Raw genomic sequence first — 57,671 nt, 5'->3', positions numbered from 1 at the left:
CTGATAAATCATCCGGTTTGCAAAATCTTACAACCCGATGCGCCTGCGCTGAAGACACAGTGCCAGCAAACAAACACACCATAAGCAAAGAGACAGATATCCGGGCTGATTTTGCCATGCGCCACAGTTTTCCTGCTTTTAAGGAAACCTTAAAAACTTAAGGCATGAAGCACTAAAAACCTGATACTTCATGCCTTGTATTTACAATTTTACAGAACGCGGCCCGCAATGGTTTTCAGCTTTGCCACCAGTTCTGGATCACGCACAGAAGGCGCTGTCATGATAGCGTGTTCCAATGCATGATCACAGCCTGCGCTACAGCTATGGCGCTTGCCACCCAAAGCAGGAATAACAGCTTTAATCAGCGCCTTGGCATTAGCCGAGTTCGCCTGCATGGTTTTTACAACGCTCTCTACGGTTACGTTGTCATGCTCCGTGTGCCAGCAGTCATAATCTGTCACCATAGCCACCGTGGCGTAACACATTTCGGCTTCACGCGCTAAGCTGGCTTCTGGCATGTTGGTCATGCCGATAACGGAGCAACCCCAGCTCCGGTATAGCTCGCTTTCTGCACGGGTTGAAAACTGCGGACCTTCCATAACCAGATAGGTGCCGCCACGCACTGCGGTAATGCCCAGCTTATCTGCCTGTGCCTTTAGCGCATCGCCCACACGGTTGCACAATGGGTCTGCCATGGAAATATGCGCGACACAGCCTGTATCAAAAAAGCTTTTGGTACGTGCAATAGTGCGATCAATAAATTGATCAATCACCACAAAATGCCCCGGCGGCAGTTCTTCTTTCAAAGACCCCACAGCGGAAAGTGAGACAATGTCTGTCACGCCAGAAATCTTCATGGCGGCAATATTGGCCCGATAATTCAGGCGTGAGGGTGGAATGGGGTGCCCGCGGCCATGACGCGGCAGAAACACGCAGCGCACACCATCCAGCCGCCCGAAAAGAAGCTGGTCAGAAGGCAGGCCCCAAGGCGTTTCTACCGTGCGCCATTCCTTTTCTTCCAACCCGTCAATATCATACAGGCCAGACCCGCCTATCAGGCCAATAACGGGTTCCACAGTTTCATTTTCTGACATGCGACCAGAGTCTCCGGTTTAAAATCACAAACAACACGGCAAGGAAGCACAGATACAAACCTGCACCTATGCCAACACGGCGGCGGGTATCCTGATGCGGTGCAGAAACCCACGCAAGAAAGGTGGTAACATCCCGCGCTTCCTGCGTAACGGTTGCGGGGGTGTTATCTGCATATTTTACCGCACCTTCACGCAAAGGCGGCGGCATGGCGGTGTAATGGCCAATAGCGAAGGAATTGGCAAACCCTTTGCCCGGCACACGCACCGCATTTGGCTTATAGCCCGTGAGCAGCGCAAAAAGCCTATCTGCCCCACCGGGGTAAACCTGCACAATGCGCGAAAGATCAGGCGGCACCACGCCCCCATTGGCCGCACGCGCAGCTTCCGGCCCGGAATAGGAGGATGAAAGCGCATTATCTGGCCGGGCATTACGGTGCTTAAGCCGCCCTTCGGCATCCAGCCCGTCTGCCACCTGCCATGTTGCGGCAACAGCCCCCACTTCTTCCAGTGTCAGCCCCATATCTGTGAGATCAGAAAAACGCACTTCAGACAAACTGTGGCACGAGGCACATACCCCGGCAAACACGGCATATCCTCGCTGCACAGATGGCAGATCAAAATGCCCCAGCGCCCCTTTAAAAGACCAATCCTGCACAGGCGCTTTAACAGGTTGCGCATGTGCAGACTGCGCAATGTCTGGCCCCAGCAGCAAAGCGCCTAAAAGCACCATCCCTCCGGCATGGAACCAGAATGTATGGCGTATTTTCTGCCCCATTATACTTCCCTCCCGGCAAAACGGGTGCGTAAGGGCAGAAAAACCAGAAAATACAAATAATAAACCAAACAGGCAGCCTGCCCCGCCAGAAGCCACCCACCTTGGGCATGATGCACGCCAGCCGCTGCGGCAGTAACTGCCGCCCCTACGCATGCCAGCAGTGCCCCGGCATCCGTTAACCGTGCCACGCCGCTGTTTGCTATGCGGCTTCCTTTATCCAACCACGGCACAGCAAACAGCACGGCCACCGCACCGCCAGAAACAAGCAGCCCCCAAAACTTGGAAGGCACAACCTGTAACATTCCGTAAAACGGCAGAAAATACCATTCGGGTTCAATATCGGCTGGAGTATGCAACGGGTTGGCTGGGCGATAATTGGCTGGCTCTGTTATCAGCCCCGGCCAAAAGCACATCACTGCTACAAAACCCAAGGCCATAACCAATATGGCCAGAATATCCCGCGTGGTAAAATACGGGTAAAATGGCAGATATTTCCGGCGTATTTCGGGTTGAACGGAAGGGCTGGAACTTCCCTTTGCATGCACAACAGCAACATGCACCAAAACCAACCCGATAATAACAAATGCCAACAAAAAGTGCAGGGTGAACATACGGTGCAATGTGGGTGTGCCCGGGCTTTCACCTCCCAGAAAAACCTGTTCCAGCCCCTGCCCTATAAATGGCACAGCCCCTACAGCCTTGGCGGCTACATCTGCGCCCCAGTAAGACATCTGGCCCCAAGGCAGCACATAGCCTGCAAATGCCGTTACCATTACCAAAACCAGCAAGCCACATCCGCTTAACCATATACTGCGCCGTGGGGGCAAATAGGTGCGGTAATATAGCCCACGCAACAAATGCGCATACAAGGCCGCCATAAAAACCGAGGCCCCTGTCATATGCATGGCGCGCAGCAACCAGCCAGAAGGCATTCGGCGTTCAATGGCCTCAACTGACCCAAAAGCAAGCGAGGCATCTGGCGTGTACGCCAGTGTAAGGGTTAGCCCCGTTAACAGCATAAGCACCAAAACAGCCACCAGCATGGCGCCAATGGTCCACCACCAGTTCAGATCTGCGGGCAAAGGCAGGCGTCCATAATGGCGTGCATAAGCACCCGCCTGCTGTAAAAAGGAACGCGCTTCCTTTTCTGCCTGCTCCGTATGGCGGGCTGGTGTTGCTGCCATCTTGCCCTTTTCTCCCCTTACGCCACTTATAGGGTACATGTTCCTGCCCCGTGCAGAGCTGCTGTTGGTTTAACGATGTTCGGGTTCATCTTGCAATGATGCGCCAGAAAGCGCACCCCTTGAAAGCCTGTAAGCAGATGGCAGCTTCAGGCAAGGACGATGAGGAAAAGACAGTTCATGACGCCCACCAACACCGCTGATGTTTCTGCCCACCAAGCCCTGAGGGAACCAGCCCGCCAATGGTTTGAAAGCCTGCGCGACAAAATTTGCGCGGCGTTTGAAGCCATTGAGCAAGACGCCGTAAAACAGAACAGCCCCGTTTTACCCGGCCATGAAGCCGCAGGCCGTTTTGAGCGCAAAAGCTGGAACCGCCAGAACGAAGATGGCAGTCCCGGCGGCGGCGGTGTGATGAGCGTAATGCATGGCCGTGTTTTTGAAAAAGTGGGCGTAAACGTTTCTACCGTGCAGGGCACCTTTACGCCGGAATTTGCTGCCACTATTCCCGGCGCAGCAGAAGATCCCACATTTTTTGCCACGGGTATCAGCCTGGTGGCACATATGTGCAGCCCACTTGTACCTGCCGCACATTTTAACACCCGCATGATTATCACCACCAAAGGCTGGTTTGGTGGCGGTGGGGATATTACCCCCATGTTTCCCGACAGCGCAGAAGCGCAGGATGACGCCGCACGCTTTCATGCCGCTTTTGCTCAGGCCTGCAACGCGCATGACCCAGAATATTATCCGCGCTTCAAGGCATGGTGTGACAAGTACTTCTTCCTACCCCATCGTAATGAACCCCGCGGTTTGGGCGGTATTTTTTATGATCGGCTGAACAGTGGTGATGTGCAGGAAGACTTTGCCTTTACAAAAGATGTAGGCTTGGCTTTTCTGAACGTGTTTCCCGAAATTATTCGCAGCCGCATGATGGAACCCTGGACACCAGAGCAGCGTGAGGCCCAGCTTATCCGCCGTGGCCGCTATGTGGAATTCAATCTGCTACATGACAGAGGCACGTTGTTCGGCCTGAAAACCGGCGGCCATACAGAAGCCATTCTGATGAGCATGCCGCCCGAAGTAAAATGGCCATAATAAAACACGCGTGATTCTTCCCTCATATGCGCTTAATATGATGGAGAAACAGGAAGAGGATCTCCCGCGCTTGCCCCACGCTGATCAGCCCCGACTTTTTGTGATGCCTGAACGGCAATTTTCGCGCCGCATGTTTCTAAGCACTCTGCTAGGCAGCGGTGCGGCCATTATGGCGGGCACGCACACAGCACATGCGGAGGATTCCCTTTCTACCAGTGCGGATAGCGGATCTGCGCTTATTATTGGTGGCGCCACTTCTTCAGAATGTGGGCGTTGGGCCAGTTTGCTGGCGCCTGCATTAGAAGAAGAACTACACCTTAGCCCGCCTTTACAGCTTACCCCTACAACCGGATGGGATGGCATAACCGGGGCTAATCTGTTTGATACACAGCAGCAAACAACCCCCGGCCCTGTTGGGCTTATGGTGCCTGGTACGGCTATACTTTCTGCCATGTTGGGTGGGCCGCGTATTCATTTTGATTATCGACGCTGGGCCCCGGTGTTTCTGGTGGCACAACCTAGCGTTGCCGTAGGGCGCGTAAGCCTGCATCAGTCTTTCCGTGCTCGTCTAACCGGACAGCTTACGCGTGTTGCTGTTTCCAAACTAACAGGGCCAGAGCTAACCACCGTTCTGGCGCTGGATATGTTGGGCTTGCGCCCCCAGCCTGTAGCCGGACATGCCACGCCAGAAGCCGCAATGGCCACGTTACAGGCAGGCCAGACAGACGTTATCCAATTGCCGCTGGATGCCAGCTATCCCAGCCGTATTGCCTCCTTACAGGCTGCGGGTTTTACGCCCCTGTTTATCAATAACGCCCGGCCCGATATGCAGATCCACCAGCCCAATCTGCCGCCGGATCTACTCACTGTGCTGCAACAGGAACACAAATATTCCCAACCTGCGTTTCTGCTACCTGCTTGGGGGGCCATTGCCGCAGCGTGCAGCTTGCGTGCTGGGCTTGTGCTGCCTGCCCTTACGCAACCAGACAGTATTGCCCAATGGCGCCATGCGGCTGAAATATGCGCAAACCACCCAGCCATTCAGCAAGCCGCATTGGCAGAAAACCAAACCATTCTGGCTGGCACGGCTGGTATCCCGTTTTATGAAACACTTATGCCCGAGCCACACGTGCTGATGGCGCTGCGCCGCTGGTTTGCCCAAAGCCTGCCCCGCTGGCGCGATGCCACGCCCCCGGCGCTACTTTCAACGCCGCCGACGCAGTAATACGCGAACAGACCCTCGGTTGCCTGCATGAGGATATGTAAGCCCCAGAATGCGGCGGCGGATTTCTGGCCTTTCCAGCCAATGCGGCAATTCGCGCCGTAAAATTCCGCCTTCCTGCCCTGTGCCCAAACCAGTAATAATTTCCACACAGCGCAAACCCCTATGGGTAGCCACGTCCATAAACTCCATCAGCCGATGGAAAGCTTCCTGCGCCACCATACCGTGCAGATCCAACCGACGCTCTACTTTGAAACTGCCTTGGGTAAAGCGCCGCCAACTGTAATCATCCACTCCGGGTTGGCGTTTGCCTATAGTTTCTGCCGGGCGCGGAGCCTGCTGCACACGTGGGCCCGCAGTTGAAGCACGCGGAGCCATAAAACCATAACCGGCTTCCGCCACACTGCTTCCACCACCAGATGAAGACGCCATAAGCCCACTGGCCTGAGACTTTTTGCCCACCTTAGCCTGCGCACGCGGAATAGCCTGTGGCTCTGGTTCGTTCTGTGCAGCGGGTGGCACAAGTTCGGCCACATGCAGGGGGGCCACATCCCGCACGACCAGCGCCCATAACGCCTTTTCCCCCTCTTGCAAGTGCCGCCGACGCCTGTTCACATCACCCTCTACGTTTCATGCCTTAAAACCAAAAATGGCCCGCCAGGCTTGGTTATCACCTGCCTGCGGGCCATCTTTCAAGAAAAGAAAAAAGCAGCCTCCATTTAGAAGGCTGCTTTTTTTACGCCAGATTTACTGTTTGGCGGCTGGATTGCTGTTGGTAAGCAGCTTGCCATCGTAACGCCCTGTCAGCGTTTTCAGAAAGGCCACAATGTCCGCTACATCCTGATCAGAGATGTTCTGATCCGGGGTTTGATAACGGGCCATTTTGCGCACGGCTTCATCCAAGGTTTTTACGCTACCATCATGGAAGTATGGGCCTGTCAGCTCAACATTCCGCAAATTGGGCACAACAAAACGGTTCATATCACCCGCTTCATGTGTCACCGCGTAACGGCCTTCATCAGCATCCGTTAGCTTGCCTCCACGGTCTTTGAAATAATCCCCTTCAAGACCCATGATTTCCATGCCGCGGCCACCTGCCCCAATGCCGGTATGGCAACCAGAGCAGCCAATGGCCTTAAAGCGTTCATAGCCACGTTTAGCTTGCTCGCTAATGGCGTCCGGTTTGCCTTTAAGGTATTCATCAAAGGCACCATTTGGCGTAACCAGCGTTTTTTCAAACTCGCCAATAGCCGTGGTGATGGTTTTTTCATCAACCTTGGCATCGGGGCCAAATGCTTCTTGGAACAGCGGTGCGTATTCCGGGTTGGCGTTCAGCTTGTTGGCCACTTCCTCCCAGTTATGGGAACCCATTTCCACCGGATTCATAACAGGGCCAGCGGCCTGATCTGCCAGCGTGGTGGCACGGGCGTTCCAGAACTGCGCCATTTTAAAGTAGGCATCATACACCGTAGGCGTGTTGATGGGGCCTTTCTGCCCACCAATGCCGGTGGCTGTAACCAGATTATCCACCCCGCCGGTATCCAGCCCGTGGCAGCTTGCACAGTTAAGCGTGTTATCGCCCGACAGGCTCTTATCAAAGAACAGCTTGCGCCCCAGCGTCCATTTTGCCGGATTGGCTTCCACGCTTTCTGGCACAGGGCGAATAGGCTCTGCTGCAAACTGCTCTGCCGCACCTGTGTTGTTGTAGTTTTTGCGGCGTGTATCCTGCACCCATTTCAGCACAGCTTCACGCTCTGCATTGGACAGGTGGGCGTGCCAGTGCATCATCAGATACAGGTTGGGTGGCATACGGTTTTGCGTAATCACTTCCTCAATGCGGGAAAGCTGCTCTTCCGTAGGCACAGTGCCCTGTTCAAACGCATCCAGCACTGGTTCTACACGGAAATGACGCAGCCCGTTGGCACGGTCTTTTTCCATAAGCGTTTTGGCAACCGGCACACGGAAGTAAAACGGCAGATCGCGCTGTTCGGCATGGCAGTAATCACACCGCGCCTCACGCAGGGCGTTAAATGCTGCCAGCGCCACGGGATCTTTCAGCGTGGGGGAAGATGCTGGTAATTCTGGTGCTGTAATGTGGTCAAAATGCTGCAGGTAAGCGACTGTTCCACCATAAGCCAGCAGAGCTACACCTACTGCTGACACGACTAATCGTTTCAAAACCCGGTCTCCTAATTTCTACGCCTTGATTGAATAGCTTTTATGCGCTGTTACCTGCATTGTGTTTGATACATATCAATATGTCCAAACGATTGTTTTTATTTTAATGATTAATCTTTTCGATGATGAGGCGTTCAGGACGCCAAATCATCCTTCAGCCGCGCACGGGCAATAGCCACGTATTCCGGGTCCAACTCCATCCCCAGCCCGTAACAGCCCAACCTTTGGGCAGCCAGCAGTGTGGTGCCCGTGCCCATAAATGGATCAAGCACGCGCGCACCTTCTCGCCCATGCAACAGAATACACTGTTCAGGCAACGCTACGGGGAAGGTGCCGGGGTGATCAAACTTTTCTGCCCGGCCCCGCACGGTTTCATACGGGATAAACCACGTATCACCCCGGCAGCGCCTATCCTGCCTGTGGCCACGGCGGGCAATGTTGGATTTATCCTTATACGGCACCCCGGCACGTAACCGATCAAGCCGCACATCTCCGTGCAGCGTGAAGTGGAAAACATGTTCATGCCCGCGGTGCAGAAACCGCTGGCTGTTCATGGGTTTGAAGTGCCCAAAGCTATCTTCCCCCACGGAAATGGATTTCACCCACGAGATATGGTTTTGCAACACAAACAGATCACGCAGCCGCACTGCCAGCTCAAACGGCAACCAAGGTTGTGCGGATGAGCCGGAAATATTCAGGAAGAATGACCCATCATCCTTAAGGATGCGCTGCAACTGCTGCGCAACCTCCAGCATCCAGTCCAGATAATCTTCTTCTTCCCGCCTGTCCGGATAACTGCGGTAGGACAGGCCGATATTATAAGGGGGAGACGTAACAACCACATCCACCGATTCCGCCGGCACGCGCTTGAGCGCACGCAGGCAATCACCCATTACTATTTCCTGCTGCCCAATTTTATAACGGCGGGCGCGTGGTGGTTTGGTGTGGGTGGTGTTGGCGCGGGATGCCCCGTTACCTTTGGCAGCTTTCACGCACTACGCGCCGCCGCAAGGCGCCATGTGCTGCCATTTACATCCAGCAAGCGCTCAAAAGTCCACAGATCGGAAAATTCGGTTACGGCATCCGTACCTGTTACCGGCTGCCCTTCCTTGTTCAGCACAAGGCTGATCTGGTCCGAAACAATGCGCACATCAATAGCGGCTGCCGTACCGACTTCCATGGGTGTTAGACGCACATCTTCAATTGCCAAAGACCGAATGGCTTTAACATCTGTCCGCTGCGTTTCTTCTGCATTGGTGCGGGCTGTAATGCCTGCCTCAAATGCAGAAAAAACGGCAGGTGTCAGGTACGTTTTCAGCACATTCAGGTTGCCTTGTGCATAGGCACCCACTACCTGCGCAAATGCAGTTTGCGCACCGTTGAGAAACTGCTGAGGTGTGAAAGAAGGATCTTTCTGCCGGATATCTGCCAGCAATGTGCCCACGCGCGTACCCGGGGCAGGAATATCAAATTCCGCCGCAGCTTCGGCCTGTTCTGGCTTGCCTTCCACCACTCTGGGCGCTGCATCCGGCCGAACCTGAAGCTGCACCTGTACCGGCTGAATACCCACGCGCTTGCCCAGCACGCTACGCAACCGCAGCACCAGAAATGCCGCAACCAGAGCCAGAAGCACCAGATCGACCGGGAAATGGCCGAGAGAAAAATCCATCTGTCTTACGTCCACCAAAAACCTTGCGCCTGTTCTGCCATAGTACATGAAACAGAACCGGAGAATCGCGTGTTACTTATCACATAGTCACGCGCATGGGGGGATACAATCACCTGCCCTCTTGCTAAAGGGGCATTATGCTTCCTACCTTGCGGGTATCATGATCATCCTGCGACACTGCGAAAGCGAATTCAACCGCCATTACAACCTTCATGGGGGAGATCCGGGGTTGGAAGACCCACATCTTTCTGCTGAGGGCAAGGCCCACGCGCAGGAACTGGGCCTGAAACTGGCGGATAGGGGAATCCGGCGCATACTGGTTTCCCCCTTCACACGTGCGCTGCAAACCGCCACGCCTTTGGCGCAGCGGTTGGGCATTACCCCACAAATTATGCCGCTTGTGCGCGAACGCGGCATGTATTCCTGCGATAAAGGTACACCCGCCTCCGTTTTAGCATCAGCATGGCCACATCTGGATTTTGCCCACATAGATGAACACTGGTGGTCTCCGCTGCCAGAAAGCAGCGCAAGCCTGGAAAACCGGGCGCAACAATTCCGCCAGATTATGGCGCAGGATGCCAGAGCATCCGAAACTCTTGTGGTCTCTCATTGGTGGTTTTTGCTGAGCCTGACAGGGGAGAGTTTTGAAAATGGAGACTGGCAACATTTTTCCCCCTAAGCGCGCATAAAACGCCCCGCACAGCCCAGATACCCTGCCAAACATGCCGCTTACAGTTGGCGGATGCCTGCGGGCATGCTACCGCGAAGGGTATCCAAAGTTGAAGCTGACGAAAGCAGAACCGATGTCTGAAACAGAACAGAGTGCCCCACCCGCACTGCCGCTTGCCGTTAATTTGCAGTACACCCGCGATCTGTCGTTTGAAGTGCCGGTTGGTGCAGAAATTTTTGCCACCCTGCGCAGCCAGCCCCAGATTGGCGTGAACATTGATGTGCAGGCCAACCGCCTGCAGGATGACCAGATGGTTTACGAGGTTGTTCTGTCCATTAAGGCAGAAGCCAAGGAAGCCCCGGAAAAGGAAGGTGGCCCCGCTGGCCGCACTGTGTTCCTGACCGAGCTGGTTTACGCCGCTGTCGTAACGCTTACCAACCCGCCGCAGGAACTGATCGAACCGATCCTACTGGTTGAAGTGCCGCGCCTGATCTTCCCCTACGCCCGTAACATCATCAGCGATGTAACGCGTGATGGCGGCTTCCCGCCCATCGTGCTGCAGCCGATCGACTTTGTGGCTCTGTGGCAGGCACGCCGCGCAGAATTCCCCGAAGCAGCAGGCCACGCATAATCGCGTTGCCTTTGCTTTAAGGGTTGCAAAAAGCCTTCGCACTTACGGGTGCGGAGGTTTTTTTATACGTGATATAGCCCCAGAGCTTCCATAATCGCTGCGGCAGAAACATGGGCCGCTATATGCACATCGTGCCAACCTGCGTTACGCAAAACATCTGCCACACGGCCAGATATCACCACCGCACGCGCCTGCGCTGTCAGCCGCTTTTGCTCGGCTTCTGGCAAAGCTGCCAACCAGCTTGCTGCACTTTCTGCTGAAAAAAACAGAACGACCGCTACCTTGGCAGCCTGAATGGCTGTACGCGTTTGTTCGGTTATTTTCTGGATCGGTTTGGCCGCATACACAACGCGGCGCGTAACCTTAAACCCTGCCTGCCTGCACCAAGCCGCAAGCTCTACGCCCTGCCTTGCCCCAGAGCAAAGCAGCAGGCTGCCTTGTTCTGGCTGTTGGTGGGTTTGTAAAAGCGAGACAAGCGCACGGGCATCACCATCTGCGCTTTTCACACATGTAAACCCGGCATCACGCGCGCGTTGGGCTGTGCGATCCCCTACTGCGTAAACCGGCATATCCAGCGCTTTGGCCTGCTGTGCGGCTACAACCACAGCAGAAACAGCCTGCCCACTGGTAAGCAATATGGCTGCGGGTAATTTTTGGGGCAGACGCAGCGTATGCCGCTGCACAACCAATGCAGGTGAGGCCAATGGCAGCCAGCCTGCATCCGCAACGGCTGCCATTGTTTCACTCAACCCCGGTTCCGGGCGTGTGACAATCACACCACGCGGACGCATGGCGTTACCTCAGTTTTCCTCAAAAATATCAGAAGGGCTATCTTTGCGCAGGCTTTCACCCAGCTCCTTACCCAGCCTTGCAGCATCTTCCGGCATGCCAGTAATGCTACGCTTTAACAGGAAAGACCCATCTTCACGCGCAACAAGGCCCGTAAGATGCAGCTTGGGGTCTTTGCCCTCCTCGGCGGGAAGAAGCTGTGCATAGCCACCGATAGGCGTACGGCAGGAACCATCCAGTTCCGCCAACAAAGAACGCTCTGCCGTGGCAACAGCGCGGGCCTCGTAATCTTCAATTGCAGATAACAGTTCGCGCAGTTCAACATCATCTTCGCGCACGGTTACGCCTACAATGCCCTGCCCTGCGGCTGGCACCATAACTGTGGGGTCCAGCACAATGCTGGCACGCTCTGCCATGCCAAGGCGCTTTAGCCCGGCCAGAGCCAGCAACGTAGCCTGACACTGATGGGCAGCGAGTTTATCGAGTCGGGTTTGCACGTTGCCACGCAGCAGGCCAAATTGCAGGTCTGGCCGCACATGCAGCATCTGTGCCTGCCTACGCACGGATGCGCAGCCTACAAGCGCACCTTCTGGCAGGGCGGAATACGGATCATCCGGGTCGGACTGCGCAAGGCCGGGGCTAAGGATAAGGGCATCACGCGCATCTTCCCGCTTAAGGGTGCAGGCCAGCACAAGGCCGGGGGGCAGCGTGGTTTCCAAGTCCTTAAGGCTGTGCACGGCAAAATCAATCCGCCCATCGGCTAGGGCTTCATGAATTTCCTTTGCAAACAGGCCTTTACCACCAATTTCGGCCAAACGCCGATTTTGCACCTGATCACCCGTGGTGTTAATCTGGTGTTCCTGAAACGCACCCATATCCCGCAAGACGGGGCAGAAACGTGTCAGTGTGGTAAGGAAGGCGCGCGTTTGCACCAGCGCAAGGGGCGAACCCCGCGTGCCAACACGCAAAGGCAGGGTGCGGCGCCCAGAATGGCCACTTGCCTTTTTCTGGCGGGCCGCCGCTTCCGCCGCAAGTTCCTGCAACGCAGGAGAAGGGGCGGATGAGGAAGGGTAGGCTGAATCCATAAGAGTGTCTATTACCGGGAGTAGAGAAAGGACAAGAAGTGATGATGCCCGGCTGGTCTGAAAAACTTGCGCGATCGAAAAAACATTCCGCCCCCGTCCACCTATTGCGTTACCGTAAGGATACGCCGTTTTGCATGATGCGTCCATGAACGAAACCGCACAAAACCGCAGGCCAGATGGCCCAATACTGGCCATTGAATCTTCTTGCGATGAAACCGCATGCGCCATTTTGGCCCCTGATGGCACCGTGCTGGCGCAGCGTGTTATTTCTCAGGATGGGCATGCAGATTTTGGTGGCGTGGTGCCAGAAATTGCGGCACGCGCTCATTTGGCCCTACTGCCGAATCTGGTTCGGGCCACTTTGCAGGATGCCAACATCCCCCCCGCGACTCTGTCTTTCATTGCCGCCAGCACCGGGCCGGGGCTTATTGGCGGGCTGATTGTGGGCAGCGGTTTTGCCAAGGGGCTGGCATTGGCGCTGGGTATTCCGTTTGTAGCAGTCAACCATGTGGAAGCCCATGCCCTTACGGCGCGGCTACCCGGTGTTGTGCCCGATGGCGCCCCCTTCCCTTACCTGCTGCTGCTGGTTTCTGGTGGTCATTGCCAATGCATTGCAGTGGAAGGCGTAGGCCATTACCGCAAACTAGGCGGCACGATTGATGATGCCGCCGGTGAAGCGTTTGATAAAGTTGCCAAAATGCTGGGTCTTGGCTGGCCCGGCGGCCCGGAACTGGAAAAACTGGCGCGGGAAGGCAACCCCAAAGCCGTCTCCCTACCCCGCCCCCTCTGGCGGCGTGAGGGCTGCGATTTTTCTTTCTCCGGCCTAAAAACCGCCATCTCCCAAAAGCTCGCACCTTTTGGCAAGGCGCCTTTGCCCCGCCAGTTTGCGGCAGATCTGGCGGCCTCCTTTCAGCAAGCCGTAGCCGATGTAGTGACCAACCGTATTGAGCACGCACTAGATATGATGCCCGAAGCCAAACTGTTGGTGGCTGCTGGTGGCGTGGCTGCCAATACAGTTTTGCGTGCGGCTTTAGAAAAAACATCCGCACAACGCGGCCTACGCTTTGCAGCTCCCCCTTTACGCTTGTGCACGGATAATGCCGTTATGGTGGGTTGGGCAGCCTTGGAAACGTGGCAGGAAGCCGCCACACGCCACCTACCCCCCATAAACGATAACGCCCTACGCCCCCGCCCGCGCTGGCCACTGGAAGACATGGCCAGCCGTTTTGAAGCAGAAACACCCACCACATGAACTACCGCCACGCCTACCACGCCGGTAACTTTGCCGACTGCATGAAGCACGCCTTGCTTGTCACCTTGCTGCAAAGCTTTTTACGCAAACCTGCGCCCTTTATGGTGTTGGATACACATGCCGGTATCGGGCGGTATGATCTGCACAGCCCCGAAGCTGAAAAAACGCAGGAATGGCAAGATGGCATAGGCAAACTGTGGCATGAAGATGCTGCCAGCCCACTGGCAGATTGGCTGGAACAGGTAAAACAAGCGGGCGGCCCAGAGTTTTATCCCGGTTCTCCGCTCATTATTGCGCAGATGCTGCGAACGCAGGATTCACTCATTTGTTGCGAAAAACACCCAGAAGATAAGCGCAGCCTCTACCGGCTATTTACCAACACCCCAAATGTAACGGTGCACGAGCGAGATGCCTATGAAGCCCTGCGCGCCCTGCTTCCGCCCAAAACCGCCAAGCGCGGGCTTATTCTGATTGATCCGCCATTTGAAGAACCGGGGGAATTCGACCGGCTTGCACAAGCCGTGCAGACCATTCAGGCCCGCTTTGCCAATGCCATTATTGCCATTTGGTATCCCATCAAGCACCGCACGCCCGTTCGTATTTTTCATGAAACGTTAATGGCCACCGGTATCCGCAATATCTGCGTGGCGGAGTTACTTATGCAGCCGCCACACAACCCGGATCAGCTTAACGGCGCAGGCTTACTTGTTATACGCCCGCCTTTTGGCTTTGCAGAAAAAGCAAGTGCACAGCTTGAACAACTGCAACACGTGCTGGGCGCGCATGAAAGCTGCGTAACCCAGCTTGTGGCAGAATAACGCCTTTAATGGCGTTACGCGTGTAATTTTATGGCCAGCAGGTGCCGCCACATATCTATGGCAAAGCCCTGCACACCTGCGGCCAGAATCTGCACGCCAATACACAGCAGCACCAGCGCAGCCATACGGCTAACAATACGCGTGCCGGTAACACCCAGCATGGATACCAGCTTATCCGCACCAGAATAGGCGGCCCACACAATAGCCACCACGCATACACCAGCCAACGTGGTGCCAATGGTGTATGCCCAAAAAGGCTCATCCGATGGGCAGCCAGAACCAAGGGCAATAGCCACAGCAATTGTGCCTGGCCCAACCGTAAATGGCATGGCAAGCGGGAAAAACGCAGCATCGGCCCAATTGGGGGCCATCACCGTACGGCCACCTTGTAAGGCCTGCTTTTCCTTTTGCGCTTCAACCGTTTCCGGGCTTTGCAGCAGATCCCACGCACGCACAGCCACAACCAGCCCACCCGCAACCCGCAGCGCGTTTACGGTAATACCGAAAAACGCCAGCACCATACTGCCCAGCCAAAGCGAAGCCATAATGAGGCAGAGGGAATAAAAAGACACCAGCCGCGCCAGTGCCATAATTTCAGTTTGCGAGCGGCCTGCCGTTGCCTGCGCAAAAATAAGCGCAGCCCCAAACGGGTTGACGATGGAAAACAACGCAGGAAACGCCAGCAGAAACGAGGAAATAGAGGATGTAAATGCTGTTGCCGTTAACAGCATTGCGGGAAAATGAGCTGACATAACCCCTCACCGTTCTGTCCGAGGCATCCGCCCTCTACCCGAGGAAACACCATTTAATCACGAAAAATCTGATGGCACCAAATTGCCCGCACCACCCTTGTACGTTCTAACAAAGCGTGATGCCTGCGCAATATCGTTCGCTGGATAGCAGAAATTAAATTTGCTGCCATCATTAAGTGTCCATACACTCTGCCCGATATCATCGTAAATGCGCAGGAAGTCATCCCCCACCTGCCAGAACACGGGTTTAAGGCCTTCCTGCAAGGCTAGATCCCGAAATTTCCAGATAGCAGAAATGCTGTCTGCTTCTTCCCCTGCCGGATCACCCAATGCCACCAGATAGCTATCTCTCCGGTAAAGCGGCAGAATGGCCTCTCCCGCTTCCCCCGTAACATACCCTTGCGGCCGGAAGGCCTGAATATCTGGCAGAGCATGATCCAGATTTTTATAGTGTGTGTAGGCGTCTTCATCCCACTCACGCACGATAATACGCCCCGGCCACATCAACCGCGCTACAACAAACAGTGCTAGCCCTACGGAAAGCGCAATGGTCCATCTGACCGAGCCACGGGCCTGCGTAGCCAACATCATCTGCCACCAACTGCCAGATGTATCATGCCGCGTTGCCAACGCGATGACGCACCCAAATAACAGCAGCAAAGATAGCAGAGTGCCGGTGGAAAGAGGTTCGCTCAAAAGCCGCGCGTGCCGGTAATAGCAGGAGCGGAACGGCGCAATAAACAGCGCGGAAAGCCCCAGCATAACCGGCACAAAAAATGTATTGCCCCGTAAAAATGTCAGCACAGTTGCGGTAAGCAGCAGATAAAGCGCTCCACGCCATGCCAGCGTAACCCGCTGGGAAAGCCCGATAGCCAAGCTGATAAGCACCACCCCCATAAGGGAAAGCACATAGTTGCCGCCCACACGGGCCATTGTCAGCAGGCTTTCTGGCACCATGGCAAATTTGGGCACGGGGTCCAGCATCACCAGACAGATCAGCATCACCCCGCAAAGTGAAACCGTGCCCGTTGCCACAGCCACAGAAAAAGCGGCTTCACTTTCTCGCACCACTTGGCTGGGCCTGCGCTGCATGGGCATAGGGGCCGTGGCGGCATCTGGGTTATTTTGTATCTTGCGGTTTTTCTTTTCTGCCAGAGCAGCATCGCCACGCAAAAACAGCTCATGCCCGGCAAACATGATACCCGCCAGAAACAACGGAATAATGTAATAGAAAAGCCGGAAAATCAGCACCATGCCCAAAATTTGTGGCGCAGGCATATAAGGGCCTAAAGCCAGTAGCATGGCCCCATCAAACACGCCCAAACCACCCGGCACACTGGCCACCAGCCCGGCTGTATAAGATGCAATGTAAATGGCCAGAAACGAGCCAAAATCTACCCCAGCACTGGGGGGAAGCAGCACAAAAGCAATGCTGGCCGTAGCCGCAACCTCTGCCGTAGCCACCAGTGTTTGCATAATGGCCATACGGGGGGATGGCAATTCCACCACCCATTTACGGAAGCGGAATTCCCGCACCTTAAACGCCAGCCCGATGTAAGCCGCCACACCGCACCACATCAGCGCGCCAATAACCGCCAGCACAGATGCGGGCACGCGGTGGCCAATGCCTGGCAACACTGTGGGTTCCCAGATCAGCACGGCACCTATCAGCACCGCAGCACCCAACAGGTAAGTGGCGGAGCAGAAGGCAATAATCTGGGCTATGGCAAAGGAATTAAGGCCCCAGTTGCGGTAAAGCCGATACCGCACGGCAGCGCCAGATACAGCGGAAAAGCCCAGATTGTGTGAAAGCACATAGGAACAGAACGCCGCAAAAGCTGCCCGCCGGAAAGGCAGCTTACGATACCCTACCTGAATGACAGCAAGCTGATCATAAAAGGACAAGATAAAATAAGACAGCAGCGTGCAGCCAACCGCCATCCACATCTGCCGGGCCGGAATAGCCTCCATAGCGTGGCGGATGTCTGAAATGCGCAGATGCCGCAGTTCGTGCTGCACCACCACAATGGCGGCCACCATAAGCAGCAAACCAAGAATATGCGGCAGATGCTTGAGCCACTTTTTCCATCCCCCTCCGCCCGGAAGCGAAGAAGGGGGAGCTGGTGGGGGTGGGGTCTGCGTCATGTAACTTGCGGCGCTACGTTTTAAACCTGCGTCTCGCGCAGGAGGGCTGTATCTATCAGAGCCACGGTTTCTGCCACGCCATACAACGCAACAAAGCCACCAAAGCGCGGCCCTTCCTTCTGCCCCAGCAGCACTTCATACAGGCAGGTAAACCAGCTCCGCAGCGGTTCAAACGCGTGGCGCTTGCCTACTTCAAACACCAGATTCTGCAAGGTGCCAGCATCTGCGGCTTCACCTTCATAGCCACGCAGGCATTCTGCCAGATCAGTCAGGGCAGCGCGTTCCTGTTCGGTGGGCGCACGGAAGGTTTTGGCCGGGCGCACAAAATCTGCGTAATACGCTACAGCATGTTTCACCAAGCATGCCAGCATGGGGTGTGTTTCGGGCGAAACGGCAGCATCATACCGGCGGATAAAGCCCCACAGCACTTCTGGCGTATCTGCATTGGCAACGCTGGCAAGGTTGAGCAGCATGCTAAACGGCACCGGGCTGCCTGCATCTTCTGGAATGTGGCCCTTATGGATAAACCATGCCGGGTTGGCCCGCAGATCATTCCCCGTGGGGTTTTCGGCCTGCAACACCTTGGCTTTATCAACGTGTGTAAGATATTCATCCGCCGTTTTGGGGATAACATCAAAATACAACCGCTTGGCGCGCTGCGGCTGATTAAACATGAACTGCCCAAGGCTTTCTGGCGGGGCGTAACGCAGCCATTCTTCAACAGAAAGCCCGTTACCCTTGGATTTGGAAATTTTCTGGCCTTTTTCATCCAGAAACAGCTCATACGTTAAGCCCGCTGGCGGAGTGCCGCCCAGAATCTTACAGATACGGCCAGAAAGCCGCACGCTGTCTATCAGATCCTTGCCAGACATTTCATAATCAACACCCAGCGCATACCAACGCATGGCCCAGTCGGCCTTCCACTGCATTTTGGCATGGCCGCCGGTTACGGGTGTTTCAAACACCTCACCGTTGGAAGGATCTGTCCAGCGCACAATACCGGCTGCGGCATCTATGACGTCCATCTTCACCTGCATCACTTCACCTGTACGGGGGTGGAGCGGCAGAACGGGGGAATAGGTGGCGCGCCGGTCTGCCCCCAAAGTGGGCAGAATAACCTTTAGAATGTCATCATGCACTTCCAGCACGCGGCGGAGTGCCGCATCAAACCGACCAGAGGTGTAATACTGGGTGGAAGACGCAAACTCGTATTCAAAGCCGAAGCTGTCCAGAAACGCGCACAGGCGGGCATTGTTATGCGCGGCAAACGATTCGTGCGTGCCGAACGGATCTGGCACACGGGAAAGAGGCTGACCGATATATTTTTCCAGCATGTCACGCTGGGGCACGTTATCGGGCACCTTGCGCAAGGCATCCATATCATCGGAAAAAGCCAGCAGGCGCGAAGGGCAGCCTGTTAGGGCTGTGTAGGCCTGCCGCACCCATGATGTGCGGGCTACCTCACCAAACGTGCCAATATGCGGCAGGCCGGAAGGGCCATAGCCCGTTTCCAGCAGCGCCGGGCGTGCATCGTCCTCACCGTTGGTGGTGCTGCGCACACCAACATGATCGGCTAGTTTACGCGCCTCCTCAAAAGGCCAGGCACGTGGAAGATCGGAAACGGGAGCGGATCGGCTTTCTGACATGGCGGGAAGCTATGAACTGGACACGCTGCGGTCAATCCAAAAACGCGCAGCACAGGAAGGATAAGGGCAAATTTTACCATATCATTGACGTTAACAGCCCTGCGTTTCATGCTTTACACCTCAATCAAGAAGGCTTCAGCAAAGGACAGGCCCAACCCATGCGCCGCACCTCCGCCCTTATTCTTATTGGCAACGAAATCCTTTCCGGCCGCACAAAAGATGAAAACATCCAGTTTCTGGCCCTCCGCTTAGGTGAACTGGGGATTCCTCTGCGCGAAATCCGTGTGATTCCGGATATTCGGGAAACCATCATCAACACCGTGACAGAAATGCGCGCGAAATATGATGAGGTTTTTACCACCGGCGGCATTGGCCCCACGCATGATGACATCACAGCCCCCTGTGTTGCCGAAGCTTTTGGGGTGCCGTGGGAGTTCCACCCCCCAACCTTCAAACTGCTGGAAACCTATTTTGGGCCAGAAGAGTTTAACGCTGCCCGCCAGCGTATGGCCAAGCTGCCGCAGGGGGCCATACCCATTGTAAACCCTGTTTCACTCGCGCCCGGCTTTAGCATTGGCAATGTGCACGTTATGGCAGGCGTACCGCGTATTATGCGCGGCATGTTTGATGCCCTTGCCCCTAGCCTGCAAAAAGGCGCGCCTGTTTTTTCCCGCACATGGCACACCACATCACTTTTTGAAGGCACATTGGCCGATGGGCTGGAAGCCATTCAGAATCGCTTTTTGGATCTGGATATCGGCTCCTACCCTTTCCACCGGGAAGATGGCCGCCGGGGTGTGGCCCTTGTGGCCAAAGGGCAGAACCGGGCCGAAGTGGAAGAAGCCGCCAGTGCTATCCATGATCTTATCAAAACAAAAGGCGACACCCCTATAGAAGGAGAGCCGCCTGTCTAACGCCTAGGCTTCCTCCCCGCCGCGTTTGCACTCGTGGGGAGGAAAAATGCGTGTGTTAACTTAGGGCTTCACGCCCCATTGCCAGAAACTTTTCACGCCGCAATTCTTTCAGGCGTGCCGGTGCAATTGGCAGAAGCGTTTTAAGTTCTTCTGTCAGCGCTGTGCGCACAGATTCGATTGCAACAGCAGGCTCCCGCTGTGCCCCGCCTACAGGCTCAGGAATAATCCGGTCAATCAGCCCCAGCTTCTGCAAATCCTGCGCCGTCAGCCGCAGCGTTTCTGCTGCCGTGCTGGCCTGCTTGGGATCACGCCACAAAATGGACGCACAAGCTTCGGGCGAGATAACGGAGTAGATGGCGTTTTCCAGCATCATCACCCGGTCACCCGCACCCAGCGCCACGGCGCCACCAGAACCACCTTCACCAATTACGGTGGCAACAAGTGGCACGGGCACTTCAAAACAGGTGGCAATAGAACGGGCAATGGCTTCGGCCTGCCCGCGCTGCTCGGCATCAATACCGGGCCATGCGCCTGCGGTATCAATAAATGTTAGAATCGGCATGTTAAAGTGCCCGGCCATTCTCATCAGCCGTTGCGCCTTGCGGTAGCCTTCTGGCCGCGCCATGCCAAAATTATGCTGAAGCCGGGTTTCAAGGTCTGAACCGCGTTCAGTCCCGATCACCATAACCGGTGTGCCGTCAAAACGGCCCATGCCACCAATAACAGCTTTATCATCTGCAAACAGACGATCCCCCGCCAGCGGCGTAAAGTCTGTTATCAGCGCATTCACATAGTCCTGCGTGTGCGGACGTTGCGCATGGCGGGCCACCTGCACCTTCTGCCACGGCGTAAGCTTGGCATAGATGGCACGCAGGTGCTTTTCCGCCTTTTCAGAAAGACGGGCCGTTTCTTCTTCTATGTTGACCCCTTCAGGGTCAGTCATTTGCCGCAATTCGTCGATCTTGTTTTCAAGTTCGGCGACGGGCTTTTCGAAATCCAGGAACTGACGCATGCAGAAGCCGATAGCACAATGACGTGTAAAACCAAGTCACTTCATGCAACCAAACATATCTGAATGTCGATTTTTCACTTGGTGTGGGCAGAATCCGCCGCCAATGGGTGATGCGCCTGCACAGCTTTTTGCAGGCGTTCTGTCTGCACATGCGTATAAATCTGGGTGGTGGCGATGTCTGCATGCCCCAGCAACATCTGCAAAGCCCGCAAATCCGCCCCATGCGCCAGCAAATGCGTTGCAAAGGAATGGCGCAGCACGTGGGGAGAAAGACGTGCCGGATCAATTTCTGCCCGTATGGCCACTGTGTGCAGAATCCGGTCGAACGCCTGCCTTGTCATGGGTTTTGCAGGGTCCCGACCGGGGAAAAGAAAGGCGCTTTCCAAATGCGCATCCACTTCCAGCAGCGCTTGTGCGGCTTCCCGCGCGCTATCTGAAAGCGGCACAAGGCGTTCCCGCCCACCTTTGCCGCGCACCATAATCATCCGTTGGTCACCAGCTATAGCTTTGCGTGGCAAGGCCAATAATTCAGAAATACGCAAGCCAGAGGCATACAGCAGCTCCAGCGCTGCCTTGGCCAAAATACCGCGTCGTTTTTTAGGCAAAGATGCCCCATCTGGTTCAGCGCAGGCATTCAGCAATGCAAGCACTTCCGATTCGGATAAAAAACGCGGCAAAGGCGTGCGGGGTTTGGGGCTATCCAGATGCGCCGCCGGGTTATCGGCCCGCATGCCTTCACGCAGCAAAAACAGATAAAATTGCCGGATGCAGGACAAACGCCGCGCAACCGTGCGCCGCGCCTGCCCGCTGCCTACCAATGCAGCCATCCAGTTCTGCAACCCCTCGGTTGTAGCCGTTTGCAGGGTTTGCCCCTCCCGCGCCAGACTTTCAGCGCAGGAGGTTAGGTCTGCTTCATACGCAGCCAGCGTGTTGGGGGCGGCTGCGCGCTCGGCAGCCAGCATCTCCAAAAAAAGATCAACGCCCCCACTTATCATGGCTTAGGGATGCGCAGGTGCTGCCGGGGCCGGAGCGGCAACCGGTGGCGGAGGGGCCACAGGCGGTGGCGGCGCAACAGCCGCAGGCGGGGCAGCAGGCGCAGCAGGCGTGATGGTGGGCTGGGCAGGCGCTGCTGGCACAACAGCGGAAACCACCGGGGCCGGAGGTGCGGCAGGCACCGCCACGCTGGTAGCCGCGGCAGATGTGGCCGGGGCGGCCAGCGGCAGATCACGATGCACTGGCTGGGGTACAGGTGGGTGTGCGCTTAGGCCCAGCGCGGCAAAACCGCCCAGAACAACCGCAAACACTGCGGCGGCAACAATCAGAACCGTGCGGTTCATGCAGCTTGGCTCCCTTAACTGATATAGGTGTGTTCTGTCTGCTGTATGTTAAGCTGTGTTCCATGTCATCACGTATCTCTTCTCCCCACTCCGAAACAACGGACCCGCCGCCCATTCCGCTTGATCTGGAACGGGTCAGCCGTAGCCACGGTTCTGGCATCATCCCCTTTGGCCGCAGCATTGTGCTTGTCGGCCTTATGGGGGCAGGAAAAACCACCATTGGCCGCCCCCTCGCCACGCGGCTGGGGCTGCCATTTGTTGATGCCGATGTAGAAATAGAACGCGCGGCGGGCTGCTCTATTGCAGATGTTTTTCGCCTGTACGGTGAAGCCGCTTTTCGTGATGGAGAACGGCGGGTGATTCGCAGGTTGCTGGAAGGCCCCCCCATGGTACTGGCCACTGGCGGCGGCGCGTTTATGGATTCCACCACCCGCGCCTTGGTGCGTGAGCGTGCAGTTTCCATCTGGCTGCGTTGCCCCCTGCCCGTGCTGGTGCGCCGTGTTAGCGGGCGCACGCATCGCCCGCTTTTAAACACGACATCCCCGCGTGACGTGCTGGAAAACCTTATGGCCATCCGCCATCCGGTTTACGCCGAGGCGGATATTATTGTTGATTGTGGAGACAACAACGTGGAGCACACAACCACGCGCGTTATGGAAGCCCTTGCCCTTTCGCGCCGTCCGTTAAGGTTACCTGTTACCTTGGCGCATACATCCTATGATGTGGTGATCGGCACGAATCTGATCAGCCGCGCGGGTGCCTTGCTGGCCCCGGTGCTGCCGCAGAAAAACGTTGTCATTATTACAGATGAAAACGTGGCGCCGCGCTACCTGCATCAGTTGGAAACCGCCTTGGCGGAAACCGGCATTACCTCCCGCAGCCTGCGCGTGCCGCCGGGGGAACAGACCAAGTGTCTGGAAATGTATCAAAAGCTGACAAACAACATTCTGGAGCACGGCATAGAACGCCGCACCAGCATTATTGCGCTGGGTGGCGGCGTGGTGGGGGATCTGGCCGGATTCGTGGCGGCTACCACGCTGCGGGGTCTGCCTTTTGTGCAAATTCCCACCACGCTGCTCTCTCAAGTCGATTCTTCGGTTGGTGGCAAAACGGGCATCAACACCCGTTGGGGCAAGAATCTGTTGGGAGCGTTTCATCAACCACTTTGCGTGCTGGCAGATGTTTCTACCCTTGCAACCTTGCCGCGCCGTGAGCTGGTGGCCGGTTATGCCGAAATTGTGAAGTCCGGACTCATTGGGGATGAAGCATTGTTTGCATGGTGTGAAGAAAACGGCGCCGCCGTGCTGGATCAAGACCCCGAAGCACTGGCAATGGCTGTACAGCAGGCTTGCGCCTTTAAAGCCCGCGTTGTGGCGGCCGATGAGCGCGAGCAACAAAAAAGCAATGGCCGCGCCCTGCTCAATCTGGGCCACACATTTGGCCATGCACTAGAAGCCGAACTGGGTTATGATGGTCGCCTTTTACATGGAGAGGCTGTTTCCATCGGCCTGAATCTGGCTTTTGCGCTTTCCGTCCGTTTAGGCCTGTGCCCCCGCGCGGATATGGAACGCGTGAATCGCCATCTGGAAGCCTTGGGTATGCCCGCACACATCCGGGATCTGCCCCACACCTTCCGCACGCAGGATCTCATGGCCCATATGCAGCGCGATAAGAAGATGCAGGATGGGCGCCTTTCCTTCGTGCTGGCACACGGAATCGGTCAGGCATTCACCACGCGGGATGTACCCGCAACAGCCGTAAAAGAGGTGTTGGAAGCAGACGGTAGCGTGGCTTAAAAGTGGCTACGCACAGCCGCTTTTAAGCATCGGGTTGTAAATGTGTCACCTTGCCGCAATTCCGCCTTAATCAGACGAGAATGAGGGCGAGATACATGCTTTTGCAACATGTTATGGAAAGAGCCAGAAACCGTGGAAATACTTTTGCGTCAGAAACATATTCGTCCCACGAAATGAACTGTTGCAAATACAACACGGTTATGGCTTGTAATCACTAAGAGTATGAAGCTTCGGGTTTCTATTTTGGAACTGATCGTTTTATACGGCTTTAGGCATCTAGCTGGACCTGCCCGCTGAAATGGTTGGTGGGTTAGTCGAACAGATGAAATATTGAGGACCAAAAAATGCGTCTCCGCACGGCGTTACTTGCAACGACACTGATGGCAGCGGCTCCGGCGGCCGCATCTGCCACCACGATTACAGGCCCGTATGTAAACGTGGCCGGTGGTTATAACCTGGTTCAGAATCAGCACGCTCACCTGAACGGTGCAAACGCTGCTGGCGCCCCTCCGGGTGGAACCTCCTCTCAGCTGCGCCACAACACCGGCTTCACCGGTTTTGGTGCGTTTGGTTGGGGCTTCGGCAACGGCCTGCGCGCTGAAGTTGAAGGCGTTTACAACTACTCCAACATTGACCACCGTCCGGGCACATCCCTTCCTGGCCATACCCGTGGTTCCGACCAGTCCTACGGCGGTTTCGTGAACGTGCTGTATGATATCGACCTGAAGCAGTTCGGTATTGATGCACCTGTTACGCCGTTTGTTGGTGTTGGTGCCGGTTACCTGTGGCAGCACTACAACCCGATTGACACCAACTATGCTCACGGCGCTGGTCATACCCGCATCGGTGGCACAAACGGTGGCTTCGCTTACCAGGGTATCGTCGGTGCCGCTTACGACACAGGCATCCCGGGCTTCCAGGTGACCACGGAATACCGCATGATCGGTCAGCCGGGCTCCTTCTCTGACGGTGCATTCCACTACTCCGGTTCCAAGGGCACCGGCGGTAACGTGAACTTCGATCACCGCTTCAACCACCAGTTCATTCTGGGCCTGCGTTATGCGTTCGATACGGCTCCGCCGCCGCCGCCGCCGGCTCCGGTTGTTGCTGCTCCGGCTCCGCTGCCAGCTCGTTCCTACCTGGTGTTCTTCGATTGGGATAAGTCTGTCCTGACCGCTCGCGCTCGCCAGATCGTGGCAGAAGCTGCTCAGGCTTCCACCCACGTTCAGACAACCCGCATCGAAGTTAACGGTTACACCGATAACTCCGCTGCTCACCCCGGCCCACGCGGTGAAAAGTACAACCTGGGTCTGTCCCTGCGTCGTGCTGATAGCGTGAAGGCAGAACTGATCCGTGACGGCGTTCCGGCTTCCGCCATTGACGTGCACGGTTACGGTGAAGCTCACCCGCTGGTTCCGACCGGCCCGAACACTCGCGAACCGCAGAACCGTCGCGTGGAAATCATCCTCCACTAATCGGCCTGCTTCCGGTTTCGGAAAAAAGAAAGGGGTGCCTTCGGGCACCTCTTTTTTTATGTCTGCTTTTTCTGCATTCCAGTTTAAAGCTTTATGCCATGAACACTGCGCCCCCTTCTGCTTCCGCCGCCACAACCAAGCTTATCCGCCTGATAAAGTTTGGCATGGTGGGCAGCCTTGGTTTTTTGTGGGATTCTGGCACCGTTTACGCATTGCGCCCTCTTATCGGGCTTACGGCTGCAACATTGGTGGCGTATTTTGTAGCCGCCACGCTTAACTGGATTTTTAACCGAATCTGGACATTCAAAGGCGCAGGCCACCATGAACACCCTGTGCTTCAGTGGCTCAGATTCCTGAGTGCCAACAGCCTTGGTTTTTTTCTAAACCGCGGCACGGTTTACCTACTTTTCTATATTTTCCCATTTTGCATGCAGCACCCCATTATTGCGCTGGCCGCAGGAGCCGGGGCAGGCATGCTGGCCAATTTCAGCATGAGCCAGAAAGTGGTCTTTCGAGAAAAACCGCCAGCTTCTGCGCTGGAACTGGCGGAAATGTCGGTGGAAATTTCACCGCCAACTTCGCATCAAACCTCTGATACGTAATTTAGCCATATCACGGGCCATTCTCTGCCCTCTTTCAGATCAGCGCAGTGTGCGCTACATCTGGAACACAGGTTAAGAGAACCTTGCCGTTTTCATCTGGCCGTGAGGCCCCTTTCCGCAAGTGTGGAAGCATCACGTGCCCAACCAGTTTCAGGATCGTCTGCCTCACGCCATGCTGACAACAAACGAAATTCGCACCGCTTTTCTGGAGTATTTTGCCAGCAACGGTCACCAGATTGTACCTTCATCGTCTCTGGTTCCCAAGAACGACCCCACCCTGCTGTTTACCAACGCGGGCATGGTGCAGTTCAAGAACGTGTTTACCGGCCAGGAAACCCGCCCCTACTCTCGCGCAACCACTGCGCAAAAGGTTGTGCGTGCCGGCGGTAAGCATAACGATCTGGACAATGTGGGCTATACAGCACGGCACCACACGTTTTTTGAAATGATGGGCAATTTCTCCTTCGGTGATTACTTCAAACCCGAAGCGATTGAATTTGCATGGAATTTGGTAACCAAGGGCTTCAACCTGCCCAAAGACAAGCTTTTGGTCACCGTTTTTGCAGAAGATGAAGATGCCGCAGGCCTGTGGCGCTCCATTGCCGGGCTGGATGACAGCCGCATTATCCGCATTCCCACATCAGATAACTTCTGGCGTATGGGGGATACCGGCCCCTGCGGCCCTTGCTCCGAAATCTTTTTCGATCACGGCCCAGATGTTCCCGGTGGCCCGCCCGGCTCCCCCGATGAAGATGGGGATCGGTTTGTCGAAATCTGGAACCTCGTGTTCATGCAGTATTTCGAAAACCCACCGGGCACACGTTCTCCTCTGCCGCGTCCCTCTATTGATACAGGGCTGGGGCTGGAACGCTTTGCCGCTATCATGCAGGGCAAGCGCGATAACTACGATACAGATACGTTTGTAGCCCTTATTCAGGCTTCGGCGGATCTCACACATCAGGCTGCTGATGGCCCATTCAAAGCCAGCCACCGCGTGGTGGCCGACCATCTGCGCTCCACTGCCTTCCTGATTGCCGATGGCGTGCTGCCTTCCAAGGATGGCCGAGGCTATGTGCTGCGCCGCATCATGCGCCGCGCCATGCGCCACCTGCACATGATGGGCACCACAGAACCCACCTTCTACAAGCTCCTTCCTGCCCTTATTCAGCAGATGGGTGGCGCGTATCCTGAACTGGTGCATGGTGAAGCCCTTATCCGTGAAACCATGCGTGGTGAGGAAGAACGCTTTAAAGCCATGCTGGATCGTGGCCTGCACTTGCTGGAAGAAGAAAAATCTCATCTGGCCAGTGGTGCGCCCCTGCCGGGTGATGTGGCCTTCCGTTTGTATGATACGTTCGGCTTCCCGCTAGATCTTACGCAGGATGCCCTGCGCGGTTCTGGCCATGATGTGGACGTTAAAGGGTTTGAAGATGCCATGTCTGTGCAGCGCCAGCGCGCCCGCGCAGCTTGGACAGGCTCTGGCGATACAGCTGTAGAAACCATCTGGTTTGAAGCACGAGACAAGTTCGGGGCTTCCGAATTTCTGGGCTACAGCACAGAACAGGCGGATGGTGAAGTTCAGGCCGTTATTGCTGGCAATGCATTCCAGAAAGAAGCCCCGGTTGGATCTGAAGTGGCCGTGCTGCTGAACCAAACCCCTTTCTATGGTGAAAGCGGTGGTCAGGCGGGGGATACAGGCTTTCTAACAGCCTCTGGTGTTAAAGTTGCCATTACGGATACGCAGAAAAAAGCAGGGGATCTGATCGTGCATTACGGCACGGTAACAGAAGGCACGCTGCGCCCCGGCATGGCTGTAACCGCTACGGTGGATCATGACCGCCGCAGCGCCATTCGTGCGCATCACTCCGCTACCCACCTGCTGCACGAAGCCCTCCGCCGCCATTTAGGTGCGCATGTGGCGCAGAAAGGCAGCCTGAACACGGCTGAACGCCTACGCTTTGATGTAAGCCAACCCCGCCCGATTACGGATGAGGAACTGGCCGCCATTGAGGCAGAAGTGAACAACCGTATCCGCGAGAACTCGCAGGTTGTCACACGCTCCATGACACCGGATGAAGCCATTGCCGAAGGGGCCACCGCCCTGTTTGGTGAAAAATACGGTGATGAAGTGCGCGTGGTTTCCATGGGTGCTGGTGCAGACAACAAGGCCCCGTGGTCTATGGAGCTGTGCGGCGGCACGCACGTCAACCGCACGGGGGATATCGGGCAGTTCCGTATTGTTTCGGAAAACGGCGTTTCCGCCGGTGTGCGGCGTATTGAAGCCGTTGCAGGCAAAGCTGCGCAGGATCTTACTGTTTCCAACGAACAGCGCCTGACACAGATGGCCACCATGATGAAGGTTTCTGTGGCCGATGCGCCAGAGCGTTTGGCCGCAGTGCTTGAAGAACGCCGCCAGATGGAAAAACAGATTGCCCATTTGCAGCGCCAGTTGGCAACAGGCAACGTGGCCGCAGCGGGTGTAGATAAAATTGGCGCGGCATGTTTGGCTACCCGCAATGTGGGTGAAACGCCCCCGCGTGAACTCAAAGGGCTGGCAGAAACCATTCTCAAGCAGGGCAATGCCGATGTGGTGGTGCTGATTTCCACCGCAGATGGCAAAGGCAGCGTTGTTGCCGCCGTTGGCCCGGAAATGGTGGAAAAAGTGGATGCCGTAGCCCTTGTGCGTGCTGCCAGTGCCGCCATGGGTGGCAAAGGTGGCGGCGGGCGGCGCGATATGGCGCAGGCTGGTGGCCCGGATGCACGGGCTGCTGATGCTGCATTTGCCGCTGTGCGTGAAGCCCTGAAGACCATGGCCTGAAACATCGGCCAAACGGGAAGGAACTCCTAGGCGCCTTCCCGTTTTCTTTCCTTCATGTTGGCTTTCGCGTAAGGATTACTCCATGTCGCTACTTGCTTCGCTTAAACTTGTTATTGCGCGCCCGCACCGGGAAGCGCGCCCCTTCCTTTTGGCATCTGGTGCCACGGCTGCTTTGGCCTATTGGGCTGGCTGTAAACTGCGCTGCCCCGTATTGCGCCGCGTGGGCCATGCCAGCACAGGCTTTTTTGGCTTCTGCCTGTATTTCTTTCGTGATCCAGAGCGGGTTACCCCTGCCCGTAACGATGTAGCTGTAGCCCCGGCTGATGGACACATTGTTTCCATCGAAAAAGTGGCCCCACCGGCAGAACTGGATATGGGCACAGCACCAGTATGGCGCATTGCCACCTTTCTTTCCGTGTTGGATGTGCATGTTAACCGCATGCCTGCCGCTGGCACGGTTACACGTGTTGCCTACCACCCAGGCTTGTTCCTGAACGCCAGCTTGGACAAGGCTTCTGAACAGAATGAACGCAACGCCCTAAGCCTTACCCTGCCGGATGGCCGCATGATGGCTGTGGTGCAGATTGCCGGGTTGGTGGCACGCCGCATTGTGTGCTCCGTAAAGGAAGGAGACAAAGTGGAAGCTGGCGAACGCTTTGGCATTATCCGCTTTGGTTCGCGCACAGATCTGTATCTGCCACCGGGTGTGGAACCTCTGGTTTCTGTCGGGCAGACAATGGTAGGCGGTGAAACCGTCATGGCGCGGTTGTAAAACAGAGCAATCGTGACACAACCTTCCTCACCTCCTTCTGCTCCTGCGCAGCAGACTTCCGAAACACCGCGCCGTCGTCGCCGTTTACGGCGGCGGGTACGCAGTAAAATACGCGGGCCATCCTTTAACCGGCTTATCCCCAATATACTCACCATGTTGGGGCTTTGTGGTGGCCTTATGGGTATGCGTTTTGCTGTGGATGGGCGTTTTCAGGCCGCTGCCGTGGCCTTGCTGATTTCCGCTTTTATTGATGGGCTGGATGGCCGTATTGCCCGCCTGCTACGCGGTTCCACCCGTTTTGGCGCAGAGTTTGACAGCCTTTCCGACTTTTTATGCTTTGGGGTGGCTCCTTCCTTCTTACTGTATTTCTGGGCGCTGAAGGATGGAGGGCGTTACGCTTTTCTGCCGTGCATTATGTTTACCGTGTGCATGGCGCTCCGGTTGGCGCGGTTTAACGCCAATCTGGATGGCGAACATCATCAGCCCAAATATGCCAGCAACTTCTTTACTGGCGTGCCTGCACCCGCAGGTGCCGGGTTGGCTCTTTTCCCGCTCTTTTTAGGGCTGGAAGCACAAAAGCTTGGCATAGACTGGCTTTACCGGCTCACGCGTCTGCCGTGGATTCCTACACTTACCTTGGCAAGCACAGGGTTGCTGCTGGTTTCCACTTTGCCGGTCTGGTCATTCAAGAACTTCAAGGTGCCAGCTCAGTATGTTCTGCCGCTTATGCTGGGTACCGGGCTTTATGCTGTGGTGCTGGTGGCGGATCCGTGGGCTGCTCTGGCCGCTGCGGGCGTGATTTATATGTTCCTATTGCCCCTCAGCCGCTTAAGCTTTCTGCGGCTTAAAAAAGCGGCAGAAGACCTGCAAACCGATGAAGACGATATGGAAGAAACCCCAGCACCTTCACACAGCTGAGGTTTCAGGTTCCTTTGGAGGAACGGCCTGTTTGCCAAACAGGGAACACAGGCCGTTTAGAACATCCTGAGGCGCAGGCGGGCAGCCGGGTATTTTCAGATCTATGGAAACCCGGCGCTCCAACCCACCCAATACCGTATAATTTTCGGGAAACATGCCGCCATCCAAGGCGCAGCTTCCTACGGCAATCAGCCCTTTAGGGGTAGGCATGGCCTGCCATGCGGCTTCCAGCACCGGAGCCATGGCACGCGTAAGCGCGCCGGTTATGAGCAACACATCAGCATTGCGAGGCGATGTTACAAAACCAAAGCCCGCGCCTTCCATATCATATGGCGCATAACGCAGGGCCTGTAGCTCCATCCCACAGCCGCCACAGCCACCTGTATCCACATGGAACAAAAGCAGCGGCCAGCGCGGGCCTACGGGCTTCATGCGCCGGATATCCTGCTTAAAGGCTGCATCAAATACTGCCCGTATCAGCCCCATGTGTTTTTGCCTTTCATTCCGCCCACGTGCACTGTTTACCTATCCAGCGCTGCTGCGTTGATATCCAATGACCGTGCAAGCAAGGCAACATCATCTGGCTGATGCCCCGGCAATATCGCCTCAAACGTCAACAAAGCGGCGGAAGATGGGGTGCGGGTAAAAACCTGTTCTACCCGGCCATCACGCAGGCGCACCCAGTACAGAATACCGCCCCACGGGCCTTCCACCATGCCTGTGCCTTCACCATCCTGCATGGAAAGCTGCACGCTGCCACCAGCCGTTAACCCAATGCGAGAGGCCACTTCATCCAGCATACGCAGGCTTTCCCCCACCTCCTCCAATAAAAGCATGGCGCGGTCTTCTACCGTGCCATCCTGCCTACCAGAGGTGAAGCGCCATATACCTTCGTACCCCGGCATCATACGGCGGCCATCACAATCCCACCCGGCGGCACGTGCTGTGGGGCCATCCAGCCCCACACGCTCCAGCAAATCTGCCGTAACCTTACCCATGCCCGCCAGTTGCATGGAAAGACCCGGATATTCTTGCCACAAAGCCAGCAAGGCTGGGTAATCACGCGCGGCCACCTCGCACAGGCGGGCGCACATATCGCCCATTTGCGTGGCGTGGCGCAGGGAAAGGCCACCCGGCACACATACATCCATCAACAGGCGTGAGCCGGTAATAGGGGCGGCCTCCTGTATCATCCGCTCTCGTAACGCCATGCAGCCAGAGGCTACCAATCGTGCCCCTGCCAGACGTGCCATATCCGCCAGTAGAAAAAGATGGTGGTAAATGCGTTCCAGTTCCAGCAATGCAACACGCAACAGCCGAATTTCCGGGCCGACCTGCTCCTTGCAGGCATCTTCCACAGCCAAACAGAACGCCACCTGCTGCGCAACAGATTGCCCAGCCGCCACACGTGCGCTGAGTTTACACGCATCTTCTACCCGGCTGTTACGCCAGCGCAGTTCCATGCCCCGATGTGCATAACCGGTAACTGTTTCCGTTGCGCGAATACGCCCTTCTCGCAGGGCCAACGCCACATGCAAAGGTGGTTCCATGCCGCCTGTGGCAGGCCCCCAGCCATCCGCCATATCACCCTCTTGGTGCATATGTTCCGCAGGCTGAAAGTGGATAAGCCCCTTCTGCCCTCCGCCAGCCCCCGGATGCTCCGCCAAAGGCATGGAAGAAGACCACACATCATGGTCCAACAAAGGCCTGACATCCGTAGCCCACATACCCTCTGCGCCGTACAGATCGTAAATGCGGCGTTCATACAGGCAGGAAATATCTCTTGCGGGAGAAAGTGCAGGGTATCGCCCATCTTCCAGCGCCAATGTGGCTGCCAGCGGTTGGCCATCTGGTAAAAACAGCGCATGTACATCTGTGCCATCACACCACAGGCCTACAAACGGCAGATCATCATGCTTGAGCGCATCTACCAGATCGCGCCATGCCATTTCTTGTAGCCGAAAGCGCCACGGGGTTTCTGTTTCCTCCCCCGCCCAGATATGAGAAGCCGCGTTCATTTCAGAAAGCTCCCAGCATCATAGCCAGTGGCACCAGCAGCCCCGTAGCTGTCAGCACGGAACAGGCTACACGCCCGGCAGCATCCTGCGGCCAGAAATGATGCGTAATGTCCCGCGCAGGCACAGCACGCGTAACTGCCGCCAAAATACCCGCAACTGTCAGTAACGCCAGCGGCCATGACCAATCACTCATCATGGAAAGCAGGAGCAGGCAGCCCACAAATGGCGCGCCGGGCGGAAAACAGGCCAAGGTATTAACAGCCCAACCACGGCCTGCACGCCCGCCACCGGCAAGGCACCAACCGCATAAAAACAGCAACGCTGCCACATCGGCCTGAATACCAACCGCTATCAACGCCAATGCAGATGGAAAGGTGCGGAACAACCTTTGCCTATCGGGAAAGCGCCCGGCACAGGCCGTAAGCCACACAGAAAGCAGACCACACAGCACAAGGGCGGTTTCAAACGCCTCTCCCCCATGTGTGCGCAGGCGCATGGCCAGCAACAGGGCCGCCCCGGCAAATGGCAGAAACAGAAAAGTATCATTTTCATCCTGCCAAAATTGCCCAAAGGGAGAAAGGCCGGTTAACACCACCAAGCCGCAAGCCATCATCAGGCCAGAAACAACGGTATTGGCTGGAAGCAGCAAGCCGGAAAGCACCAAAAACGTGCCAACCGAGCCATTACGGATAAGCCCCCACCCCATTCTGGCCTGCCCGGCTGGGCGGGTAAAAACAAATACCCCCCATGCCAAAGCGGCTTCTAAAATACCCAACCCCACAGCGGGGTCTGGCGCAACACAGGCCAACCCCGCCAAAGCGGTGGAAACATGCGGCAGGCTACGTACCAGCCTATCATGCAAGATGCCGTTTTCAAGCACGATCAGCAGCAGGCCAAAAGCCAGCATGACACGCCCGGCACGCTGCACGGGGTCATCATCCCACCCAGCGGCCACAGCGCCCGACGCCGGAAAAACAAAAACTGCCAACGCCAGCACACAGCCTATCGCAGACATCCATATTGCCAGTTCACGGCTACGCGCCACAGACACCGCACATACTGCGGCCGCCCCCAAAAAGGGCCACACAAATGCCAGTGCCGCCAGAAACATGCCTGCCCCTGCTGTGCCTGTCATGCTGCATCTCCGTTCTTTTCTGGAGAGTCGGGGGAAGATTTTTTACGGGCGGAAGGTGGGCGCAATGGCACCACGCGCGGCATAATACGGTGGATGCACATCCCCCCAAGCATGGTCACAACAGCACCAGCCAAACCGGCCACACCCACCACAGAGGGTTGATGCGCCTGCACGCCACACAGCAGTACACCTTCAACACACGTAAGCAACCCGGCCCATTGCCATACCATGCTATGCTGGCAGATAACCGAAACCAGGCCAGCCACAACCACACATAAACTGGCAGGAAACACCGCAACACCTGCGCGCGTGCAGGCCAGAAGCAACAACACCATCAGGCCAAGTGCAAAAAACGGTATGGCGCTGCCTGTGCGTTCCCGCGCGGCATCATGCTGATAGCGCAGTAAAAACAGCACTGGCCCTATGGCAAAAACTGCGGCCATCGCCGCCCCTGCCTGCTGTAAAGGGGTATGCCCGTCCACCAGCATAGCAGCAGCGGCAACCAGCCCCAGCAAAGGCAAAAAACCGATACCCCGCGCCACAACGCATAGCGCCAGCAAGGGCATGAGAATGGCGGCCAGTGTCATGAAGGTTCTCCTTCCGGCACTGGCTCTGTTGAATAGCCTTGGGTGTTTTCATCCTCAACGTTGTGGTTTTCAGGCTCAGATGGGGGGGCTGCAACGTGAGAAGAAGTGACCTGCCATGCCAGAACGCCCAGCAGAAAAATAGCACCCAACCGCACACGCGCCCTACGCCCCGCAGGCAGCAGAGCCATACGCAGCACCGCCAGCATGAAAGACGCCACAAGCAGCTTGAACATCCATAGGCCCAAGCCTTCTACACATTGGGTCAGCCAGTTTTCGGCCCCGCTTTCTCCCGGCATGGCCAAGCTGCCTGCCCAGGCCACATCTGCCGCCAACGTAACCCAGCACATCTGCATGCAATCTGCTGCTAAAAGCCACATGGCTCTATCCGGGCCGGAAAGTGTGGCAGAAGCTGTTTGCTCATCCCGCCGTGCCAAGGCTGTTGCCAAAAACAACGCCACACCAGCCAGCACGTAAGGTGCGCCTTCTGTAATAGGAGAAAGCACATGCAGCCTGCCCAAAAACGCAACCAGATCATGCGCCCCGGTTAGCAACAGCACGGGCGTTAACACCGGCAAGAGCAACGCATCCGCCACAATGGCCGCGCATCCTTGTTGTGCGGCAGAGGCCTCCCGCACAGCCTGCGGCAAGTCCAGCAAAACACCTACGGCCACCAGAATGGTGCATACAAGCAGCATGCCCGGTGCGGGAAAGCCCGGCATTGTAAGTGTAAATACCGGCACCAACCCACAGGCCAACACTGCCAGCACCAACGCCAAGACACAAAAAACGCCGTTCAGCCCATCTTGCCGCCCATATAAGGACGGACGGCGGAACTGATGCCAGATTTCCTGCCACCTCCCCCCTGCAGGAAAGCGCGGTTCACCCACCAATCGGCCAGCAAGACGATGCACCCACCCTGCAAACCACGGTGCTACAAGCACCATAAGGGCTGCCTGAATGGCCAGAGCAGCAACACAGCCAAATGCCCAGCTCCATGTGAAATCCTGCTTCATTTTCCTACAAACAGCCCCACCAGCAGGCCGCCACCCAAAAGCAGCAGAATCAACACCAAGCCCTGTGTTTCACACCATTCGGCACCCCGGAACAACCAACGCCTGCCGTAACGCAGGGCAACACGGCTACGGCGGGCCAGCCGTTTGTCCTTTCGGGTTTCAGCCACCAACCCAAAAAGCGCCATGCAGGCAGGCCATAAAGGCGCCGCGCCCTCGTAAGAAACTGTGCGCCCTTCTGCGGGCTGTATGATGGGTGCGCCTTGGCGCCATACTGGCACCGGCTTGATAACACGCCCAAAGGGCAGAAAACCCAGCAGCCTTACCAGCATGGCAGCCGCCGCCAAGGCCGCACCCAACGCCAAAAATGTAAAAACAGGGGTAAAACTGGCCCCGCCGCCTTCCAGCCAGATTGTAGCAATGCGGCTCCACTTCAGCGGCGGCACAACAGGCCCCACCACCAAATGATCCGCCAGCGAAAGCCATAGCCCCGGTAAAAGCACAAGCAACATGGCAGCCCCAGCACATATCCAGCTCGGCCACACAAACTCGGCCGCCACGGGGGCCTGATTTGGCTGAAAAACAGTGGAAGGAAACAGCAGGGCCGCACCTGCGCGCAGCAACCCGGCCCCCATAAGCACCATAATGCTGCCCAGCAGTGCAAGCAGCAGCATTATGGTAAGCGCGCCAACGGGTTGCGCCACGGCAATGGCATCATACGCGCCAACAAGCAGGCTCCATAAAACGGCAAACCCGCCAAAAGGCGGCATAATGGAAAACAGCATTAACAAGCCAGCAACCAGCACATGGCCAGAAAGGGAGGCAATACGGCGCTTTGGTTCTGCCTGCTGCCATTGCGCCAGCCATAACAGGCCAATAAGGGCCAGCATGGGGGCGCCCATACCCAGAATAATGGCCATACGGAATGTTTCCATACCGCCAAAACTGGAAACCAAAGCCAGCGCAACAGCCACCACCAATATGCCATACCATGCCGCACATAGCCCAGATGCAATACGCGCCAGACCTTTATCGCGCATGGCTTGCAAAGTGCCTGTTGCCGCCACCAAACATCCGCTGGCCACCAGCATCACCTGCGGCAGCACAGAAAGCTCACCCACTTCGGCCAAAAGGCGGCCCAACAAAAACAGCCCCACCATACCGGGCAGCACAGCCGTAGGCCCTTTTTGCACAGAAACCGCCCAGCCCATCAGCAGCACAGTCAGGCACAAAAGCGGCACACAAAAAGGGCTATCTGCAGGAATACAAGCAGGCAACACAGCAAATGGCAGACACACACTGCGCCACCCACCTGCGGCTAAAAGCACCAGTGCCGTGCCCGTAAGCAACCCAAATACCAGCGGAGAAAGGGCCAGAAAGCCCATGCCCACAAACACACAGGCCAACGCCGCAGCGCCACTACCGGCTACGCCCCCGGCAAACGCCAGCAAAACAAGCATGGGCAAGGCTGGGCCATCCAGCCCAAAAACCGGAAACCAGCTAAGTTCGCCCTCCAGCTTGCACGCAGATCCCACAATGGCCAACACGCCACAGAGCGCCCACAGGCCACCCATAATTTCTGCCCGCCACACCGCAGCACCACGCAGAAGCCTGTCTGGCAGCACTGCAAAAACGCCCAGCGCAGCAAATATCGCCAGCAAACTGCAAAGAACAAAGGAGGTGAAAATGGAACCCGGCCCCAACCTGCTATGAAATCCGGCGGATAACACCATGACAGCCGGTTAATGACAATCTATTCAACGCCGCGAAATGCGTGAAACGTATTTTCTGTCCTGTATGGCCTTTGCTGTGCCCCTTACCGGCATCAGGGAACGGGCAAGCCAACGCTGCCGCGCCTTTACTGGCAGGGAAAGGGCAGAATACTCATCCCGCACCGCTTCCACCAATATCAGGCTACCCGCGCCGGGGCAGAGCATCTTGCCTGCAATATCCATTTTTCGTCCGTTATGGCGCATCCAACGCATAGCGCCCGTGGGTAGAAAAAGAGCTTCATCCCATTGTTCTGGTTTAAGCATGGCAGATGCAAGCGTTTGCTTGAGACATCGGCGGGAAAAAGCCGCATCGTGCCGGAATGGCGTGCCCCGCAACCGCGCCCGGCCACCAAAACGGCTGGGCACAATTAACAGCAACCTGCCATCGGGCTTCATCACCTGCCCGGCGGCTCGCAGAACAGATACGGAGTGTTGGCGATCATCCAGCGCATGCACCATTAATACCCGGTCAAACTGCTTGGGCTGAAACGGCAGGCTGTGCAGATCCACCACACAGCTTAGACCGGGCGTGGATGTCGCGCCCCATAGCGGCGCATTGGCAGCAACCAAACAGGCTGGTGTGGCTCTGCCATTCTCCAACTTTTCCAGATACGCAGCCGTATGCCCTAGCCCCAGCACAGCGTGCTGCTGCCCCAGATCTGGCCAGAACCAGCGCAGACGTTCACCAACCAGAGCCAGAAAGCACTGGCCTCTTGCTGTTGTGTAAAAACTGCTTTCCGGCGGCATGACATCGAGCATTCTGCATGTCTATCATACGGTTTGTGACCCCGTCATGATTTGCCTTCCCTATTTTCAAATTTCCACAGCAGGAGCTTTCCCCATGCCTCTTGATGTTCAGGCCATTCCTGTTCTGTCCGACAATTACGCGTGGTTTTTGCGTGATACGGAAACAGGCACAACCGCAGTGATAGACCCCGGAGAAGCCGCGCCCATTGTGAACTTTATTGAAAAAGAAGGTGGGCGACTGGATCTGATCTTGCTCACGCATCACCATCATGATCACACCGGCGGCGCGGAAGCACTTCGCCAGCGCTATCATGCCCGCGTAGCTGGCCCCGCGGCCGAGCAACAGCGCATGCCGCCGCTGGATATTGCTTTGCACGATCAAGACAGCCTTGCCGTAGGGGCCTGTACCAGCACTGTTATTGCTGTGCCGGGCCATACGCTGGGCCATATTTGCTTTTACTTCCCCAACCCACCTTCCCTGTTTTGTGGGGATACGCTGTTCAGCCTTGGGTGTGGCCGACTATTTGAAGGCACCGCTGCACAGATGTTTGAGAGCCTGCACAAGCTGGATGCCCTGCCCGATACAACGCGTGTTTATTGCGGGCACGAATATACGCAGGGCAACAGCGCCTTTGCCTTACATGCAGAACCACAGAATGCCGCGTTAAAGGAACGTGTAGCGGAGGTGCGCCGCCTGCGGGCCGAAAACAAACCCACCGTACCCTCCACATTGGGGATGGAACGCGCCACCAACCCTTTTTTACGCGCAAAAAACGTGCAAACCTTTGCTCAACTCCGCCGCGAAAAAGATACGTTTTAAACCCTTCAGTTTGCGCGCGCACGCCCTACTTGCGCTCCGGTTTCTTGCGCTGCATGGCGTGCTGCCTGAAAAACAGGTTGCAGGGCAGAAACCGGCAGCGTTCCCAACTGCATGGTGCCGTTACGCAACATTAACGGCATTTGCAAGTTATCGGGTTGTTCCCGCGTAACACGCGCCAGCATAGTGGCCATGCCTGTGGCTTCCTGCGCAGAAAGTGTGCCTTCACGCCGCAAGTTCTCTAAAAAGGGCTGCCAATTTGCAACGCTCAGCCAAAAATCTCCCGTGGGGTGTAAAAGCTCTCCGCCGCGCACCTGCCCTGTCATTTTCAGGTTCAGATCACGCCAGCGGGCTGTAAAGCGTTGCACCAATACATCTGGCCATGCGGCGGCACCATTGGATGGAAAAATACTTTCGCGCACATTTGTTGTTGGCCCCGGTATGGCAACAGCAGCCTGCACATCCTCCAGCACCGTTTGCCAACCCGTTATGCCCCAACGCTGGGCCTTAACAAAAATGGAGGCGGTGCTTTGTTCCTGCGTGGCCTGCATATTCCAAAAGGCTTTGCCCCGCACATTTTGCAGCACCATATCACCCATATGGCTGGCACCGACAGGGAACAGCACATGCAAGAAAGGTGTTTGAAAAACGGTATGGCCCGCCATCCTTCTGCTTAACGGAAGATCCAGTTCTATAGGGTCTCCCTCCATCCGCAACACAACGGGAGTTTCCTCCCCTTCCTGCGCATTATGGAGCGTTTCCATTACCATCGGACTAACCAGCCGCACGTGTACGAAAAAGGGACGCCAGAAAGCTGTATTCGCTGTAACGCGGGTAGCAGCGTAAATGATCTGAAAAGCAGAGGACCGCGCCGCCAATAATGGCGTGCAGACCATACGCATATTTTGCGTATCCAATTGCGCATACCACGGCCACCCATTTACCACGCGGGATGTGTAATGCGTCTGGCACCTTAAGGGCATGGTGTCTGCCTGCTTTTGCAGATACTGCGCGCTTGCCCACCAATAGCCACTTAAAACCAGAAAGCAGCCACCAGTCCCTACAGCAAAACTAAGAAGCGCTTTTTTCATTCACACCCTTTTTCTGAACATTCATGGCGGTTTTCTACAGAGTCTCGGCTTTTATCCACAGGCAAAGGCGCTTCGCCGTTATTCTGTCATATTCAAAACAGTTTGTAGGGGAAAACCTGATGCTGCTTTTTACGCGGAAAAATCTTTTCAAAAAAAATCCCTGAATATGAAAGACAAAAATAAGACAGACCTGTCATTCACAAAAAATTTACAAAGTATTCATTTTGCATTTTACAGATATTTACAGAAAAACCACCCCGATTACTGATGCAACCGCACACATGCGCAAGGTAAATTCCACAAAGTTATCCACATGCTTTGGGGATTTTATCCCCCGCCATCAGGCTAAGGGCTGAAATGTTTTTTCCTGTTCGCGCCAACCTGCTTCAATATCCGCCAGCAAGGCTGCGCGCTTGGCGGGGCCTACGGCTGGGCCAATAGCAATATGCAAAACGCCAGAGCGTTTGAAAAACGCATTGCGCCCCCAGAACAGGCCAGAGTTGGTGGCAACCGGAATAACAGGCAGCTTGGCGTGGTTAGCCATGGCGGCAATGCCCGGTTTAAGTGCTACGTGCTCACCCGGCGCCGTGCGTGTGCCCTCAGGAAAAATAATAATCTGCCGGTCTGCCTTCAGGGCTTTATCTGTTTCCTGCAACAGCATGCGCATGGCCTTAGCCCCTGCCGCACGCTCAATAGGCATCATGCCCGTTAAAACCAGCATGGGGCCAAGCAGCGGAATACGCCGCAGCTCCCCCTTCATCACATAACAAGGGCGGGGCAGCAGCAGCATCCATACCAACGTATCAAAAGCGGATTGATGTTGGGATGCAATAAGTGCCGGGCCATGGGTGGGCAGATGCTCCAGCCCCGTGATTTCCACCTTTACGCCGCAAATACTGCGAAACAGCGCCAAAACCAGCCGAGACCACAATTTTGCATAAGGCAGCGCCAGCCTATGCGCAAACCAGCGAATGGGAAAAGCCCCCACCCCCATAAGCAGCGTAAGCAGAAAAGCCAGAACGTTAAACAGAACGGAACGAAACACAGACATTCAAAAAACCCAGCGCAGCCTCAAAGATCATTCATGACATGTTGCATCTGGACACCAGAAAAAAAGCCCATATGCAAGCGGCAAGCATACAGGTGCTGCATCTGCCATGCCTGTTTCGGCTGGCATCCACCTGCCCCACGCTGTATAGAAAAGCCCGATCTGCACAGGAAGACAGGATAACATGAGCGATTACAAGGTTAAGGATCTCTCTCTCGCTGAGTGGGGCCGCAAGGAAATTTCCATTGCCGAAGGCGAAATGCCCGGCCTGATGGCCCTGCGCGAGGAATACGGCCAAAGCAAGCCGCTGAAAGGCGCACGCATTGCTGGCTGCCTGCACATGACCATCCAGACCGCCGTGCTGATTGAAACACTGGTGGCCCTTGGCGCCACGGTGCGTTGGTCATCTTGCAACATCTTCTCTACGCAGGATCATGCTGCGGCTGCTATTGCTGCTGCGGGCGTTCCCGTATTTGCATGGAAAGGCCTGTCGGAAGAAGAATTCTGGTGGTGCATTGAACAGACAGTGAAGGGCCCCGATGGCTGGACCCCGAACATGATTCTGGATGACGGTGGTGATCTGACCGTGCTGATGCACGACAAATACCCCGAACTGCTGGCCAACGTGAAAGGCCTTTCTGAAGAAACCACAACAGGTGTGCACCGCCTGTGGGAGATGCAGAAAAAAGGCACGCTGAAGGTTCCGGCCATTAACGTGAACGACAGCGTTACCAAATCCAAATTCGATAACCTGTATGGCTGCCGTGAAAGCCTGGTGGACGCAATCCGCCGTGGCACAGATGTCATGATGGCTGGCAAGGTTGCCGTTGTTGCCGGTTATGGTGATGTGGGTAAAGGTTCTGCTGCCTCCCTGCGCAATGCAGGCTGCCGCGTTCTGGTTACGGAAGTAGACCCCATCTGCGCCCTTCAGGCCGCCATGGAAGGCTACGAAGTGGTAACGATGGAAGAAGGTGCCCCCCGTGGTGATATCTTTGTAACCGCCACCGGCAATGTGGACGTTATTACGCTTGACCACATGCGCGCCATGAAAAACCGCGCCATTGTGTGCAACATCGGCCACTTTGATTCTGAAATTCAGATTAACGCGCTGCGTAACTTTACGTGGGACAACATTAAGCCGCAGGTGGACGAAGTTGTGTTCCCCGATGGCAAGCGCCTGATTGTTCTGTCCGAAGGCCGTTTGGTGAACCTTGGCAATGCCACAGGCCACCCTTCCTTTGTGATGTCTGCTTCTTTCACCAACCAGACACTGGCCCAGATTGAACTGTGGACAGCGCCGGAAGGTAAATACGAAGCCAAAGTGTACACCCTGCCTAAAAAGCTGGATGAAAAGGTTGCGGCCCTGCATCTGGCCAAGGTTGGCGCACATCTGAGCAAGCTGAACAAAGAGCAGGCCGAATATATTGGCGTGCATGTAAACGGCCCGTTCAAGCACCAAGACTACCGCTACTGATTTTTTCAAATCAGAAGCACAAAAGGGGTATGGGCCGCCAGTTGGCCCATACCTCTTTTTTATGTTCTGCCTGCTTTGCCTTTACGAGACAGGCTGCCTTTTTCTGGCCATCTCTTGTAAAAAAACTTAATATTCAGAAAGCATTAAGCGCTCTATGCAACAAGCAATGCTGCTGTATGCTTAGGGGCAGTTGCATGGCTTGCCTTTAAGCATTCTGCTTCATTGTATTGTACAAAGTCATGCTGGCTCTTGCGAAAGGATTTCTGAACATGAGCATTTTTGGCTCCATTCTCTCCGCCATTTTCCATCATGCCAAGGCTGCCACGCCAGACACCACATCCCCCGCCAATGCTGGCGCACAGCCTTCTGCTTCTGCTGCTGCCGCTGCAGCTCCGGGCACCATTCCGCCTGCTGGCACGCCGGTAAATGTTGATGCCGTGCTGGCCGATATGGCTGCAAAAAATGGCCAGAACCTGAACTGGCAGGAATCCATTGTGGATCTGCTGAAGCTTCTGGGCCTCGACAGCTCCTTGGATGCTCGCAAAAAGCTGGCTGGCGAACTGGGCTATACGGGTGACACAAACGATAGCGCCACCATGAACGTTTGGCTGATTAAAGAAGTACGCCAGAAACTGGCAGAAAACGGCGGTAAAGTACCTGCTGGCCTGTAATATCTGGTAAGAAAAACCAGTTTTACCGGTTAAAATAAAAGGCGTGCTGCTTACGGGCGGCACGCCTTTTTTATTAAGGCATCAAGCAGACACAGGCACATTTGGTTTTAGCCCCAAACCGTAACACCCGGCCCCGGCCTACATTTACCCACGCGCAGCTAATTTGGATGGGCCTGTATTTTCTTTAAGTGCTGCGGTTTTATCAGAATCCGGGTGATAATCTGCCGAATCCACCACCACCACGGCTAAACCCGAAATGGCGGTGGGCTTTCTGTCTGGCCGCAATAGGGCTCTAAAGCGAATATCCACGGCAGCCCATTGCTCATATTCCGCATCTATCAGGCCGTGCTTATCAATAAACACGTTTAACGATGCCGGAATACGAATACAGCCCTCAGATGCCGTATGGCCTAGCCGTTGCTCCAGATAAACGGGATCTGTTGCGTGCATTTCCAACCGGATCTGGCCTTTTTCTCGGCTGGGCAGCCAGCCTTTTTCAGCCCACTGCCAGCCAAAATCCCATACCCGCATGCCTTTGATACCGTTGCCGCGAATACCATTTTCATTTTTGGTGCCCAGCGCGCGGTAACCCAGCCGATCTGCCGTGTTGGTAAACACCCCTGTTGGCGTGATGTAATAATACTTACGCCCCGTTGTGCCGGTAGAAACCTTGGTGCTGCCAATAACCTGCCAGTCTGGATCATTCGGCAAAGCCAGAATCAGACACAGACGCTGCACAGAGGGGTTGCGATCCACCACCACCAAAACCTGTGGCCGATCAATAGCGTACCCGGCCTGTTCCAACTGCTGGCGTGCCAGTGCAATCCATGCGGTTTTACGTGCGGTTGAAACTTTAAGGGCTACGGGCACTTCATGCCGGAAATCCCGCGTAAGGCTATCTGCTTCCTTACGGGCTTCATCATCATCCACCACAGGCATTGGGGGAAGCTGCGCGGCTTCTTCCGGTGGTGGGGTATAAGGCACATGCCCATCCGGGGCTGCCTGCGTGGTTACAGGTGTTTGTGCGCCATCACCCTGTATGGGTGGTTTTTCTGGCCGGGATTCTTCGGTTTGAGAGGCGGCATCTGGCGCAGGCGTTTGGGCCGCAGCAAACCCGCCCGGTACCAAAAGCAGGCTACCAGCCATTGCCCATACAGTTGGATGCCTTGGCACAAACATGCCACCTCTCTCCCATCTTCTGAATGGAAGAGAGTATGACACCACTTTCAGCTAGAAGGAAACTTTCAGATGTTGATCGCGCGGTTGTCAGCGCCCAACGCGGCTTCCTTCACGGCTTCACTCAGAGTTGGATGTGCGTGGCACACGCGGCCGATATCTTCGGCAGAGGCCCCAAATTCAATGGCCATTGTGGCTTCGGCAATCAGTTCACCAGCACATGGGCCAATAATATGCACACCCAGAACGCGGTCTGTATGCTTATCTGCCAGCACCTTTACAAAGCCATCCGTCATGCCCAAAGCGCGGGCACGGCCATTGGCCATGAAGGGGAACTTGCCGGTTTTGTAAGCCACGCCCTTTTCTTTAAGCTGCTCTTCCGTAAAGCCAACGGAGGCAACTTCCGGCCATGTGTAAATCACACCCGGAATGGCATCGTAATTGACATGCCCAGCCTGACCAGCCAGCAGTTCTGCCAAAGCTACGCCTTCTTCTTCTGCCTTATGGGCCAACATGGGGCCTGCAATAACGTCACCAATGGCATAAATACCCGGCACGCTGGTAGCGTAATGTGCATCCACCTCAACACGGCCACGCTTATCCAGCGCAATACCGGCTTCTTCTAGCCCCATGTTTTTGCTGGCAGCGGTGCGGCCCACAGCAACCAGAACTACATCGGCCTCAAGCGTTTCGGCGGCACCACCGGCTGAAGGTTCAACCGTCAGCACCACGCCTTTTTTGGTTTTTTCGGCTTTGGTCACCTTATGGCCCAGCTTCATTTTGAAGCCCTGCTTCAGCAGCAGCTTCTGGAACTGGGAGGCCACCTCATTATCCGTGCCTGGCACCAAACGATCAAGGAATTCAACAACAGTTACATCGGCACCCAAACGGCCCCATACGCTGCCAAGTTCCAGACCGATCACGCCGCCACCAATCACGACAAGGCGCTTGGGCACTTCGGAAAGCTCCAGTGCGCCCGTGGAGGTGACAATAACTTTTTCATCTATCTCAATGCCCGGTAGATTTGCACTGTTGCTGCCGCTGGCAATAACAATGTGCTTGGCGGTAACGGGCTTGCCATCCACGCTAAGGCGGCCTGTGCCTTCCACCTTGCCGTGGCCTTTCAGCCAGGTGATGCCGTTCTTCTTGAACAGATATTCAACGCCCTTCACGTTGGCGCCAACAATATCTGCCTTACGGGCCTGCATGCGGGCCAGATCCAGCTTTACGCTATCAATCACCACACCATGAGCGGCAAAATCATGCCCGGCGGCATGGTAGTTTTCGGAAGACTGAAGCAGCGCCTTGGAAGGAATACAGCCCACGTTCAGGCAGGTGCCGCCAAGCGTTGCGCGCTGTTCAACACATGCAACCTTAAAGCCAAGCTGTGCAGCGCGAATGGCGCACACATACCCACCGGGGCCAGCACCAATAACCACTACATCGTAATCTGTTTCTGCCGGAGCCTGTGCTGCCGGGGCCGTTGCGGCAACGGGCTTAGCTTCTTCTGCCTTGGCCGCAGGAGCGGCAGCTTTTGCGGCGGGCGCAGAACCAGCAGCACCGGCTTCCAGCGTAGCCAGCACAGCGCCCACTTCTACTTCATCACCTTCTTTAACGGCATGATTTTCAAGCCGACCGGATGCAGGAGCAGGCACTTCTACGCTTACTTTATCTGTTTCCAGCTCAACAACGGGCTCATCTACTTTTACAGCTTCACCCGGCTGCTTCAGCCACTTCCCCACCGTGGCGGTCGTAACGCTTTCTCCAAGTGTGGGAACTTTAATTTCAATCGGCATGGGTCTCGTCTCGCTCACGTAGGGATATGCAGAAAAATTGGCCGAAGAGGTGCACATTCACCCCTTCGGCAACCACGCTATCAAACTTCAATCAGAAGGCGGCGCGGGTCTTCTACGTTCTGCTTCACCCGCACAAGGAAGCTAACGGCTTCCTTGCCATCTACAATGCGGTGATCATAAGAAAGGGCAATATACATCATCGGGCGGATCACCACCTGCCCGTTCACTGCCACCGGGCGTTCCTGAATGGAGTGCATGCCCAGAATACCAGACTGCGGTGCGTTCAGGATGGGGGTGGACAGCAGAGAACCATAAATACCGCCATTGGTGATGGAGAAGGTGCCGCCAGAAAGCTGATCCAGCTTAAGCGTGCCTTCACGCGCTGCCTTGCCAAAACCTGCAATGGTTTTTTCAATTTCGGCATAGCCCATTTTGTCGGCATCACGGATAACCGGCACCACCAGCCCATTTGGCCCACCCACGGCGATGCCGAGGTTTACGAAATCACGGTAGATAACGTCATCACCGTCGATTTCTGCGTTAATGGCCGGGAATTCTTTCAGGGCTGCCACAACAGCGCGGGAGAAGATGGACATATAGCCCAACTTGACACCGTGCTTTTTAACAAACGAGTCCTGATATTCGGCACGCAGCGCCATAGCGCCGGACATGTCGATTTCATTAAACGTTGTCAGCATGGCCGCCGTGTTTTGTGCTTCCTTCAGGCGGCGGGCAATGGTGCGGCGCAGGCGTGTCATTTTCACGCGTTCTTCACGCGGGTCATCATTACGCGGCGGCTTGGGGGCAGCGGCTGGTGTTGCAGCCTGTGGGTTAGCCAAAAAGCCCAACACATCACCCTTGGTAATACGGCCACCAAGGCCGGTGCCTGCAAGCTGCTGTGCGCTCAGGCCGTTTTCAGCCATCATCTTGCGGGCTGCTGGCAGAGCGGCACCGGCATCTACTGCTGGCGCAGATGCGGCGGCCTTAGGAGCTGGCGCTGCGGCTTTTGCCGGAGCAGCCGCAGCTACGGGTTCTGCTTTCTTTTCCGGGGCAGCGGCTTTGGCTGCTGGTGCCGCACCGGCCTTACCGGGTTCCAGAGTGGTTAGCAGTGCGCCCACTTCTACTTCCTGATCTTCCTTGGCAGCCTGCGGGCCCAGAATACCAGCCTGCGGCGCAGAAACTTCTACGCTCACCTTATCTGTTTCCAGCTCAACAATCGGTTCATCTGCCTGCACCGCTTCGCCCGGCTGCTTCAGCCACTTGGCCACGGTTGCTGTGGTTACGCTTTCACCCAGTGTCGGCACCTTGATCTCGACAGACATCCTGTTCCCCATCTTTTCTTCAAATCCCCGGCGCCATTTTAATTTTTGGCAATGGCACCGGGGGTGCGCCCGTATTTGCGGGCCGTTTTCTTCAATTCAGCCTAATCCGGTTCAGCCAGACTTTTTCAGCCCCAATGCGCGTTCAACCAAGTCTGCCTGCTCTGCCGCATGAATACGGGCAAGGCCGGTGGCCGGGCTGGCTGCTGCTGCACGGCCCACATATTGCGGGCGGCCTGCCTTATGGCCTGCGGCAACAAGGGCTGCTTCAATCCGCCTGTCTGCAAAATGCCATGCACCACCGTTTTCCGTTTCTTCCTGACACCAGACAATGTCTGCTTCAGGATAGCGCTTAAGTTCGGCGGCTAGGGCTGCTTCCGGGAAGGGGTAGAGTTGTTCCAGACGCAGGATGGCAACATCCTTAATGCCTTTTTCCCGGCGTTCGGCCAGCAGATCGTAATAGACCTTGCCAGAGCAGATCACCACGCGGCGCACCTTGTTATCGGCACCCAGATCATCAATTTCGCCAATAACGGGTTTAAAGCGTGTGCCCGGCCCAAAATCTGCCAGTGCGGAAACAGCAAGTTTGTGCCGCAGCAGAGATTTCGGTTCCATCAGGATCATCGGCTTGCGGTAATCCAATTTAAGCTGGCGGCGTAGAGCATGGAAGTAGTTTGCTGGCGTGGTGATGTTGCAAACAAACATGTTATTTTCAGCGCAAAGCTGAAGATACCGTTCCAGACGGGCAGAAGAATGTTCCGGCCCCTGCCCTTCGTAACCATGCGGCAGCAGCATGACCAAACCGGACATACGCAGCCACTTGGTTTCCCCCGAAGCAATAAACTGATCGATAATTACCTGAGCACAGTTGGCAAAATCACCAAACTGGGCTTCCCACAGCACCAGCGTTTGCGGGTTGCGCACGGAATATCCGTATTCAAACCCAAGCACGCCGTATTCTGAAAGAAGCGAGTTCCAGATTTCGATTTGCGCCTGCTTGTCCTGAATGTGGTTGAGCGGCGTAAATGGTGTCTGGTTGACCTGATCCGTCCACACGGCATGACGCTGACTGAACGTGCCACGCTGGCAATCCTCACCGGAAAGACGCACACGGTGGCCATCCAGCAGCAGAGAGCCAAAGCCCAGAGCCTCACCAGTTGCCCAGTCAAACCCTTCACCTGTGCTGAACATATTTGCCTTGGCCTTAAGCTGGCGGGCAATTTTGGAATTCAGGTTGAAGCCTTCTGGCACTTTTGTAATGGCTTCGCCAATCTTGCGTAGCGCATCCAGTGCAACACCTGTTTCAGGGAAGGCGCGTTCCGGATCATGCCCGGCAGCCACAAGGCCTTTCCAGCCACCTTCCAGCCAGTCTGCCTTGTTGACCTTATAAGACTGAGCAGCCTTGTAATCTTCATCCAGCTTGGCGTGGAAGGCATCCCACTGGGCCTTCACTTCGTCATCCGTTACAACGCCTGCTTTTACAAGGTGTTTTGCATAAAGCGTGTGTGGCGTATCATGCGCGGCAATGGCTTTGTACATCACCGGCTGCGTAAAGACGGGCTCATCCGTTTCGTTATGCCCGTGGCGGCGATAGCAGATGATATCCAGCACAATGTCGCTTGCAAAAGCCTGACGATAATCCGCAGCAAGGCGGGAGACGTAAATGACCGCCTCGGCATCATCACCATTAACATGAAGCACGGGGGCTTCAATGGATTTTGCAACATCGGTACCATAAACGCCCGAATGCCCACATTCCGGATTGGTGGTAAAGCCAATCTGGTTGTTCACCACCATATGGATGGTACCACCCGTGCGGTACCCCGGCAGTTGGGACATAGCAAAGGTTTCGTAAACAATGCCCTGCCCGGCAAATGCCGCATCACCGTGGATGATAACGCCAAGGCTGGACAGGCGTTTTTCCGTATCACCCGCATCATCCTGAATGGCGCGCACCTTACCGCACACAACCGGATCAACCGCTTCCAGATGGGAAGGGTTGGGCTGGAGGGAGATATGCACCGCCTTGCCTGCTACATCCACATCTGTGGAGGAGCCAAGGTGGTATTTAACGTCACCCGAACCTTCAACATTATCTGGTTTGAAGGAACCACCAGCAAATTCGTTAAAGATGGCCACGTAAGGCTTGCGCACTACGTTCACCAGCGTGTTCAGGCGGCCACGATGCGCCATGCCGATGGCAACGGATGTTACCCCCTGGCTGGCGCAGGAATCAATAATAGCGTGCAGAGAAGGAATGGAGATTTCCCCCCCTTCCAAACCAAAACGCTTCGCACCCACGTAGCGCTTCTGGCAGAAGGCTTCAAACCCTTCAGCTTCGGTCAGGTTGGCTAGGATAACCTTCTGCTCTTCCACCGTTACGCGGGCGCGCCAGTTATCGCCTTCCAACCGCTTACGCAGCCATTCGCGCTGTTCGTGGTTACGGGCATACATGTATTCCGCGCCAATGCTTTCGCAATACACAGAACGCAGCGCCGCAATAACCTCGGAAACCTTGGCCGTGTTCTTGCCCTTGAGCAACGGATCAAGCAGTGATCCAATAAACACTTCGCGGTTTAGGTCTTTTTCACCAAAACCGTATGATGCGGGATCCAGCTCCTCGGTTTTATGCGGCACCTTCAGGCCCAGCGGATCAAGCGAGGCTTCCTTATGTCCGTATTCACGATACGCACGGATCAGCCGGGCAATGGCCAGGCTATCCTGCGCGGCCAACCCACCAGCCGGGCCACCTTTTCCTTTTGGAGCGGGTGCGGGTTCATCCCCCGTGATAATGGAAGGGCGTGGCGCCCAAGAGGCTCCAACGGCATCCTTCAGCACTGCGGCTTCATCATCGCCCAGCGAACTGAACAGAATATCGAAGGACGGATCTACACTTTTAGGATCCTTCGCCCACTGGGCATACAGATCCGCAAGGTAAGCGATATTGGCACCGTTAAGAGCGGTTGCCAGTACGTCCGAAACCGCCATCTCACATTCCTCCTTGCCGCGGGGCACATGCGCACCGTTGGCCAGATATTGCGTTGTTCTCCACCGTAAACCGGACCATTTTTTCTTCACTCCGCCCCATAGCGCGGAGCGTCCCCTGTGTCCTTTTTGCCGGAAAGCCATCCCGCTTCCGGCTTGTTCTGCATCAAAGAGCTAGACCGCGTATGTGGCGGGAACAAGGGCGTGGGATGTCACGCTCTAGAGAGGCTATGAGCCTGTTGCGCAGCCTGCGCCCCATGCTCCAGCCAGCTTTCACTTCCCATCTCAGCGAGACGTGATGCCGTACGGGCAAACGCATCTGCACCATCCCCATCTGTAAACAACTGGTCGGGCTGGGCATCAGCCGAGGCAAACAGCAGATTTCCGTTGTCATACAAGGCATCTATGAGCGTGATGAAGCGCCGGGCAAGGTTGGCATCATCCTGCCCCATGCACGGAATGTTATCGACAATCACCACCGGAAAACGCTTGGCCAGCGCCAGATAATCATTCGGCCCACGCGGTTTGCCACACAAAGAGTTGAAATCAAACCGGCACACCGGGCCTGCCGCCATATCCACCTCAAACACGCGCCCACTAAATTTTAGGTCTACCGGGCCGGGCTTTTCATCTGCTGCATAGCGGGCAAAAATTCTGTCCAGCCTGCTTTTGGCCTGAGAATCCGCAGGCACAAGCCATGTTTCACGGTCTTGCTCGCGCCCACGGCGATAATCACGCTGCGAATCCAGCTCAATCGTATCCAGTTCGCGCTGGATAATGGCAATAAACGGCTTAAACGCATCTGCGCCGGGGCGGTTCTGGAACAACTGCGAAGGATCTGTGTTGGAGGTGGCAACAATAACCACCCCATTAGCAAACAAGGCCTCAAACAGCCGCCCCAAAATCATGGCGTCGGCAATGTCATTCACCTGAAACTCATCAAAGCACAGAAGCTGCGCCTTGCTGGCGATGGTTTTGGCCAAAGGCGGAATGGGATCTGCCATATTGGGGTTGGCGGCTTTAAGATCATGCAGATCACGGTGCACATCCTGCATGAAGCGCAAAAAGTGGATGCGTTCCTTTTTTTGCACGGGTGCGCAGGCGTAAAACAGATCCATCACCATGGTTTTGCCGCGCCCCACACGGCCCACAATATACAGCCCACGCGGGCGCGCCGGGCGGGTGGCAAACGTATCTGCCTGCGGGCGCAGCCTGCGGGCCAACCCAGCCAAAAGCCCCTTGGCTCTGCCTTCTATCCCTTCCACAGGAGGCGGCGCAGCCGTGGCGGGCATGGAAGCAAGCTCCTGCCACAAGGTGTTCAGCCGCGTTACAACGCGCAGCTGGTCTGGATCACTCTTCAGTTCCCCTGCCGCAATACGCTGCTGGTAAACTGCCAATGGCCCCAGCCGTATTGCGGCCGATGCCCCGTTCATGTCTGTCTGTGTCATAATCCTGCCCGATAACGGCTCCACCGCACTTTCCGCAAGCGTACAAGCCTCTCCTAACCGTGTCGTGACAAAAAGCGCCACATCTGATGCAGTTGTGATCGGTTTAGACCACATAATTCAGAGAGGCGATCATGACAGACTGGAATGCTTACCGTGCAAACATGGCACAGAATGTCAAAACGCTGGCGTCCCTAACACCCAATACTCTTAAAGGGCTGCAAACGCTGGAAACACCCCTACCAGAAAAAAAGCATCTGGATGATAAAACGCGTGAACTGATTGCACTGGCCGTAGCTGTTACCACCCGGTGCGATGGCTGTATTGCCGTGCACTCCGCCGCCGCCAAAAAAGCTGGTGCAACCAAGGAAGAAATAGCCGAAGCCCTTGGCGTGGCCGTAGCGCTAAATGCAGGGGCCGCCCTTGTTTATTCCAGCCGCGTGATGGAAGCGTTTGAAAATACGCCAGAATAAGCCCCTTTTGCTTATTCTGAAGGTGCTAGTGGCAGAACAGGCATACCGTGGCCGCCGGGCTTTAACACCCAAGGGCGTTGCCCACGCCATGCACGGTCTGTTCTGACCACATTGCCGCTTTTATGCAAAAATATTGCTTCTGCCCCGTTTTCCCACGCTGAAAACCGATCCAGCCTTATAGGCGCATTCAGGCAGGAAGCACGTAAGGGTGCCACGCTGATAACCACATCCGCACCCGTACATATATCGATAGGCAGAAGTAAACGCCCATCCGAGGTATCCTGCCTGCGCACTACAACATCCTGCCCATGCAGCAACGCCACGCAGGTATCTGGCGTGTTTTCTGCTCCGCATGTAAGGGCACCATCGGGCGTTTCTCCCTCCGGCGGAAATATGCCTACGGGTTGAGCAAAATATTGGCCCCATGCCTGCATAACAGGCCGCGCTGCACGGGATTGCCCCATGACATATATTTTGTCAGACTCTCTTACCCCTACCAAACCACCATCCGGGCTGATAATTACATCTGGCTGCACTAAAAGCCACGGGCTTACCATACCCAGCACCAAAACAGCGCACCCAGCCCAACGCCAGCGCTGCCGCCACAGACATATCCAGCACAGGCCCAACATAACGGCCAGAAGCCCCCACCCCGGCATATGCGGCACAACCACACGCGCAGCAGGCCAATGCGCCACCATATGCGCCAGCCATATAATGGGGCGGATACCCACACCCATCAGCCATAAAAACGGGGCATCCATGTGGAGGGGCATAAACGCGAGGGCAATTAAGCCAAGCGGCATAATCCACACAGCCATCAGCGGCACAGCCACCATATTGGCCACCACAAAAAATGGCTGAATAACGCCAAAATGCGCCATAGCCACGGGCAAGGTGGCACATCCTGCCAGCACGCTGGTTAATGCCAAAACAACGCTATGCCACGCCAGCCAGTGCCCAAGCCCTGTTGTGCTGGCCCGCCAGCGCGTAAGCTTTGGCTGCAACACCTCATACCCAGCTACCAGCGCCATCACTGCCGCCATAGACATCTGAAACGCAACACCCATCACCACCTGCGGCATCCATAGCACCAGCACACAGGCCGCCACCGCCAAGCCGCGCATGGAAACAACACGCCGCCCCGCCGCAATGCCCAGCACGGCAACTGCGGCCATTAACAGGCTGCGCTGAGCAGGCAGATGCGCCCCTGTCAGCAGCACATAAACCAGCCCCACATCCCATGCGCAAAAGGCGGCCAATGCCTTACAGGGCCAGCGCAAGGCTGTGTATTCCGTAGTTGCCAAAAGCAGACGGCTAGCGGCCATAACAAGGCCCATCACAATACCCAGATGCAGCCCTGCAACAGCCAGAAGATGCGCCAAGCCAGAGGCTGCAAAATCTTCCCGCAACTGTTTTTCTACAGTTTCGGAAGCCCCCACCAGCACGGTGGCAGCCACGCCACCTTCTGGGCCGGGTAGAATGGTATGGATGCGGGCATTTATGCGTTCGCGCAGGTTTTCAAACCACAATTGCAGCTTATGGCCTTGTGCCAGCACAACAAGCTGCACAAACCCCAAAGCCCGGCCACTTCCCGCCTGATTGGCAAACCATGCCTCAAACTGTCTATCCCGCGCGCCGGGCAGCACTGGAAATGGAGGGGGCTGCAAAAGAGCCTTAACCCGAAGGTGATCTCCCACCCGCAGCGCAGCCGGATCATTGGGTTGGAGATACACAGAAAGCACGCGCCGCAGCGGCGGCATGCCATCATCCAACACATTGTAAAAAACGGTCTGGGCCAGATCTACTCTGCGCTGGAACGGGGCATCCGTGCCATCTTCTGGCGGCAACAGGGCAATGGCCTGCACTGTGCCCGATATTTCTGTGGCAAGTCGAGGTAAATCGGGCATAGGCGTATGCCTGTGCGTGCCACCCCACGCCGCGGCAAACCCAATAGCCACAGTTATGCACCCGCCCCAGAGTAGACGCCCCCAAAGCGAATAACGCATGCGCCATGCTGCAATACTGGCCAGCACAGCCACACCACACGGCAGCACAAACCCCACCGGCAGGTTGGGTTCTGTGTGCAACAGGCCAAAATACAGCACCGCACCCAGCGTCAAGCCCACCGGTGCCCACAACACCAGCCGCCTTTGTTCCTGAACAAGCAAAGAATGCAGGTGTAACATCAAGCGTGGCATATGGCTCCTTGCGCTCGCGCATGGTATGGAACCACCCCATGACCACCATCCGTACACGCTTCGCTCCGAGTCCTACAGGCCTGCTGCATATTGGCAACGCCCGCGCAGCCCTGTTCAATTTCCTCTTTGCCCGTCATCACGGCGGCGAGTTCCTCCTGCGTATTGAGGATACCGACCGTGAGCGTTCCACCCAACAGGCTGTAGACGTTATTTTTGACGGTCTGGCCTGGATGGGGATTGAACCGGATGAAGAACCCGTCTTCCAATCCTCGCGTGAGGCGCGGCACCGGGAAGTTGCCCTTGAGCTGCTGGAAAAGGGCCTCGCTTATAAATGCTATTGCACGCCGGAAGAGCTGCACCAGATGCGTGAGGATGCCAAGGCCAAAGGCCTGCCCCCACGCTATAACGGCATGTGGCGAGATCGGAACCCCTCCGAGGCTCCGGCTGGCGCACCTTTTGCCGTGCGTATTAAAGCCCCGCGTGAAGGGGAAGCCACCATTCATGACCTTGTGCAGGGTGAAGTGCGCGTTGCCAATGCCGAACTGGATGACATGATCATCCTGCGGTCCGATGGCACCCCCACCTATCAGCACGCCGTTGTGGTGGATGACCACGATATGGCCATTACCCACGTTATCCGTGGTGATGACCACTTAACCAACACCTTCCGCCAAGCCATGATCTACCGCGCCATGGGGTGGGATCTGCCACGCTTTGGGCATCTGCCGCTTATTCATGGCCCGGATGGCGCCAAGCTTTCTAAACGCCACGGCGCGCAGTCTGTGGTGGAATTCCGTGAAATGGGCTACCTGCCCGAAGCCCTGTGCAACTACCTGTTGCGTCTGGGCTGGGGACATGGGGATGCAGAAATCCTCTCTAGAGAAGAGCAGATCAAGCTGTTTGATATTGATGGCGTGGGCCGCTCTCCTTCCCGCATGGATTATGCCAAGCTGCTGCACATCAACGCCGTATGGCTGCGGCAGGCGGATGATGAACGCCTGACCAACGATGTGATGGAACGCTTTAAAAAGATGGACGGCGTAAGTGTGGATGAAACCACCCGCGCCCGCGTGGCTGCCCTGATGCCGGGGTTGAAGGAACGCGCACGCACGCTGGTTGAACTGGCAGAAAGTGCGGCTTTCCTTGGCCGTCAGGTACCGCTGGCATTCAATGACAAAGCACAAAAGCTGCTCACGCCAGAAGCCCGCACCATGCTGGGTGAACTGGCGCGTGATTTAGCCGCCGTGCCAGATTTTACGCCAGAAGCCATTGATACCACCTTGCGCAACTTTGCTGAAAAGCATGAACTCAAGCTGGGTAAAGTAGCGCAGCCTGTGCGTGCCGCCGTTACAGGCTCCAACACATCCCCCGGCATTGATGCCACCCTGCAAGCACTGGGCAAGGATGAAACCCTCGCCCGTTTGGGAGCCGTTCTGCATGGCTAGCTTTCCCGGCCGCCACACCCGGCATCTGCTCGGGCTGGAAGGCATGACGCCCGACCAGATTGAGCCTTTGCTGGATCTGGCCGAAAGCTATGCCCTGCTCAACCGCTCCCGCAAGGTGCCGCGTGATGTGCTGCGGGGGCGCACCCTTATCAACCTGTTCTTTGAGGACAGCACGCGCACCCGCACATCTTTTGAGCTGGCGGGTAAGCGTTTGGGGGCGGACGTTATCAATATGTCCGTTGCCCAATCCTCTGTGAACAAGGGTGAAACCCTGCTGGACACCGCCGCCACACTTAACGCCATGCGGACAGACCTGCTGGTGGTGCGCCATGCTCAATCCGGCGCACCGGCCCTGCTGGCGCAAAAGGTGGAAGCCAGCGTGGTAAATGCGGGTGACGGCATGCACGAGCACCCCACACAGGCCCTGCTGGATGCGCTCACAATTCGCCGCCACTTGGGCACATTAGGCGGGCTAAAGGTAGCCATTTGTGGGGATGTAGCCCATTCCCGCGTGGCGCGCTCCAACATCTTCTTGCTTACAGGCATGGGCAGCACGGTGCGGCTTGTTGGGCCACCCACACTGGTACCCGGCGCCATGAAGCAACGCGGGGTGGATATCTTCCACAACATGGAAGAAGGCCTGCAAGATGTGGATGTGGTGATGATGCTGCGCTTGCAGCGTGAACGCATGTCCTCTGGCCTTATCCCCAGCGCGCGTGAGTATTTCCGCTTTTTCGGGCTGGATCAGCGCCGGTTGCAGTTGGCCCGCAAGAATGCGCTGGTAATGCACCCCGGCCCCATGAACCGCGGCGTGGAAATAGACAGTCTTGTCGCTGATTCTGACCAGAGCGTGATTCAGGAACAGGTTGAAATGGGCGTTGCCGTGCGCATGGCCGTTCTGGACCGCCTTACCCGCAGCAGGCCCGCCGCATGAATACCCTTTTATTTGAAAACGTCCGCCTGATAGACCCCGCTTCCGGGTTGGATCAACCCGGCCGCCTGCTGGTGCGTGATGGCGTTATTGTTGGCACAGATAAAGCCGGAGCCGAAGGCGCACCGGAAGAAGCCACCGTTATTGATGGCAAAAACGCTGTGCTGTGCCCCGGCCTTGTAGATATGCGCGTAGAAATTGGTGAACCGGGGTATGAATACCGTGAAACCGTTTCCTCCGCCGCGCGGGCCGCTTCCGCTGGGGGTATTACCACCCTTGCCGTGCTGCCCACCTGCAAACCAGCCATAGATAACCCGGCCCTTGTGCGTATGCTGCGCACCCGTGGGGAAGAAACCGGAGCCATCACCATTTTGCCCTACGGTGCCCTCACCAAAGGGTGCGAAGGCAAGGAACTGGCCGAAATTGGCCTGCTGCACGAAGCGGGAGCCGTGGCCTTTACAGATGGCGCACGTGCGCTAGACCCCGCGCGGTTAATGCGGCTGGCCCTTTCCTACGCCAGTGGCTTTGGGGCCATGATTGTACAGCACCCTGAAGAACCTTCGCTGGCAGGCTCTGGCTGTGCCACCGCTGGGGCTTTGGCCACACGGCTGGGGTTACCCGGTATTCCCGCAGCGGCAGAAGCCATTATGATTGCGCGGGATATGCGGCTGGCTGAACTTACGGGCGGGCGGCTGCATTTTGCCCATGTTTCCACCGGTGAAGGTGTGGCCCTTATCCGCCAAGCCAAGGAACGCGGGCTGAATGTAACCTGTGATACCGCGCCCCCGTATTTTGACCTGAACGAAAACACGATTGGTGATTTCCGCACCTACGCCAAGTTCTCTCCCCCATTGCGGAGCGAGGAAGACCGGCTGGCCATTTGC

Annotated in this window: 51 protein-coding genes (2 of these 51 cut by a window edge); 20 read left to right on the top strand and 31 right to left on the bottom strand. The window is 56.1% G+C overall.

The features are described 5' to 3' along the window. The 4 genes from FKW19_RS08165 to FKW19_RS08150 form a co-directional block, all read right to left on the bottom strand. Positions 1–118: the 5' portion of a DUF4232 domain-containing protein gene (locus FKW19_RS08165; protein ID WP_089178767.1), read on the bottom strand. It extends 404 nt beyond the left edge of the window; 118 of the gene's 522 nt are visible here — the first part of the coding sequence; the start codon lies at positions 116–118; its stop codon lies beyond the left edge, outside the window. Between the two features lie 91 nt (positions 119–209). Next, on the bottom strand, positions 210–1,094 hold the full coding sequence (locus tag FKW19_RS08160; protein WP_063353770.1) for an S-methyl-5'-thioadenosine phosphorylase: 885 nt from the start codon (positions 1,092–1,094) through the stop codon (positions 210–212). After that, entirely contained in the window at positions 1,081–1,872 is a 792-nt protein-coding gene (locus FKW19_RS08155) for a cytochrome c1 (protein WP_089179898.1), read from the bottom strand. The genes FKW19_RS08160 and FKW19_RS08155 overlap by 14 nt, the downstream gene beginning before the upstream one ends. After that, positions 1,869–3,092: a cytochrome b N-terminal domain-containing protein gene (locus tag FKW19_RS08150; protein ID WP_089178766.1), complete on the bottom strand. Its 1,224-nt coding sequence runs from the start codon at positions 3,090–3,092 to the stop codon at positions 1,869–1,871. Before FKW19_RS08150 ends, FKW19_RS08155 begins: the two co-directional genes overlap by 4 nt. Positions 3,093–3,230: 138 nt before the next feature. Between FKW19_RS08150 and hemF the strand changes: the two genes are divergently transcribed. Together hemF and FKW19_RS08140 are read left to right on the top strand one after the other, a co-directional pair. Then, positions 3,231–4,145 carry an oxygen-dependent coproporphyrinogen oxidase gene (gene hemF, locus FKW19_RS08145; RefSeq protein ID WP_035353990.1) on the top strand — a complete coding sequence of 305 codons (915 nt, stop codon included), beginning with the start codon at positions 3,231–3,233 and terminating at the stop codon, positions 4,143–4,145. A gap of 10 nt (positions 4,146–4,155) precedes the next feature. Next, positions 4,156–5,370 carry a hypothetical protein gene (locus FKW19_RS08140; protein ID WP_006116184.1) on the top strand — a complete coding sequence of 405 codons (1,215 nt, stop codon included), beginning with the start codon at positions 4,156–4,158 and terminating at the stop codon, positions 5,368–5,370. Here the strand turns inward: FKW19_RS08140 and FKW19_RS08135 are convergent. The 4 genes from FKW19_RS08135 to FKW19_RS08120 form a co-directional block, all read right to left on the bottom strand. Beyond that, positions 5,350–5,982: a Smr/MutS family protein gene (locus FKW19_RS08135; RefSeq protein WP_006116185.1), complete on the bottom strand. Its 633-nt coding sequence runs from the start codon at positions 5,980–5,982 to the stop codon at positions 5,350–5,352. The two genes, FKW19_RS08140 and FKW19_RS08135, sit on opposite strands and share 21 nt — an antisense overlap. A 132-nt stretch (positions 5,983–6,114) precedes the next feature. Further along, on the bottom strand, positions 6,115–7,545 hold the full coding sequence (locus tag FKW19_RS08130) for a cytochrome-c peroxidase (RefSeq protein WP_063353765.1): 1,431 nt from the start codon (positions 7,543–7,545) through the stop codon (positions 6,115–6,117). 134 nt (positions 7,546–7,679) lie between these two features. Then, positions 7,680–8,537, bottom strand: a complete 858-nt coding sequence (locus FKW19_RS08125) for a site-specific DNA-methyltransferase (protein ID WP_006116189.1) — start codon at positions 8,535–8,537, stop codon at positions 7,680–7,682. Beyond that, positions 8,534–9,214: a Tim44/TimA family putative adaptor protein gene (locus FKW19_RS08120; protein WP_089178765.1), complete on the bottom strand. Its 681-nt coding sequence runs from the start codon at positions 9,212–9,214 to the stop codon at positions 8,534–8,536. Before FKW19_RS08120 ends, FKW19_RS08125 begins: the two co-directional genes overlap by 4 nt. A 46-nt stretch (positions 9,215–9,260) precedes the next feature. On the opposite strand from FKW19_RS08120, the gene FKW19_RS08115 reads away from it, so the two are divergent. After that, complete coding sequence (locus FKW19_RS08115) at positions 9,261–9,893, top strand: histidine phosphatase family protein (protein ID WP_006116191.1); 633 nt, start codon at positions 9,261–9,263, stop codon at positions 9,891–9,893. A 124-nt stretch (positions 9,894–10,017) separates the two neighbouring features. After that, positions 10,018–10,515 carry a protein-export chaperone SecB gene (secB, locus tag FKW19_RS08110; RefSeq protein ID WP_003628317.1) on the top strand — a complete coding sequence of 166 codons (498 nt, stop codon included), beginning with the start codon at positions 10,018–10,020 and terminating at the stop codon, positions 10,513–10,515. A 62-nt stretch (positions 10,516–10,577) separates the two neighbouring features. Here secB and FKW19_RS08105 read toward each other — a convergent pair whose 3' ends face one another. Both FKW19_RS08105 and hemC read right to left on the bottom strand, forming a co-directional pair. Continuing rightward, positions 10,578–11,306, bottom strand: coding sequence for a uroporphyrinogen-III synthase (locus tag FKW19_RS08105; RefSeq protein ID WP_089178764.1), 729 nt, complete (start codon positions 11,304–11,306; stop codon positions 10,578–10,580). Between the two features lie 9 nt (positions 11,307–11,315). Beyond that, positions 11,316–12,389, bottom strand: a complete 1,074-nt coding sequence (gene hemC / locus FKW19_RS08100) for a hydroxymethylbilane synthase (RefSeq protein ID WP_035353999.1) — start codon at positions 12,387–12,389, stop codon at positions 11,316–11,318. Between the two features lie 145 nt (positions 12,390–12,534). On the opposite strand from hemC, the gene tsaD reads away from it, so the two are divergent. Together tsaD and FKW19_RS08090 are read left to right on the top strand one after the other, a co-directional pair. Continuing rightward, on the top strand, positions 12,535–13,641 hold the full coding sequence (gene tsaD / locus FKW19_RS08095) for a tRNA (adenosine(37)-N6)-threonylcarbamoyltransferase complex transferase subunit TsaD (RefSeq protein WP_089178763.1): 1,107 nt from the start codon (positions 12,535–12,537) through the stop codon (positions 13,639–13,641). Next, positions 13,638–14,459: a 23S rRNA (adenine(2030)-N(6))-methyltransferase RlmJ gene (locus FKW19_RS08090; RefSeq protein ID WP_089178762.1), complete on the top strand. Its 822-nt coding sequence runs from the start codon at positions 13,638–13,640 to the stop codon at positions 14,457–14,459. The genes tsaD and FKW19_RS08090 overlap by 4 nt, the downstream gene beginning before the upstream one ends. Positions 14,460–14,473: 14 nt before the next feature. Here the strand turns inward: FKW19_RS08090 and FKW19_RS08085 are convergent, their stop codons facing one another. The 3 genes from FKW19_RS08085 to FKW19_RS08075 are packed head-to-tail and all read right to left on the bottom strand — an operon-like array spanning position 14,474 to position 19,002. After that, a complete protein-coding gene (locus tag FKW19_RS08085) occupies positions 14,474–15,211 on the bottom strand; it encodes a MarC family protein (RefSeq protein WP_006116198.1) in 738 nt (245 codons plus the stop codon). A 57-nt stretch (positions 15,212–15,268) separates the two neighbouring features. Then, positions 15,269–17,356 (bottom strand): lysylphosphatidylglycerol synthase domain-containing protein, encoded by a 2,088-nt coding sequence (locus tag FKW19_RS08080; protein ID WP_089178761.1) that lies wholly within the window; start codon positions 17,354–17,356, stop codon positions 15,269–15,271. A 20-nt stretch (positions 17,357–17,376) separates the two neighbouring features. Continuing rightward, positions 17,377–19,002: a lysine--tRNA ligase gene (locus tag FKW19_RS08075; protein ID WP_089178760.1), complete on the bottom strand. Its 1,626-nt coding sequence runs from the start codon at positions 19,000–19,002 to the stop codon at positions 17,377–17,379. A 158-nt stretch (positions 19,003–19,160) separates the two neighbouring features. Here FKW19_RS08075 and FKW19_RS08070 point away from each other — a divergent pair, with 158 nt between their 5' ends. After that, positions 19,161–19,916, top strand: a complete 756-nt coding sequence (locus tag FKW19_RS08070) for a molybdopterin-binding protein (protein ID WP_089179897.1) — start codon at positions 19,161–19,163, stop codon at positions 19,914–19,916. A 55-nt stretch (positions 19,917–19,971) separates the two neighbouring features. Here FKW19_RS08070 and FKW19_RS08065 read toward each other — a convergent pair whose 3' ends face one another. The 3 genes from FKW19_RS08065 to FKW19_RS08055 all read right to left on the bottom strand — a co-directional run bounded on the left by FKW19_RS08065 (position 19,972) and on the right by FKW19_RS08055 (position 22,265). Continuing rightward, a complete protein-coding gene (locus FKW19_RS08065; protein ID WP_006116204.1) occupies positions 19,972–20,928 on the bottom strand; it encodes an acetyl-CoA carboxylase carboxyltransferase subunit alpha in 957 nt (318 codons plus the stop codon). A 74-nt stretch (positions 20,929–21,002) separates the two neighbouring features. Then, positions 21,003–21,923: a site-specific tyrosine recombinase XerD gene (locus tag FKW19_RS08060; RefSeq protein WP_006116205.1), complete on the bottom strand. Its 921-nt coding sequence runs from the start codon at positions 21,921–21,923 to the stop codon at positions 21,003–21,005. 3 nt (positions 21,924–21,926) lie between these two features. Continuing rightward, positions 21,927–22,265 carry a hypothetical protein gene (locus FKW19_RS08055; RefSeq protein WP_089178759.1) on the bottom strand — a complete coding sequence of 113 codons (339 nt, stop codon included), beginning with the start codon at positions 22,263–22,265 and terminating at the stop codon, positions 21,927–21,929. Between the two features lie 62 nt (positions 22,266–22,327). Here FKW19_RS08055 and aroB point away from each other — a divergent pair, with 62 nt between their 5' ends. The 6 genes from aroB (at position 22,328) to FKW19_RS08025 (ending at position 30,646) form a co-directional block, all read left to right on the top strand. Then, positions 22,328–24,061 (top strand): 3-dehydroquinate synthase, encoded by a 1,734-nt coding sequence (aroB, locus tag FKW19_RS08050; protein ID WP_081461443.1) that lies wholly within the window; start codon positions 22,328–22,330, stop codon positions 24,059–24,061. Positions 24,062–24,405: 344 nt separating this feature from the next. Continuing rightward, positions 24,406–25,536 (top strand): OmpA family protein, encoded by a 1,131-nt coding sequence (locus tag FKW19_RS08045; RefSeq protein WP_006116208.1) that lies wholly within the window; start codon positions 24,406–24,408, stop codon positions 25,534–25,536. A gap of 98 nt (positions 25,537–25,634) precedes the next feature. Beyond that, the gene (locus tag FKW19_RS08040; RefSeq protein ID WP_006116209.1) at positions 25,635–26,138 is read left to right on the top strand and encodes a GtrA family protein; all 504 of its coding nucleotides are present in this window, start codon (positions 25,635–25,637) and stop codon (positions 26,136–26,138) included. A gap of 172 nt (positions 26,139–26,310) precedes the next feature. Further along, positions 26,311–28,956, top strand: coding sequence for an alanine--tRNA ligase (gene alaS, locus FKW19_RS08035; protein WP_089178758.1), 2,646 nt, complete (start codon positions 26,311–26,313; stop codon positions 28,954–28,956). A gap of 82 nt (positions 28,957–29,038) precedes the next feature. Next, entirely contained in the window at positions 29,039–29,728 is a 690-nt protein-coding gene (locus tag FKW19_RS08030) for a phosphatidylserine decarboxylase (RefSeq protein WP_006116211.1), read from the top strand. A gap of 12 nt (positions 29,729–29,740) precedes the next feature. After that, a complete protein-coding gene (locus tag FKW19_RS08025; protein ID WP_089178757.1) occupies positions 29,741–30,646 on the top strand; it encodes a phosphatidylcholine/phosphatidylserine synthase in 906 nt (301 codons plus the stop codon). Here the strand turns inward: FKW19_RS08025 and FKW19_RS08020 are convergent. Genes FKW19_RS08020 through FKW19_RS07990 form a run of 7 tightly spaced genes read right to left on the bottom strand, consistent with a single transcriptional unit; the run spans position 30,635 to position 37,927 of the window. Next, entirely contained in the window at positions 30,635–31,132 is a 498-nt protein-coding gene (locus tag FKW19_RS08020) for an NADH-quinone oxidoreductase subunit B (protein WP_006116214.1), read from the bottom strand. The two genes, FKW19_RS08025 and FKW19_RS08020, sit on opposite strands and share 12 nt — an antisense overlap. A 35-nt stretch (positions 31,133–31,167) precedes the next feature. Further along, entirely contained in the window at positions 31,168–32,664 is a 1,497-nt protein-coding gene (locus tag FKW19_RS08015) for an NADH-quinone oxidoreductase subunit D (RefSeq protein WP_089178756.1), read from the bottom strand. A gap of 1 nt (position 32,665) precedes the next feature. Continuing rightward, positions 32,666–33,799 carry a hypothetical protein gene (locus tag FKW19_RS08010; protein WP_089178755.1) on the bottom strand — a complete coding sequence of 378 codons (1,134 nt, stop codon included), beginning with the start codon at positions 33,797–33,799 and terminating at the stop codon, positions 32,666–32,668. Then, positions 33,796–34,386 (bottom strand): hypothetical protein, encoded by a 591-nt coding sequence (locus FKW19_RS08005; protein WP_089178754.1) that lies wholly within the window; start codon positions 34,384–34,386, stop codon positions 33,796–33,798. Before FKW19_RS08005 ends, FKW19_RS08010 begins: the two co-directional genes overlap by 4 nt. After that, entirely contained in the window at positions 34,383–35,399 is a 1,017-nt protein-coding gene (locus FKW19_RS08000; RefSeq protein WP_089178753.1) for a hypothetical protein, read from the bottom strand. The genes FKW19_RS08005 and FKW19_RS08000 overlap by 4 nt, the downstream gene beginning before the upstream one ends. Then, positions 35,396–37,129 (bottom strand): hypothetical protein, encoded by a 1,734-nt coding sequence (locus FKW19_RS07995; RefSeq protein ID WP_089178752.1) that lies wholly within the window; start codon positions 37,127–37,129, stop codon positions 35,396–35,398. Before FKW19_RS07995 ends, FKW19_RS08000 begins: the two co-directional genes overlap by 4 nt. Positions 37,130–37,153: 24 nt before the next feature. Further along, positions 37,154–37,927 carry a methyltransferase domain-containing protein gene (locus FKW19_RS07990; RefSeq protein WP_089178751.1) on the bottom strand — a complete coding sequence of 258 codons (774 nt, stop codon included), beginning with the start codon at positions 37,925–37,927 and terminating at the stop codon, positions 37,154–37,156. An 82-nt stretch (positions 37,928–38,009) separates the two neighbouring features. Here FKW19_RS07990 and gloB point away from each other — a divergent pair, with 82 nt between their 5' ends. Next, positions 38,010–38,735, top strand: a complete 726-nt coding sequence (gene gloB / locus FKW19_RS07985) for a hydroxyacylglutathione hydrolase (protein WP_089178750.1) — start codon at positions 38,010–38,012, stop codon at positions 38,733–38,735. Between the two features lie 5 nt (positions 38,736–38,740). Here gloB and FKW19_RS07980 read toward each other — a convergent pair whose 3' ends face one another. After that, positions 38,741–39,823, bottom strand: coding sequence for a DUF2125 domain-containing protein (locus FKW19_RS07980; RefSeq protein WP_089178749.1), 1,083 nt, complete (start codon positions 39,821–39,823; stop codon positions 38,741–38,743). 340 nt (positions 39,824–40,163) lie between these two features. Continuing rightward, positions 40,164–40,874 carry a 1-acyl-sn-glycerol-3-phosphate acyltransferase gene (locus tag FKW19_RS07975; RefSeq protein ID WP_063353747.1) on the bottom strand — a complete coding sequence of 237 codons (711 nt, stop codon included), beginning with the start codon at positions 40,872–40,874 and terminating at the stop codon, positions 40,164–40,166. A gap of 181 nt (positions 40,875–41,055) precedes the next feature. Between FKW19_RS07975 and ahcY the strand changes: the two genes are divergently transcribed. Beyond that, the gene (gene ahcY / locus FKW19_RS07970; protein WP_006116224.1) at positions 41,056–42,345 is read left to right on the top strand and encodes an adenosylhomocysteinase; all 1,290 of its coding nucleotides are present in this window, start codon (positions 41,056–41,058) and stop codon (positions 42,343–42,345) included. A 269-nt stretch (positions 42,346–42,614) separates the two neighbouring features. After that, entirely contained in the window at positions 42,615–43,016 is a 402-nt protein-coding gene (locus FKW19_RS07965) for a DUF3597 domain-containing protein (RefSeq protein ID WP_089179896.1), read from the top strand. 144 nt (positions 43,017–43,160) lie between these two features. Here the strand turns inward: FKW19_RS07965 and FKW19_RS07960 are convergent, their stop codons facing one another. From FKW19_RS07960 to zapE, 5 genes are all read right to left on the bottom strand, one after another. Then, positions 43,161–44,195, bottom strand: coding sequence for a L,D-transpeptidase (locus FKW19_RS07960; RefSeq protein ID WP_089178748.1), 1,035 nt, complete (start codon positions 44,193–44,195; stop codon positions 43,161–43,163). Between the two features lie 65 nt (positions 44,196–44,260). Further along, positions 44,261–45,988 carry a dihydrolipoyl dehydrogenase gene (gene lpdA, locus FKW19_RS07955; protein WP_089178747.1) on the bottom strand — a complete coding sequence of 576 codons (1,728 nt, stop codon included), beginning with the start codon at positions 45,986–45,988 and terminating at the stop codon, positions 44,261–44,263. An 80-nt stretch (positions 45,989–46,068) separates the two neighbouring features. Continuing rightward, complete coding sequence (gene odhB, locus FKW19_RS07950; protein WP_089178746.1) at positions 46,069–47,310, bottom strand: 2-oxoglutarate dehydrogenase complex dihydrolipoyllysine-residue succinyltransferase; 1,242 nt, start codon at positions 47,308–47,310, stop codon at positions 46,069–46,071. Between the two features lie 111 nt (positions 47,311–47,421). Then, positions 47,422–50,295: a 2-oxoglutarate dehydrogenase E1 component gene (locus FKW19_RS07945; RefSeq protein WP_063354873.1), complete on the bottom strand. Its 2,874-nt coding sequence runs from the start codon at positions 50,293–50,295 to the stop codon at positions 47,422–47,424. Positions 50,296–50,504: 209 nt separating this feature from the next. After that, positions 50,505–51,854, bottom strand: a complete 1,350-nt coding sequence (gene zapE / locus FKW19_RS07940; RefSeq protein ID WP_006116233.1) for a cell division protein ZapE — start codon at positions 51,852–51,854, stop codon at positions 50,505–50,507. A 17-nt stretch (positions 51,855–51,871) separates the two neighbouring features. On the opposite strand from zapE, the gene FKW19_RS07935 reads away from it, so the two are divergent. Further along, positions 51,872–52,210: a carboxymuconolactone decarboxylase family protein gene (locus FKW19_RS07935; RefSeq protein WP_089178745.1), complete on the top strand. Its 339-nt coding sequence runs from the start codon at positions 51,872–51,874 to the stop codon at positions 52,208–52,210. Between the two features lie 11 nt (positions 52,211–52,221). Here the strand turns inward: FKW19_RS07935 and FKW19_RS07930 are convergent, their stop codons facing one another. Next, entirely contained in the window at positions 52,222–54,411 is a 2,190-nt protein-coding gene (locus tag FKW19_RS07930) for a ComEC/Rec2 family competence protein (RefSeq protein WP_089178744.1), read from the bottom strand. A 38-nt stretch (positions 54,412–54,449) separates the two neighbouring features. Between FKW19_RS07930 and gltX the strand changes: the two genes are divergently transcribed. The 3 genes in view from gltX to FKW19_RS07915 are tightly spaced (each overlapping or abutting the next) and all read left to right on the top strand, a layout consistent with a single transcriptional unit that may run on beyond the window. Beyond that, a complete protein-coding gene (gltX, locus tag FKW19_RS07925; protein ID WP_089179895.1) occupies positions 54,450–55,856 on the top strand; it encodes a glutamate--tRNA ligase in 1,407 nt (468 codons plus the stop codon). Beyond that, complete coding sequence (locus FKW19_RS07920) at positions 55,849–56,790, top strand: aspartate carbamoyltransferase catalytic subunit (protein WP_035354029.1); 942 nt, start codon at positions 55,849–55,851, stop codon at positions 56,788–56,790. Before gltX ends, FKW19_RS07920 begins: the two co-directional genes overlap by 8 nt. Beyond that, positions 56,787–57,671, top strand: partial view of a dihydroorotase family protein gene (locus FKW19_RS07915; protein ID WP_006116238.1) — the 5' portion only. It continues 408 nt past the right edge of the window; 885 of the gene's 1,293 nt are visible here — the first part of the coding sequence; its start codon is at positions 56,787–56,789; the stop codon falls past the right edge of the window. The genes FKW19_RS07920 and FKW19_RS07915 overlap by 4 nt, the downstream gene beginning before the upstream one ends.

The organism is Acetobacter sp. DmW_125128, assembly GCF_008704325.1.
Classification (GTDB): domain Bacteria; phylum Pseudomonadota; class Alphaproteobacteria; order Acetobacterales; family Acetobacteraceae; genus Acetobacter; species Acetobacter oryzifermentans.
Note: the sequence above shows the minus strand (reverse complement) of the source record. Positions and strands in the feature narration are given on the sequence as shown.

Bases quoted from the DNA above. Each gene is read 5' to 3' on its own strand.
- FKW19_RS08105 (WP_089178764.1), bottom strand. From the start codon at position 11,306: ATGCGTCCGCGTGGTGTGATTGTCACACGCCCGGAACCGGGGTTGAGT.
- alaS (WP_089178758.1), top strand. From the start codon at position 26,311: ATGCTGACAACAAACGAAATTCGCACCGCTTTTCTGGAGTATTTTGCC.
- aroB (WP_081461443.1), top strand. From the start codon at position 22,328: ATGTCATCACGTATCTCTTCTCCCCACTCCGAAACAACGGACCCGCCG.
- FKW19_RS08115 (WP_006116191.1), top strand. From the start codon at position 9,261: ATGAAACAGAACCGGAGAATCGCGTGTTACTTATCACATAGTCACGCG.
- FKW19_RS08085 (WP_006116198.1), bottom strand. From the start codon at position 15,211: ATGTCAGCTCATTTTCCCGCAATGCTGTTAACGGCAACAGCATTTACA.
- FKW19_RS08070 (WP_089179897.1), top strand. From the start codon at position 19,161: ATGCGCCGCACCTCCGCCCTTATTCTTATTGGCAACGAAATCCTTTCC.
- FKW19_RS08045 (WP_006116208.1), top strand. From the start codon at position 24,406: ATGCGTCTCCGCACGGCGTTACTTGCAACGACACTGATGGCAGCGGCT.
- FKW19_RS07935 (WP_089178745.1), top strand. From the start codon at position 51,872: ATGACAGACTGGAATGCTTACCGTGCAAACATGGCACAGAATGTCAAA.
- gloB (WP_089178750.1), top strand. From the start codon at position 38,010: ATGCCTCTTGATGTTCAGGCCATTCCTGTTCTGTCCGACAATTACGCG.
- FKW19_RS07995 (WP_089178752.1), bottom strand. From the start codon at position 37,129: ATGGTGTTATCCGCCGGATTTCATAGCAGGTTGGGGCCGGGTTCCATT.
- FKW19_RS08150 (WP_089178766.1), bottom strand. From the start codon at position 3,092: ATGTACCCTATAAGTGGCGTAAGGGGAGAAAAGGGCAAGATGGCAGCA.
- FKW19_RS07920 (WP_035354029.1), top strand. From the start codon at position 55,849: ATGGCTAGCTTTCCCGGCCGCCACACCCGGCATCTGCTCGGGCTGGAA.
- FKW19_RS08000 (WP_089178753.1), bottom strand. From the start codon at position 35,399: ATGAAGCAGGATTTCACATGGAGCTGGGCATTTGGCTGTGTTGCTGCT.
- FKW19_RS08010 (WP_089178755.1), bottom strand. From the start codon at position 33,799: ATGACAGGCACAGCAGGGGCAGGCATGTTTCTGGCGGCACTGGCATTT.
- FKW19_RS08055 (WP_089178759.1), bottom strand. From the start codon at position 22,265: ATGAACCGCACGGTTCTGATTGTTGCCGCCGCAGTGTTTGCGGTTGTT.
- FKW19_RS08090 (WP_089178762.1), top strand. From the start codon at position 13,638: ATGAACTACCGCCACGCCTACCACGCCGGTAACTTTGCCGACTGCATG.
- ahcY (WP_006116224.1), top strand. From the start codon at position 41,056: ATGAGCGATTACAAGGTTAAGGATCTCTCTCTCGCTGAGTGGGGCCGC.
- FKW19_RS07930 (WP_089178744.1), bottom strand. From the start codon at position 54,411: ATGCCACGCTTGATGTTACACCTGCATTCTTTGCTTGTTCAGGAACAA.
- FKW19_RS08065 (WP_006116204.1), bottom strand. From the start codon at position 20,928: ATGCGTCAGTTCCTGGATTTCGAAAAGCCCGTCGCCGAACTTGAAAAC.
- FKW19_RS08005 (WP_089178754.1), bottom strand. From the start codon at position 34,386: ATGACACTGGCCGCCATTCTCATGCCCTTGCTGGCGCTATGCGTTGTG.
- FKW19_RS07945 (WP_063354873.1), bottom strand. From the start codon at position 50,295: ATGGCGGTTTCGGACGTACTGGCAACCGCTCTTAACGGTGCCAATATC.
- FKW19_RS08075 (WP_089178760.1), bottom strand. From the start codon at position 19,002: ATGTCAGAAAGCCGATCCGCTCCCGTTTCCGATCTTCCACGTGCCTGG.
- FKW19_RS08030 (WP_006116211.1), top strand. From the start codon at position 29,039: ATGTCGCTACTTGCTTCGCTTAAACTTGTTATTGCGCGCCCGCACCGG.
- tsaD (WP_089178763.1), top strand. From the start codon at position 12,535: ATGAACGAAACCGCACAAAACCGCAGGCCAGATGGCCCAATACTGGCC.
- FKW19_RS08120 (WP_089178765.1), bottom strand. From the start codon at position 9,214: ATGGATTTTTCTCTCGGCCATTTCCCGGTCGATCTGGTGCTTCTGGCT.
- FKW19_RS07965 (WP_089179896.1), top strand. From the start codon at position 42,615: ATGAGCATTTTTGGCTCCATTCTCTCCGCCATTTTCCATCATGCCAAG.
- FKW19_RS08040 (WP_006116209.1), top strand. From the start codon at position 25,635: ATGAACACTGCGCCCCCTTCTGCTTCCGCCGCCACAACCAAGCTTATC.
- FKW19_RS08060 (WP_006116205.1), bottom strand. From the start codon at position 21,923: ATGATAAGTGGGGGCGTTGATCTTTTTTTGGAGATGCTGGCTGCCGAG.
- FKW19_RS08020 (WP_006116214.1), bottom strand. From the start codon at position 31,132: ATGGGGCTGATACGGGCAGTATTTGATGCAGCCTTTAAGCAGGATATC.
- gltX (WP_089179895.1), top strand. From the start codon at position 54,450: ATGACCACCATCCGTACACGCTTCGCTCCGAGTCCTACAGGCCTGCTG.
- lpdA (WP_089178747.1), bottom strand. From the start codon at position 45,988: ATGCCGATTGAAATTAAAGTTCCCACACTTGGAGAAAGCGTTACGACC.
- FKW19_RS07975 (WP_063353747.1), bottom strand. From the start codon at position 40,874: ATGTCTGTGTTTCGTTCCGTTCTGTTTAACGTTCTGGCTTTTCTGCTT.
- FKW19_RS07990 (WP_089178751.1), bottom strand. From the start codon at position 37,927: ATGCTCGATGTCATGCCGCCGGAAAGCAGTTTTTACACAACAGCAAGA.
- FKW19_RS07960 (WP_089178748.1), bottom strand. From the start codon at position 44,195: ATGTTTGTGCCAAGGCATCCAACTGTATGGGCAATGGCTGGTAGCCTG.
- odhB (WP_089178746.1), bottom strand. From the start codon at position 47,310: ATGTCTGTCGAGATCAAGGTGCCGACACTGGGTGAAAGCGTAACCACA.
- hemC (WP_035353999.1), bottom strand. From the start codon at position 12,389: ATGGATTCAGCCTACCCTTCCTCATCCGCCCCTTCTCCTGCGTTGCAG.
- FKW19_RS08160 (WP_063353770.1), bottom strand. From the start codon at position 1,094: ATGTCAGAAAATGAAACTGTGGAACCCGTTATTGGCCTGATAGGCGGG.
- zapE (WP_006116233.1), bottom strand. From the start codon at position 51,854: ATGTGGTCTAAACCGATCACAACTGCATCAGATGTGGCGCTTTTTGTC.
- FKW19_RS07980 (WP_089178749.1), bottom strand. From the start codon at position 39,823: ATGAAAAAAGCGCTTCTTAGTTTTGCTGTAGGGACTGGTGGCTGCTTT.
- FKW19_RS08080 (WP_089178761.1), bottom strand. From the start codon at position 17,356: ATGACGCAGACCCCACCCCCACCAGCTCCCCCTTCTTCGCTTCCGGGC.
- hemF (WP_035353990.1), top strand. From the start codon at position 3,231: ATGACGCCCACCAACACCGCTGATGTTTCTGCCCACCAAGCCCTGAGG.
- secB (WP_003628317.1), top strand. From the start codon at position 10,018: ATGTCTGAAACAGAACAGAGTGCCCCACCCGCACTGCCGCTTGCCGTT.
- FKW19_RS08015 (WP_089178756.1), bottom strand. From the start codon at position 32,664: ATGAACGCGGCTTCTCATATCTGGGCGGGGGAGGAAACAGAAACCCCG.